The 57,671-nt window shown below is 61.5% G+C and carries 44 protein-coding genes (2 of these 44 cut by a window edge); 30 read left to right on the top strand and 14 right to left on the bottom strand.

The window, feature by feature from the left end:
- The 5 genes from MTX36_RS12925 to MTX36_RS12905 all read left to right on the top strand — a co-directional run.
- On the top strand, nt 1-448 hold the final stretch of the coding sequence (locus MTX36_RS12925) for an MFS transporter (RefSeq protein ID WP_243620127.1). It extends 926 nt beyond the left edge of the window; 448 of the gene's 1,374 nt are visible here — the last part of the coding sequence; the start codon falls outside the window, past its left edge; its stop codon occupies nt 446-448.
- Entirely contained in the window at nt 435-1,931 is a 1,497-nt protein-coding gene (locus MTX36_RS12920; protein WP_243620126.1) for an aminotransferase class V-fold PLP-dependent enzyme, read from the top strand. The genes MTX36_RS12925 and MTX36_RS12920 overlap by 14 nt, the downstream gene beginning before the upstream one ends.
- A gap of 96 nt (nt 1,932-2,027) precedes the next feature.
- The gene (locus MTX36_RS12915) at nt 2,028-3,317 is read left to right on the top strand and encodes a cyclopropane-fatty-acyl-phospholipid synthase family protein (protein ID WP_243620125.1); all 1,290 of its coding nucleotides are present in this window, start codon (nt 2,028-2,030) and stop codon (nt 3,315-3,317) included.
- A gap of 31 nt (nt 3,318-3,348) precedes the next feature.
- Nucleotides 3,349-4,611: a lipase family protein gene (locus tag MTX36_RS12910; RefSeq protein WP_243620124.1), complete on the top strand. Its 1,263-nt coding sequence runs from the start codon at nt 3,349-3,351 to the stop codon at nt 4,609-4,611.
- 51 nt (nt 4,612-4,662) lie between these two features.
- On the top strand, nt 4,663-5,334 hold the full coding sequence (locus MTX36_RS12905) for a DUF1345 domain-containing protein (RefSeq protein WP_094273575.1): 672 nt from the start codon (nt 4,663-4,665) through the stop codon (nt 5,332-5,334).
- An 8-nt stretch (nt 5,335-5,342) separates the two neighbouring features.
- Here MTX36_RS12905 and MTX36_RS12900 read toward each other — a convergent pair whose 3' ends face one another.
- Nucleotides 5,343-5,972, bottom strand: coding sequence for a LysE family transporter (locus MTX36_RS12900; protein ID WP_243620123.1), 630 nt, complete (start codon nt 5,970-5,972; stop codon nt 5,343-5,345).
- Between the two features lie 105 nt (nt 5,973-6,077).
- On the opposite strand from MTX36_RS12900, the gene MTX36_RS12895 reads away from it, so the two are divergent.
- Nucleotides 6,078-6,734, top strand: a complete 657-nt coding sequence (locus tag MTX36_RS12895; protein ID WP_243620122.1) for a nitroreductase family protein — start codon at nt 6,078-6,080, stop codon at nt 6,732-6,734.
- Nucleotides 6,728-7,282 (top strand): dihydrofolate reductase family protein, encoded by a 555-nt coding sequence (locus MTX36_RS12890; RefSeq protein ID WP_243620121.1) that lies wholly within the window; start codon nt 6,728-6,730, stop codon nt 7,280-7,282. Before MTX36_RS12895 ends, MTX36_RS12890 begins: the two co-directional genes overlap by 7 nt.
- A 15-nt stretch (nt 7,283-7,297) precedes the next feature.
- Here MTX36_RS12890 and MTX36_RS12885 read toward each other — a convergent pair whose 3' ends face one another.
- From MTX36_RS12885 to MTX36_RS12870, 4 genes are all read right to left on the bottom strand, one after another.
- Nucleotides 7,298-8,698, bottom strand: coding sequence for a wax ester/triacylglycerol synthase family O-acyltransferase (locus MTX36_RS12885; protein WP_243620120.1), 1,401 nt, complete (start codon nt 8,696-8,698; stop codon nt 7,298-7,300).
- A gap of 289 nt (nt 8,699-8,987) precedes the next feature.
- Nucleotides 8,988-9,437 carry a hypothetical protein gene (locus MTX36_RS12880; protein ID WP_243620119.1) on the bottom strand — a complete coding sequence of 150 codons (450 nt, stop codon included), beginning with the start codon at nt 9,435-9,437 and terminating at the stop codon, nt 8,988-8,990.
- 8 nt (nt 9,438-9,445) lie between these two features.
- Complete coding sequence (locus MTX36_RS12875; RefSeq protein ID WP_243620150.1) at nt 9,446-10,663, bottom strand: glycoside hydrolase family 1 protein; 1,218 nt, start codon at nt 10,661-10,663, stop codon at nt 9,446-9,448.
- Nucleotides 10,664-10,788: 125 nt separating this feature from the next.
- Entirely contained in the window at nt 10,789-14,043 is a 3,255-nt protein-coding gene (locus MTX36_RS12870; RefSeq protein ID WP_374230475.1) for an arabinosyltransferase domain-containing protein, read from the bottom strand.
- Between the two features lie 205 nt (nt 14,044-14,248).
- Here MTX36_RS12870 and hisD point away from each other — a divergent pair, with 205 nt between their 5' ends.
- Genes hisD through MTX36_RS12850 form a run of 4 tightly spaced genes read left to right on the top strand, consistent with a single transcriptional unit; the run spans nt 14,249 to nt 17,461 of the window.
- Nucleotides 14,249-15,571 (top strand): histidinol dehydrogenase, encoded by a 1,323-nt coding sequence (hisD, locus tag MTX36_RS12865; protein WP_243620118.1) that lies wholly within the window; start codon nt 14,249-14,251, stop codon nt 15,569-15,571.
- On the top strand, nt 15,568-16,704 hold the full coding sequence (locus MTX36_RS12860) for a histidinol-phosphate transaminase (protein ID WP_243620117.1): 1,137 nt from the start codon (nt 15,568-15,570) through the stop codon (nt 16,702-16,704). The genes hisD and MTX36_RS12860 overlap by 4 nt, the downstream gene beginning before the upstream one ends.
- On the top strand, nt 16,701-17,315 hold the full coding sequence (hisB, locus tag MTX36_RS12855) for an imidazoleglycerol-phosphate dehydratase HisB (RefSeq protein WP_094273564.1): 615 nt from the start codon (nt 16,701-16,703) through the stop codon (nt 17,313-17,315). The genes MTX36_RS12860 and hisB overlap by 4 nt, the downstream gene beginning before the upstream one ends.
- The gene (locus MTX36_RS12850; RefSeq protein ID WP_169632255.1) at nt 17,312-17,461 is read left to right on the top strand and encodes a hypothetical protein; all 150 of its coding nucleotides are present in this window, start codon (nt 17,312-17,314) and stop codon (nt 17,459-17,461) included. The genes hisB and MTX36_RS12850 overlap by 4 nt, the downstream gene beginning before the upstream one ends.
- Before the next feature lie 62 nt (nt 17,462-17,523).
- Here MTX36_RS12850 and MTX36_RS12845 read toward each other — a convergent pair whose 3' ends face one another.
- Entirely contained in the window at nt 17,524-17,730 is a 207-nt protein-coding gene (locus MTX36_RS12845; RefSeq protein WP_243620116.1) for a putative Ig domain-containing protein, read from the bottom strand.
- A gap of 134 nt (nt 17,731-17,864) precedes the next feature.
- Here MTX36_RS12845 and MTX36_RS12840 point away from each other — a divergent pair, with 134 nt between their 5' ends.
- Complete coding sequence (locus tag MTX36_RS12840) at nt 17,865-18,161, top strand: DUF2470 domain-containing protein (RefSeq protein ID WP_243620115.1); 297 nt, start codon at nt 17,865-17,867, stop codon at nt 18,159-18,161.
- 14 nt (nt 18,162-18,175) lie between these two features.
- Here MTX36_RS12840 and MTX36_RS12835 read toward each other — a convergent pair whose 3' ends face one another.
- Nucleotides 18,176-18,937, bottom strand: a complete 762-nt coding sequence (locus tag MTX36_RS12835) for an IclR family transcriptional regulator (protein WP_243620114.1) — start codon at nt 18,935-18,937, stop codon at nt 18,176-18,178.
- Nucleotides 18,938-19,006: 69 nt separating this feature from the next.
- Here MTX36_RS12835 and MTX36_RS12830 point away from each other — a divergent pair, with 69 nt between their 5' ends.
- From MTX36_RS12830 to hisF, 8 genes are all read left to right on the top strand, one after another.
- Nucleotides 19,007-19,834 carry a 2-keto-4-pentenoate hydratase gene (locus MTX36_RS12830; RefSeq protein ID WP_243620113.1) on the top strand — a complete coding sequence of 276 codons (828 nt, stop codon included), beginning with the start codon at nt 19,007-19,009 and terminating at the stop codon, nt 19,832-19,834.
- The gene (locus MTX36_RS12825) at nt 19,831-20,772 is read left to right on the top strand and encodes an acetaldehyde dehydrogenase (acetylating) (RefSeq protein WP_243620112.1); all 942 of its coding nucleotides are present in this window, start codon (nt 19,831-19,833) and stop codon (nt 20,770-20,772) included. Before MTX36_RS12830 ends, MTX36_RS12825 begins: the two co-directional genes overlap by 4 nt.
- Nucleotides 20,772-21,800: a 4-hydroxy-2-oxovalerate aldolase gene (gene dmpG, locus MTX36_RS12820; protein ID WP_243620111.1), complete on the top strand. Its 1,029-nt coding sequence runs from the start codon at nt 20,772-20,774 to the stop codon at nt 21,798-21,800. Before MTX36_RS12825 ends, dmpG begins: the two co-directional genes overlap by 1 nt.
- Nucleotides 21,801-21,975: 175 nt before the next feature.
- On the top strand, nt 21,976-22,611 hold the full coding sequence (gene hisH, locus MTX36_RS12815) for an imidazole glycerol phosphate synthase subunit HisH (protein ID WP_243620110.1): 636 nt from the start codon (nt 21,976-21,978) through the stop codon (nt 22,609-22,611).
- A complete protein-coding gene (locus tag MTX36_RS12810) occupies nt 22,608-22,859 on the top strand; it encodes a hypothetical protein (protein ID WP_243620109.1) in 252 nt (83 codons plus the stop codon). The genes hisH and MTX36_RS12810 overlap by 4 nt, the downstream gene beginning before the upstream one ends.
- A 19-nt stretch (nt 22,860-22,878) precedes the next feature.
- Nucleotides 22,879-23,613 carry a bifunctional 1-(5-phosphoribosyl)-5-((5-phosphoribosylamino)methylideneamino)imidazole-4-carboxamide isomerase/phosphoribosylanthranilate isomerase PriA gene (gene priA, locus MTX36_RS12805; RefSeq protein ID WP_094273545.1) on the top strand — a complete coding sequence of 245 codons (735 nt, stop codon included), beginning with the start codon at nt 22,879-22,881 and terminating at the stop codon, nt 23,611-23,613.
- 9 nt (nt 23,614-23,622) lie between these two features.
- Nucleotides 23,623-24,456, top strand: a complete 834-nt coding sequence (locus MTX36_RS12800) for an inositol monophosphatase family protein (protein ID WP_243620108.1) — start codon at nt 23,623-23,625, stop codon at nt 24,454-24,456.
- Nucleotides 24,453-25,226: an imidazole glycerol phosphate synthase subunit HisF gene (gene hisF, locus MTX36_RS12795; RefSeq protein WP_094273543.1), complete on the top strand. Its 774-nt coding sequence runs from the start codon at nt 24,453-24,455 to the stop codon at nt 25,224-25,226. The genes MTX36_RS12800 and hisF overlap by 4 nt, the downstream gene beginning before the upstream one ends.
- Before the next feature lie 9 nt (nt 25,227-25,235).
- Here the strand turns inward: hisF and MTX36_RS12790 are convergent, their stop codons facing one another.
- Complete coding sequence (locus tag MTX36_RS12790; RefSeq protein ID WP_243620107.1) at nt 25,236-25,859, bottom strand: TetR/AcrR family transcriptional regulator; 624 nt, start codon at nt 25,857-25,859, stop codon at nt 25,236-25,238.
- A gap of 77 nt (nt 25,860-25,936) precedes the next feature.
- Here MTX36_RS12790 and MTX36_RS12785 point away from each other — a divergent pair, with 77 nt between their 5' ends.
- Entirely contained in the window at nt 25,937-27,418 is a 1,482-nt protein-coding gene (locus MTX36_RS12785) for an NAD(P)/FAD-dependent oxidoreductase (RefSeq protein ID WP_243620106.1), read from the top strand.
- A 23-nt stretch (nt 27,419-27,441) separates the two neighbouring features.
- Here the strand turns inward: MTX36_RS12785 and MTX36_RS12780 are convergent, their stop codons facing one another.
- The 3 genes from MTX36_RS12780 to MTX36_RS12770 are packed head-to-tail and all read right to left on the bottom strand — an operon-like array spanning nt 27,442 to nt 31,001.
- Nucleotides 27,442-27,981 (bottom strand): universal stress protein, encoded by a 540-nt coding sequence (locus tag MTX36_RS12780; RefSeq protein ID WP_243620105.1) that lies wholly within the window; start codon nt 27,979-27,981, stop codon nt 27,442-27,444.
- A gap of 56 nt (nt 27,982-28,037) precedes the next feature.
- Nucleotides 28,038-30,287: a PAS domain S-box protein gene (locus MTX36_RS12775; RefSeq protein ID WP_374230474.1), complete on the bottom strand. Its 2,250-nt coding sequence runs from the start codon at nt 30,285-30,287 to the stop codon at nt 28,038-28,040.
- Nucleotides 30,288-30,320: 33 nt separating this feature from the next.
- Nucleotides 30,321-31,001 (bottom strand): response regulator transcription factor, encoded by a 681-nt coding sequence (locus MTX36_RS12770; protein WP_243620147.1) that lies wholly within the window; start codon nt 30,999-31,001, stop codon nt 30,321-30,323.
- 570 nt (nt 31,002-31,571) lie between these two features.
- Between MTX36_RS12770 and MTX36_RS12765 the strand changes: the two genes are divergently transcribed.
- From MTX36_RS12765 to MTX36_RS12740, 6 genes are all read left to right on the top strand, one after another.
- The gene (locus tag MTX36_RS12765) at nt 31,572-32,213 is read left to right on the top strand and encodes a DUF6875 domain-containing protein (protein ID WP_243620104.1); all 642 of its coding nucleotides are present in this window, start codon (nt 31,572-31,574) and stop codon (nt 32,211-32,213) included.
- A 38-nt stretch (nt 32,214-32,251) separates the two neighbouring features.
- The gene (locus MTX36_RS12760; RefSeq protein ID WP_243620103.1) at nt 32,252-32,737 is read left to right on the top strand and encodes a YbaK/EbsC family protein; all 486 of its coding nucleotides are present in this window, start codon (nt 32,252-32,254) and stop codon (nt 32,735-32,737) included.
- Nucleotides 32,730-50,075: a non-ribosomal peptide synthetase gene (locus MTX36_RS12755; protein WP_243620102.1), complete on the top strand. Its 17,346-nt coding sequence runs from the start codon at nt 32,730-32,732 to the stop codon at nt 50,073-50,075. The genes MTX36_RS12760 and MTX36_RS12755 overlap by 8 nt, the downstream gene beginning before the upstream one ends.
- Nucleotides 50,076-50,190: 115 nt before the next feature.
- The gene (gene hisI / locus MTX36_RS12750; protein ID WP_094273537.1) at nt 50,191-50,535 is read left to right on the top strand and encodes a phosphoribosyl-AMP cyclohydrolase; all 345 of its coding nucleotides are present in this window, start codon (nt 50,191-50,193) and stop codon (nt 50,533-50,535) included.
- A 72-nt stretch (nt 50,536-50,607) separates the two neighbouring features.
- Complete coding sequence (locus MTX36_RS12745) at nt 50,608-51,234, top strand: SRPBCC family protein (protein WP_243620101.1); 627 nt, start codon at nt 50,608-50,610, stop codon at nt 51,232-51,234.
- A gap of 74 nt (nt 51,235-51,308) precedes the next feature.
- Nucleotides 51,309-51,695 (top strand): DUF2784 domain-containing protein, encoded by a 387-nt coding sequence (locus MTX36_RS12740; RefSeq protein WP_243620100.1) that lies wholly within the window; start codon nt 51,309-51,311, stop codon nt 51,693-51,695.
- Between the two features lie 77 nt (nt 51,696-51,772).
- On the opposite strand, the gene MTX36_RS12735 is transcribed toward MTX36_RS12740, so the two are convergent.
- On the bottom strand, nt 51,773-52,198 hold the full coding sequence (locus MTX36_RS12735) for a nitroreductase/quinone reductase family protein (RefSeq protein WP_243620099.1): 426 nt from the start codon (nt 52,196-52,198) through the stop codon (nt 51,773-51,775).
- A gap of 128 nt (nt 52,199-52,326) precedes the next feature.
- Between MTX36_RS12735 and MTX36_RS12730 the strand changes: the two genes are divergently transcribed.
- On the top strand, nt 52,327-52,740 hold the full coding sequence (locus MTX36_RS12730) for a metalloregulator ArsR/SmtB family transcription factor (RefSeq protein ID WP_243620098.1): 414 nt from the start codon (nt 52,327-52,329) through the stop codon (nt 52,738-52,740).
- Nucleotides 52,737-53,756, top strand: a complete 1,020-nt coding sequence (locus tag MTX36_RS12725) for a cation diffusion facilitator family transporter (RefSeq protein WP_243620097.1) — start codon at nt 52,737-52,739, stop codon at nt 53,754-53,756. The genes MTX36_RS12730 and MTX36_RS12725 overlap by 4 nt, the downstream gene beginning before the upstream one ends.
- Here MTX36_RS12725 and MTX36_RS12720 read toward each other — a convergent pair whose 3' ends face one another.
- Together MTX36_RS12720 and MTX36_RS12715 are read right to left on the bottom strand one after the other, a co-directional pair.
- Complete coding sequence (locus MTX36_RS12720) at nt 53,757-54,164, bottom strand: VOC family protein (protein WP_243620096.1); 408 nt, start codon at nt 54,162-54,164, stop codon at nt 53,757-53,759. It abuts the gene before it with no gap.
- Nucleotides 54,161-54,442, bottom strand: a complete 282-nt coding sequence (locus tag MTX36_RS12715) for a helix-turn-helix transcriptional regulator (RefSeq protein WP_243620095.1) — start codon at nt 54,440-54,442, stop codon at nt 54,161-54,163. Before MTX36_RS12715 ends, MTX36_RS12720 begins: the two co-directional genes overlap by 4 nt.
- 166 nt (nt 54,443-54,608) lie before the next feature.
- On the opposite strand from MTX36_RS12715, the gene MTX36_RS12710 reads away from it, so the two are divergent.
- On the top strand, nt 54,609-57,671 hold the 5' portion of the coding sequence (locus MTX36_RS12710; protein WP_243620094.1) for a multicopper oxidase family protein. It continues 81 nt past the right edge of the window; only the first 3,063 of its 3,144 coding nucleotides appear in the window; the start codon lies at nt 54,609-54,611; the stop codon falls past the right edge of the window.

Raw genomic sequence — 57,671 nt, 5'->3', positions numbered from 1 at the left:
ACTTCGCGGCTACGTTTTGTCGTCGATCATCTTTGTTGTCGCGACATTGCTGTTGACCTTTGCAGCGTTCGGTAGCGGAGTCTGGATCTACGGCGCAGTCGGGTTGGCCGGCGTCGGTTACGCCGGTATGCAGGTTTTCCCGTTGGCAATGCTTCCCGACGCGATCGAGGACGACGCCCGGATCGGTGGGCGTCAGCGAGGCGGTTCGTTGAGCGGAATCTGGACGGCCGCAGAAACGGCAGGCCTCGCGCTCGGGCCGGCAGTGTTCTTGCTTTTTCTTGCGTCGACGGGCTTCGTGTCCTCGCAGGCCGGAAAGGCCGTGGACCAACCGGATTCGGCGATCACGGGGATCGCACTGGGCTTCTCGGTTGCGCCGGCCGTTCTGGTGATGATCAGCCTTGCTGTATTGCGCGTCTACAACACACAGGAGAACAATGACCGCCACTGAAACAACATCCATCGAGCGTCGGTCAGCTGAAGTGCTCGAGAGGCTTCGTAGCCTCCGGGAGGGCGACGCTCCCACCCACGGCGGTCGGGTCCTGTCGTATGTCTACGACAGCGGATTGGATGCATTGGATCAGCTAGCCGCCGATGCAGCCCGATTGGTGCAGCCCGTCAACGGCCTTGATCCCACGGTGTTCCCGTCGACTGCAGTGATGGAACGCGAACTTGTCGGCTTTGTTCGGGGATTCCTGCACGGGGACGACGAGGTGGTCGGCAACGTCACCAGCGGCGGAACCGAAAGTTGTGTTCTGGCAGTCAAAGCGGCCCGTGACCTTCGTGGTCTTCCGCCTGGGCAGGGCTCTCTGGTTCTTCCGACCACAGCTCACGCTGCGTTTCACAAGGCAGCACATCTGCTCGGTCTGGCGCTCGTGTTGGTGCCCGTCGATCCTGAATCCGGCCGCGTCGCCGCTGCGGACATAGCGGACGCACTGCGCGGCGACACCGTCCTGATCGTGGCGTCGGCACCGAGCTATCCGTTTGCGGCCCTCGATCCGATCATCGAGATTGCGGAAGTGGCTCGCGCACAATCAATTCCATTGCATGTTGATGCCTGCATCGGGGGATTGGCGTTGCCCTGGTGGGGTGAACTGCCCGCTTGGGATTTCCGAGTTCCCGGAGTTACGAGTATCTCCGCTGACCTCCACAAGTACGGCTACTCGCCGAAAGGCGCTTCGGTGATCCTGTACCGCGGACGAGATCTCCACCGCAAGCAGTACTTCGGTCTCACAGCGTGGCCGGGTTATCCTGTGGTCAATCCAACGTTGATGGGTTCGAAATCTGTTGCGGCACTTGCCGGAGCCTGGGCGATCTCCCAGGTGCTCGGGGAGTCGGGATATGCGGGATTGGTCCAGCAGGCAAAGCGGGCGACGGACTCCGTGGTGGCGGTAGTCGGCACCATCGAAGGGTTGCGCGTCGTCGGAACGCCGGTCGGCCCACTGTTTGCCGTAGCCACTGACGAATCGGTTTCGGTCGATCGGCGAGTGGATGCGCACCGCTGGGTCACAGCTGTCGGCGCTCGGGGCTTTGTGCTGCAAGGGCAACCGGCGTCGACGCAACCTGATGGCACCACCTTGCCCCGAACTACGCATCTCACCATCACACCGGTCACGGAAAGTGTTCTCGATGAGCTGTCGAGTGCGTTGAAGCTGGGCGCCGACGAGGTTCGGGGACTGCCGGCAGCGGGTCCGCCGCCGGCCTTGGCAGAGCTTGCAGCGGCATTCGAGCGCGGCGACGTAAGCGTCGACGATGTACTTGCACTGCCGAGTGAGGCTGTTGCGATGGCTCTCGCGTCAGCGGGGCTGGATCCGAAGGGCTCGGCTGACTCGCCGCTGGATATGGCGGCGGTCCTTGCCGCCGTCGAAAGCCTGCCGCGAGAGGTGACGACCCGCCTGCTGGTGGAATTCCTGGCGGGGCTCGTAGAACCCTGAGTCAAAGCCAAAATCGGACATACCGTGCGAAATTCTCCACGTTCGGGCGTAGGTTTTGAGTCAGATGCTGACAAACTTTCTCAGGAGGGTTGGTTCGTGACTGGAGCCGCAACCAAGATTTTGACGGTGTTCGAGGAACTGGTGGGCACGGACCTGCCGATTCGTGTGCGTTGTTGGGACGGGTCGCAGGCCGGTCCGCCCGACACGGCAGCTCGGGTTACTTTCCGCAACCGGCGTGCGTTGCGGAGAGTACTCTATTCGCCTGACGAACTTGGCCTGGCCAGGGCATATGTGTCCGGCGACCTCGATATCGACGGAGACGTATTTGCGCTGCTCGACGTGCCCGATCTGGTCTCACGAATTGGTGAGCACAGAATTTCGGAGATGTCGGCTGGCACAGTCCTGCGAGCCGGCGCCACCTTGGTCAGATTGGGCGCATTGGGGTTGCCACCGAAACCTCCGTCCATCGAGATGCGGCGCAAGCGAGGTCGACGGCACAGTCGATCTCGCGACTCGGAGACCGTCTCGCATCACTACGACGTCGGAAACGCTTTCTACGAACTGTTTTTGGGTCCGAGCATGGTGTATTCATGCGGGTATTGGCCCACCGGGACGCAGACGCTCGAGGATGCCCAACGCGGAAAGCTTGATTTGATCTGCCGCAAACTGGGATTGAAGCCCGGGATGCGCCTGCTCGACGTCGGTTGCGGTTGGGGTTCGATGGCGCTGCACGCGGCGCAGAACTACGACGTGGACGTGGTTGGGGTTTCGCTCAGTCGCGAGCAGGTGGAGTACGCGAAGGGGCGGGTTTCTGATGCGGGACTGACGGATCGGATCGAAATCCGGGCGCAGGATTACCGCGACGTCGATGACGGGCCGTACGACGCGATTTCGAGTATCGGCATGTCGGAGCACGTCGGTTTGGCGAATGTGCCGATCTACACCGCCAAGTTGTACGGCTTGCTGAAACCTGAAGGTCGTTTGCTCAATCATGCGATTGCCTCGGTGAAATCACTGCCGGACAAGGTTGTTGACGGACGCAGCTTCATCGACCGGTACATCTTTCCCGACGGTGAGATCCTTCCGTTGAGTAAAACTGTTGACGCACTGGAACGTTCAGGATTCGAGACTCGGGACAGTGAGGCGCTTCGCGAGCACTACGCACTGACGCTGCGTGCGTGGGTGGCGAACCTTCGGGAGAACTGGGACGCCGCTGTCGCGGAGGTGGGTGCTCCACGTGTTCGTACCTGGCTGCTGTATCTGGCAGCAAGTGCGCTCGGCTTCGAGGAAGCCCATCGTCTCACCATTCACCAAGTACTGGCCGTCAAGCCGGGAATCCGGGGCGCCAGTGGGATGCCGAAATCGAGGGAGGGATGGAGCCGATGACGTGGTACCTGACTGACGTGACGAGTGCGCCATGAGAAGCGGATGGGTATTCGTCGTCGCAAGTATGGCGCTGCTGGTGGCGGTGCCACTGACCGTGCCCGCTCAGGCCTTGCCGAACGAAAACTTCTACAACACAGACACCGATGACGTGGGAACTCCCGGTTCGGTGATCCGGACGCAGCCACTTCCGCTTGCCGGCGCTCTCGCCGGTATCCCCGGAGTTGGTACGCGCGTGCTGTATTCGAGCACAGATAGTCGGGGCGCCGAGGTTGCAGTATCGGGCTCCTATCTTGAACCGGCTGCCAACTGGGCTGGGCACGGTCCACGGCCGACGGTAGTGATCGGTCCCGGAACCCAAGGCCAAGGCGATCAGTGCGCGCCGTCGAAGATGTTTCCCACCGCAGGTCAATGGGACCCTGCGACAGGAAGTTTCGGCGTCAACTACGAGGCGGCTTTTGCTTTCGCCTTTCTGACTCAGGGCATCCGGGTCTTGGTCACGGACTACATCGGACTCGGTACTCCGGGGATACACACGTACGTGAATCGAAGTGAAGAAGCGCACGCCATGCTCGACGGGGCCCGGGCAGCACTCGAGATCGCGGACGCGAACCCGAATGACCCGATCGCACTGTGGGGCCATTCGCAGGGCGGGGGAGCGACCGCGGCGGCGACCGAACTTGCACCCGAATATGCGCCGGACCTGAATCTGGTGGGCAGCTATGCGAGTGCGCCGCCTGCAGATCTGGCGAGCGTCCTCCGGCACATCGACGGCACCGGATTGATGGCCGCGATCGGATACACGATCAACGGCGTGACGGACCGGTATCCAGCGGCTCGAGCGGCTATCGAATCGAGGTTGAACGACTACGGTCGATCGGTACTGGCCGATGTGTCGGGACAATGCCTGATCGATTCGCGAACCAAATACGGAAAGCAGTCGACAGCGTCGTGGACGGTCGATGGTCGCCCCCTCGCAGACGTGGTCGAGTCGGTGCCCGAGATCTTGCAGGTCATCGAAGAACAGCGCATCGGACGACGCACTCCGGCGTCGCCGATTCTGGTGAACGGCGCGGTCAATGACGATTTCATCCCGTACGAGCAGACGCGTCAGCTCGTCGACGACTGGTGCTCGCGTGGGGCGTCGGCAACGTTGTTCACGGATACCCTGCCCGCGGTCAATCAAGGAAGCGGAAACAACCATCTGGCGCCCGCCGTGGCTGATTTCGGGGTCGGGATGGCTTATGTGCTCGATAGGTTCAACGGTAAGCCGGTTGTCGGTGCCTGCAATCTATGACTCCGCGCGCCGATCCTCACTTGTCGCGCATCGCGGTGGTTGACTGAGGGCGTGAATGCACGTTCGGAAGATCTACCGGTCGTACCCGTACCCCGGCGCGCGCTGGGAGCCGGACCCGCGCTGCGGGTGGCGACGGGATTGATTCTGGGCGTCATTGCCGGGATCGTGGTGGCGTTGGTGGGATATGCGCGCTTTTCGTTCCTGATCGGTTGGGACGTTGCAGCGATGGTCTTCACGGTATGGACGTGGATTCTTGTCTGGCCCTTCGATGCAACGTTGACGGCAAGCCATTCGACCCGCGAAGAACCTGCTCGCAACGTCGCTCACCTTCTGATCCTCGCTGCGGCGGTGGCCAGCCTCGTCGGAATCGCCTTCCTCCTGCTCGCATCCCCGGATGGTCGTCGGTATCAGTTGGTGGCGGCATCGATTGCCGTTGTCAGCGTGGTTATTTCGTGGCTGGCCGTCCATACACTCTTCGCGCTGGGGTATGCGCGCCTGTATTACAGCGGTCCGGACGGCGGCATCGACTTCAATCAGGAGGAGCCCCCGCGCTACAGCGATTTTGGCTATGTCGCATACACAGTGGGGATGAGCTTCGCGATCTCGGATACCAACTTGACGTCGTCGGACATGCGAGCGATGGCTCTGGGCCACGCACTGTTGTCCTACGTTTTCGGATCGGTCATCGTGGCGTCCGTCGTCAACTTGATTGCCGGACTCTGAGGCGATTTTCAGGCCACCGCGCGGCCGATACTCGACAGGAAACCGGCCGCACCGAAGAACAGCCCGGCAAAAACACGGTTGGTGGTCTTCTGCTGTTTCGGTGACCGCATGAGCCGCAAGACACGTGCAGCAAGTCCGGTGTATCCCGTCATCACAACTACGTCGACGATGCACATCGTCGCCGCGATGATCAGGTACTGGGGGACCAGCGGCCTGCCCGGATCAAGGAACTGAGGCAAGACCGCGAGCATAAAAACTACTGCTTTGGGATTGCTGGCGTTGACCAGGAAACCTCGAAACATCATCATGGGGCCGGAACTGGCCGCAGCTGACTCGTCGGTAGTTACCTCGGTGGGTGCAGACCTCCATTGGCGAATGCCCAGGTACACCAGATAGGCGACGCCGAACCATTTGATGATCGAGAAGGCGACGGTGGAGTTAGCAAGAATTGCACCGACGCCGGCTGCGACGATTCCGATCTGAAGGAGAAGGCCGAGTTGCAGTCCGAGAATATTCCAGTAGCCGCGGCGTAGGCCGACGGCAAGACCTGATGACATCGAGGCAATCGCACCGGCGCCGGGAGACAAGCTGATGACCCAGCTCGCGCCGAAGAATGCCAACCACACATGCCAACTCATTACGTGTTCCTTCTTGTTGCGATCATTCGGCCGGGGAGTGTGCCGGGACGGAAAGGGAGTCTAGATGCTGTTCCGAGTGGCGCCGATCGGTGCCATGATCGAGCCATGAACGAATTCCCGGTTCTGGACCTGACTCCCGACGAATTACTGACGACGACGCGAACAGTGCGCAAGCGACTCGACCTCACGCGACCGGTCACGTTGGACCTGATCAAGGAATGCCTCGAGGTTGCGTTGCAGGCCCCGTCGGGATCGAATCGGCAAGGGTGGCAATGGGTAGTGGTCACCGACCCGGATCTGCGCGCCCAGGTCGGGAAAATCTACAAAGAGGTAACCGACGAGTATCTGGCGTCGCAGGGCTCGGCGGCAAAGCTGTTCAGCGACAATCCTGACCGGGCTTCGGTGCAGCAACGCGTCGGAACCAGCGTCGAGTGGCTTGGTGACCACATGGGTGATGTTCCAGTGCTCCTGATTCCGTGCATCAAGGCCGGCAAGACCTTGCCCGCCGGAAACCAGGCAGGTTTGTGGGGATCTTTGCTTCCCGCTGTGTGGAGTTACGCGTTGGCGGCGCGAGCCCGCGGGCTGGGAACGGCGTGGACGACATTGCATCTACAGCGTGAAGCCGAGGTCGCCGAACTCTTGGGTATCCCGGAAGGCGTCCATCAGGGCGCATTGATCCCGACGGCCTACTTCACCGGAGAGACGTTCAAACCGGCAGCCCGTGAACCCATCGACAACATTTTGCATGTAGACCGATGGTGAACCTCAACTTCATGGCGATCTGCTCGCTGGACGGGTACGTTGCCGACGCCGAGGGGAATTTCGACTGGGCAGCACCGGACGAGAAGGTGCATGCGTTTGTCAACGACCTCGAACGGGACGTGGGTACCTACCTGTTCGGGCGCAGAATGTACGAGACGATGTCTGTATGGGAGTCGATGGAAGGATTCGATTCATCGCCTGTCACAGACGATTACGGTCGGATTTGGCGGGGAGCCGACAAAATTGTGTACTCCACGACGTTGCCGGCCCCTACGACAGCTCGCACCAGGCTCGAGCGAACGTTTGATCCTGAAGCGGTTCGCGCAATGAAGATGTCAGCCGCGCAGGACATTTCGATCGGAGGTCCCACTCTAGCCGCACATGCGATGAGCGCGGGACTGGTCGACGAGTGCCACCTGTTCTTGTGCCCGATCAGCATTGGTGGGGGATTGAGAGCACTCCCCGCCACTGTACGACTGGGTTTACATCTGGTCGCGGAGAAGACATTTGACAGCGGAGTGATTTACTTGCGCTATCGGCTTGGCTAGGTGAGTCTCCGGCACCTACAGGCCGATTGCAGTTTCCAGCAGGTCGAGTTCGGTTTCGAGGTAGTCGAGGAGGGAATCGAGGTCCGGGACCGCTTGCCGGCAGCTGGTCAGCCCGAAGACGATATTGTCGTCGTTGCTGGTGCACGTGATGTTGAGTGCCTGTCCCGTTGTCGGGATCGACAACGGGTAGAGAGTGTCCAATCGGAAACCGTTCCAGTACAACGGCATACTCGGTCCGGCAATATTGGAGATGACGATATTGAACGGTGGTCGTTGTGGGCCTCGGCGGCCGAGGAGCATTTCCACTCCGAGTGGGGCGACGCCGAGGGCGCTCATCGCAAGGACTTGCGCGGGGCTCATCGAGCGAAGCGCGGTCTTTCCGTCGTTCATGCTGGTACGTACTGTTTCGAGGCGGTGTGCAGGCTCGGAAAGGTGAGTTGCCAGATTGCACATGAGCACCCCGACCCGATTGCCGGTTGTGTCGGCGTCGTTGTCGGGCGCGCGCAGCGAGACGGGAACCATCGCGATCATAGGCGTGGTCGGCAATGCGTCTCGGTCGTGCAGGTAGCTGCGGAGAGCGCCGGAGCACAGTGTCAGGACGATATCGTTGATGGTGGTATCGGAATGCTTGGCCAGCAAGCGAATCCGTTCGAGGGGAAAAGTGCGCGCGGCGATGTGGTGGGTTCCGCCGATCGGGACGTTGAACACGGTGTGCGGTGCGGTGAGTGAGACGGCTCCGCACTTGCCGCGCAACGCTCGGTCCAGGGTGCCCACCGTTGCGGGTATCAGTCCGGCAGCCTCGCCGACAGCTGCCCGAGTGGCTCCCCACAATGTTCCGGTCAGTGTCGATTTCGAATCGGAGATGTCCAAAGATGGCACTGCTGTCACTGGACGCGGAACTTGCCAGGGCGCCGGCATATTCCGGCGGTTGGGGTCGCCGCTCATGCTCTCGCGGAGCAGTTTCATCGCGCTCGCCCCGTCGGAAAGTGCGTGATGGATCTTGGTGTAGACGGCATATCGGCCGTCGGAAAGCCCTTCGATCAGGTGCATTTCCCACAACGGTCGACTGCGGTCGAGCAAGGTGCCGTGCAACCTCGATACCAACGTGGTCAGTTCCGTCATTCCACCCGGAGAAGGGAGAGCATCTCGACGAACGTGGTGGTCCAGATCGATGTCGTCGTCGGCGAGACTTTCCCATCCCCACTGGCCGAGTGAAGTGAGGGAACGGCGTGCCCGTTTACGGAAGACCGGGGCAAGCCGACCGGCTGTCAATGCGGTATCGAACATTGAGCGCATATCTGCTGCGGTGGCTCCGTCCGGTGGGGTGAAGATCGCCAGTCCGCCGACGTGCATCGGATGTTCGCGGGATTCGCCGAGCAGAAACAGTGAGTCAGTGGGTGCCATCGGCAACAGCATGCTGGTCCTTCGCTGTTTGTGAAGTCGGGGCTGGTTGGCGTGCCCGTACTTCTGGAACTGGTAATCGAGGGGGTGCCACACACCCGCAACGCTGCAATTTGTATGGCTCGCGTCACAGTGTGGCGACTCGTGACTCAGTTTTACAGCACAGTGAAAGTCGCGCTATTTGGTCAAACGTTCACTTGGCCAGGAGGTTTATGGAGATGGCAGGTCGGATCCTGTGGGCTTGAACTAAACCCCAAGGGGCTGTGATTTAACTCACTTACTTCCGATTATCGCAGCGTGAGGACTAGGAGAGCGATACGGGGACGATGTCGGCCACGATGGTGTGAATCAGACCGTCGCGGATCACGAAAGTTTCCCGGATCTCAACCGTGGCGAGCCTGGTGCCGAGAACCCCGGCGTCCAGCAGATAGACGGTGGTCACGAGGTCACCTTCCTCGGTCATTCGCAGATCACGGACGCCCTGAATCACGCTGTACTGCACACCGTTGTCAAGGTCCGCGCTCAATTGTGGACCGGAAAAACCTGTTTGGATACCGGCCTCGACGCGGGTGGCGTCGGGGGCGAAGTGCACGTCGGTGACGTCGTGCGAAACAAGCGCGTCGATGTAGGCGCGGGCCTGTGCTTCGCGCGGTGAGTCTGTCGGAGTCGGCGCTGCGTTTGCGAGGGCACTACCCGCAAAAATCATTGCTGCCGAGACCGACGCGGTGATTGCAAGCTTCCTGAAATGTGTCATGACGATTCCTATCGATAAGTGGTGGTGCAACTGAGTGGGGGATCGACCAGCGAGCAGAATGCGGGGGCGTTGACAGGGACGTAGTCCGCCGGGACTCCGTTGCCTTCGATGATCTGACGGTACGTCTCAACCCCGTCGGTGGGTACGCGGGTCAAAGTGGGATCGGTCAGCGCGTCGACGGTGTAGAGGCCGAAACGTGGTCGGAACGAGCCCCATTCGTAGTTGTCGGTGATGGACCAGTAGTTGAATCCGATGACGTCGGCACCGTCCTCGCGGGCGCGCTCCATCCAGTAGATGTGATCACTGAGGTGATTGGACCGGGTGTAGCCGTCGGGGCGGGGATTTCCGTTGTCGGTGGGCATTCCGTTCTCCACGATGTACAGGGGGAGTTCGGGATACTTGTGCGAGTAGCGCATCAGGGCGTCGTACAGCCCTTCGGGTTGCGGTGTGACCTTGTAGAACTCGTCGATCGCGGCGTAGGCGGCAGTGGGATTGTCCAGTGCCACACCGTAGTAGTAGTCGATACCGAGGAAGTCGAGTTTGTCGCGGACTCGATCGGTGAACACCGAATCGACAGCTTCGGACACACCGGGGATGAAGGAGAAGTTGCTGCTGACGCGAGTGCCCGGGTCGATTTCGTGAATGCGGTCGTAGATCGATCGGTGGACTCTAACCAGGGCGTCGAACATTGCCGGCGCCTGAGGGAGAGTGATTCCGCCATAGGTCAATTCACGCTGAACATAGACTGTCGGCTCGTTGATCGTGATCCACAGGGCGTCAATGCCGGAGTAGCGTTGGACCACCTTCTCGGCATTGGCCAACCAATCCGCTTCGGTTTTCGGGTTCATCCACCCGCCCTGATCGACAACCCAGCCTGGATACACCCAGTGATCGAGCGTGATCATCGGCTTCATTCCACGCGCCCGGATCTGTGTGACGACGTCGTCGTAGTACTCGAATTCGGTTTCGTTCCAGGTTCCCGACGTGGGTTGAACCCGGGCCCATTCGACGCCGAAGCGGAACACCTTTGCACCGAGGTTCGCTGCCCGGTCGATGTCCTCGACGTAGCGGTGACGGAAGTCGACCGAATCGCCGATCTGGTCGTGTGTGCGACCTGAAGCCGAGTAACGCGACCAGTTGCTGTCGGGGGACGAACCTTCCGACTGGAATCCGGAGGTAGCCACGCCCCAGAGGAAGTTGTCGTCCGGTGTCGCCGACGCTGGCATCGGCGACGCCACCACCCCGAACGCACAGGCCAGCGCGAGCAAGGCGGAGGCGATCGACCGTGACTTAGCTCCCATGACTGGGAGGCTAGGTCATACAGCGGCCTGGTCGCATGACTTTCGGTCGATCAGAAGGCCATCGTCATCGGGCCGGGGTTCCACATTCCGGAGCGCTCCACTCGTACCTCGTCGAGTTGAGCGGGTACTGCGTTCGGATCGAGTGGTGTGTACTTCTCGATCGATCCCCAGTCCCGATCCCAGTCGTCGTCGAGATAGGAGGGTATCGTCTGCGCGCTCAGGAGCAGATCTATCCACCCGAGCGGGCCGCCACCGAAGTGGTCCTGCCACGCTGTGGTGACCAACGCTCCGGCATGGTCGGGCAGGATGCGGTACTCGGGAACTTCGGCGATCCCGGCGCGATGATCGAAGGGGCGTTGGCACGGGAATGCCAGGCCCACAGCCCAGTCCAGCATCACCGGCGCCTGCGATCCGACGACGTCCTGCAACTTCTGTGTCTGCGGAACCCGTGGCGGCGTGACGGCCACCCACTGATCTGCCTTGGTGTCGCTGTCACTGACGACGAGTCGAATGCTGTTGGCCTCGAGGGGAATCTGGTCCAGCGGTACCCGAAGGTTTCGCCATGACGGCGACGGACCGATGTCGATCGGAGCGATGCGTCCGAGGATCTCCATGTCGTCGGCTTCTCGCGCGGTGCCGTATTCGACCTCCACGTTCTGTCCGTACGTGACGATGCCGTCTGTATCGACAGACCGAACGCGCCCCGCAGCGGCGATGGAGATGATGTCTCCGCGGGTGCCGTTCTCGCCCAGACCGGGAAGTCGGTACCAACCGCTTGTCAGGGTGCCCGGCGCGGGCTGGCCGTAACTGCCCATGACCGGCGTGGTCGCCGGATCCAAGCCGAAGGGGAGGGCCACGCTGCTGCCGTTGACTCCGGTTTGCCCGGCGCCACCACCGGTTCCGGCGGAGTTGCCGGATGTGGTCTCGTCGGTATCGACGGTGTTCGCGCCGCCGGTAGCGGAAGCTTCCTTGTCGGCGCTGAGGTCACCGGCAACACCGTTGGGGGTGAACCCCGTGGCACCGCCGGCCGAAAGTGCTGTCGCGATGTCACCGGAGACCGGTGTCAACATCGACGCATTCGGATCGGTTTCGAGCAGTACGTCATTGGCGAGACCACAGGTTTGGCCGAGTACTGCGTCGAGGTTCGCACGACCAACGGAATAGGCGGGATACTGCGTGATCACACCTTTGGACATGGAAAGCACCTCGAAGAGAACCATGGCCCCGGCTGCGATTGTCAGCGGTGAAATGGCAAGCAAGCGAGCATGCTTCGCGGACGGTTCCTTCCCGACGGTGTATGGCTCACGGAAGAAGTACCACGCGGCGAGTCCGAGCATCAGTACGGTCAGACCGAGTAGCACGGTGCTCGCGCCGAGTCCGCCGATCGACACTGGCTTGTCCCACCACGGAACGCTGTAGCTGGAGACGTAGTAGTAGCCGTTGCTGCCGGTGAACGCGATCGCCAGTAGGAACAGAACCGCCGAAGCGAACAATGCGCGATTTCGCGGAGAACGCAGAAGCCTGGTCCCTACCGCAACGGCTGTCATCATCGCCAGAACTGCGGTGAGGCCGGCAAAGATTCCGAAGTGGTGGGTCCATTTGGTGGGGGAGAACATCAGCAGCGGCAAGGCGCCGATCGTGAGACCGACGACGCGTCGCGACGGACCGGCGGCCAGACCGGGGATGCGGCCACCCTTGCGCAGCATCATCGCGGTGCAGACGCCGAGGCACAGGATCATGACGAAAACACCGAACCGGCGGGTCAGGGATCCGTCGACGGAAATGTTGAACAGGTACTGATACCGGAGGTACTCGTCAAACCAGGGCTGGTTCGGCGAGATCGAATGGACTCGCTGCATTTCGATGACAGCGGCCAGGCTCTGATCACCGAAAGCGGGGATGAGGATCGACAGTCCGGCGGCCAGCAGTGGCCCGACGGCTGCGATATAGCCGGTGGTGCGAGCCCGTTCGATGATGATGCGCATGATCGGACGGATACCGGCGATCAAGGCGGCAAAGCAGATCAGGCCTGACGGTCCGGCCGTCAGCGTGAATCCGGCGATCAGGATCGCGACGGCGACCGGCAGGAGACGCCGGGTCGCGATGGCACGTTCGACTGAGCACCAGGTCAGGAGGACACCGAGTGCAACGATCGGTTCCGGGCGCAGTCCGTTGTTGAAGGGGAGCCAGAAAGCGAGGAATACGAGCGCCCCGGTCCACAGCGCGAGACGGTTTCCGCGGATCGCCGCACCGAGGCGTGGGGCAACTTCGCGACTGATGACGAGCCACGTGGCGATGCCTGCCAACAGAGCGGGCAATCGAACCCAGGGGCTGGCTGTGCTGACGTCGGCCAGGAGTCCGAGGATGTTGTAGTACGGAGTTCCGAACGGTGTTTCCGGGACAGCGAACCAGCGGAAGTAGTTCGACATGTAGCCGGCCTGCTCCGAAGCGCGGGCCATTGTGAACTGGTAACCGTCATCGGTAGTAGTGGCTCCGATGAAGTGCCACAACACCAGCGTTCCGATGACAACGCCGTCGACGCCCGTGAATTTCCACCAGCGCGCGGGGAGAAACTTTCGGCTGCCCCGGCCGTCGAGGTTGTCGAGGCGGTGCAACGCGACAAGCGAAATGATCATGGTGAGCGCGCCGAGGATCATCGCGAGCAGCTTGATCGTCGACGGACTCGAGGTGAAGCGGGAGTCCGTCTCGATCGACACGTTCAAACCGGCCGCCGCGGAATCGAGGTCGCTGAAGACCCCGACTACTTGCGGACGGTAGTCACCGTCGAGAATTCGCGATTCTGATCCGGTGGCGTCGAAGACGGTTCGGGTCGGTTCGGAAACCAGTGTGAGTGCGCAACCGCCGGCAAGATCCGCCGCGGGCATCGAGAACAACACCTGATCACGCAGGGTCGCAGTGACGCGAGCCGGCGCATCAGCAGATTCAGCGGAGACAGTAGCGACAAAACCGAAGCGACGTGCATCACCGGCAGTGGTCGGAGCCGTCGATACGACGGTTCCGCCGGTATCCGCCAACTCGTCGATCGACGCACAGGGAATCGACGCCTCGAACCGTAGGGGCGTATACGAGACCAGGGGCGCTTCGACGCTTGCGGTGGACCCCGACTGTGGCCAATTGACTGTGGCCGTGTCCTGTTCGATCGGCAGGAAAGGCACGGATACACACAGGATAATGCCGAGAATGGACGCGACAATTGCCGCTATCCGTGCGGAGGAATGTCCGATGGTTCGCTGTGCGCTCGGCACGGCGGGAGGTGCGGTCTTGGCCACGTCGCTGTCTGTCACGACTTTGGACCCTAGCGGTGCGTGACGCGTTTGTTATAAACGTTCGGGTTTTTGAGGTGTTTCTCCGGCATCACCAGACCGGCGCTGAGCGCCGCACGTGGACCGGTGAAAAACAAGGTGCGCCTATCCTGGATAATTGACGTTAGTTCTGTGTTTTCGATCATCGACTACACAGGCCCCCCGTTTGCGTACGAGAGGAACTCTCATGCTTGCCCGCACCGACCTACGTGGTCGTACCCCCTCCACGGCTGAACTTCGCGCCGCGCTTCCCCGCGGTGGAGTGGATGTGGATGCGGTGTTGCATCAGGTTCGTCCCATGGTCGAGGCCGTTCGTGATCGCGGTGCTGAAGCCGCTCTCGAGTTCGGCGAAAAGTTCGACGGCGTGTGTCCCGCCTCGGTTCGCGTTCCGGCCGACGAGTTGGAGCGTGCGCTCCGCGAACTCGACCCTGCCGTGAAGGAAGCCCTCGAGGTTGCCATCGAGCGGACCCGCAAGGTGCACGCCGATCAGCGCCGCAAGGACACCGTCACCGAGGTAGTGCCCGGCGGCACCGTCACCGAGCGTTGGGTTCCGGTTGAGCGCGTCGGCCTGTACGTACCCGGCGGAAACGCCGTGTACCCGTCGAGTGTTGTCATGAACGTCGTACCGGCCCAGACTGCCGGCGTCGGATCGCTTGTCGTGGCTTCGCCGCCCCAGGCTGATTTCGGCGGACTTCCGCACCCCACGATTCTCGCCGCAGCTGCCATGCTCGGCGTCGAAGAAGTGTGGGCTGTCGGCGGTGGCCAGGGCATCGCGCTGATGACGTACGGCGGAACCGACACAGACGGCACCGAATTGGTACCCGTTGACCTCATTACCGGGCCCGGCAACATCTATGTCACCGCCGCCAAGCGACTGTGCCGTGGACTCGTCGGTATCGATGCCGAAGCCGGACCCACCGAGATTGCGATCCTCGCCGACCACACAGCCGACCCTGTCCACGTTGCCGCTGACCTCATCAGTCAGGCTGAGCACGACGTCATGGCGGCGAGTGTCCTGGTCACCACCAGCGTGGAATTGGCCGACGCCGTCGACAAGGCGCTTGTCGCCCAACTCGAGATCACCAAGCACCGTGAGCGCGTCAACACCGCACTGACCGGTAGCCAGTCCGGAACGGTGCTCGTGTCCGACGTCGCCGCCGGTCTGCGAGTGGTCAACGCCTACGCAGCCGAGCACCTCGAGATCCAAACCGAAGATGCGACGGGTGTTGCGGCTCAGGTCACCAGCGCCGGCGCTGTGTTTGTCGGCCCTTGGGCGCCGGTCAGTCTCGGCGACTACTGCGCCGGATCCAATCACGTTCTGCCCACAGCAGGGTGTGCGCGGCACTCGTCGGGTCTGAGTGTTCAGACCTTCCTGCGCGGAATCCACGTCATCGACTATTCCGAATCGGCGCTTAAAGACGTTGCCGGACACGTCATCACGCTCGCGAATGCCGAAGACCTGCCGGCGCACGGTGAGGCCGTGCGTCTGCGGTTCGAGGCTCTGCGATGAGTAGTGTTCCTGGAGGATCGATTTCGGTCGACGCTCTCCCGATTCGTGAGAACCTGCGCGGCAAGTCGGCGTACGGCGCTCCGCAGTTAACGGTGCCGGTTCAGCTCAACACCAACGAGAACCCACATCCGCCGACGCAGGCGCTCATCGACGATGTCGCCGAATCGGTCCGCGAAGCAGCGAAGGAACTGCACCGCTACCCCGACCGTGATGCCGTGGCATTGCGAACGGATCTGGCGGCGTACCTGTCGAAGCAGACCGGCGTACCGGTCACCGTCGACAACCTCTGGGCGGCAAACGGATCCAACGAGATTCTGCAGCAGTTGTTGCAGGCCTTCGCTGGTCCGGGTCGTAGTGCGATGGGTTTTGTGCCGTCGTACTCGATGCACCCGATCATCGCCGACGGTACCGACACCGAGTGGGTGGAGGTGTACCGCCGGGCGGATTTCGCTCTGGATGTGGACGCGGCCGTCGATGTCATCGCGGATCGTCGACCGGACGTCGTATTTGTCACCAGCCCCAATAATCCCACCGGGCACAGCGTCGGAATCGCGGAACTTCGACGCATCCTGGAGGTCTCGCCGGGCATCGTCATCGTCGACGAGGCGTACGCGGAGTTCTCGGCTGCGCCCAGTGCGATGACCTTGATCGACGAGTTCCCGGCCAAGCTCGTTGTCACGCGGACTATGAGCAAGGCGTTCGCGTTTGCCGGTGGCCGACTCGGCTACCTCGCTGCCGCGCCCGCGTTCATCGACGCTTTGTTGTTGGTGCGCTTGCCGTATCACCTCTCGGTTGTGACGCAGGTGGCTGCGCGCGCGGCACTGCGCCACGCTGACGAAACCTTGGGTAGCGTTCACGCGCTCTCAGCTGAGCGGGATCGCGTGTCGAAGGCTTTGGCGGACAGCGGCTTCCGAGTCATCCCCAGTGATGCCAACTTCATCTTGTTCGGAGAATTCACCGATAGCGCGAAGACCTGGCAGGCGTACCTCGATCGCGGAGTCCTGATCCGCGACATCGGAATCCCCGGATACCTGCGTGCCACAGTCGGACTCGAAGCCGAAAACGACGCCTTCATCAAGGCGAGCGACGAGATCGCGGCCAGTCAACTCATCACTCAAGGAGAAACGGCATGAGCGATCGCATCGCACGGATCGAAAGAACCACCCGAGAGTCCAGCATCGTCGTCGAACTGAACCTGGACGGCACCGGCATCGTCGACGTCTCCACCGGGGTTCCGTTCTTCGACCACATGCTCACGGCATTGGGCACTCACGCGAGTTTCGATCTGAACGTGCAGGCGAAGGGTGACGTCGAGATCGACGCGCACCACACCGTCGAAGACACCGCGATCGTTCTCGGTCAGGCGCTCGGTCAGGCGCTGGGGGACAAGAAGGGTATCCGCCGTTTCGGGGATTCCTTCATCCCCATGGACGAAACCCTGGCGCATGCTTCCGTCGACGTCTCGGGACGTCCGTACTGCGTACACACCGGTGAGCCCGATTACATGGTGCACTCCGTCATCGGCGGTTACCCCGGCGTCCCGTATCACGCAGTGATCAATCGCCACGTCTTCGAGTCGATTGCTCTCAATGCTCGTATCGCCCTGCATGTTCGGGTTCTCTACGGCCGCGATCAGCACCACATCACCGAGGCCGAATACAAGGCTGTTGCCCGCGCTCTGCGTGAGGCAGTCGAGCCGGATCCGCGCGTGAGCGGCATTCCGTCCACGAAGGGAAGCTTGTGAGCGTTCTTTATACCTACCTGTTGTTCATCGGTGCCGGAATCGCCATGGGTGGTGCCTATTCGATGTTCAAGGTGAACAAATTGGCGTCGGGAATTCTCCTGGCGCTTGCGATCCTGGCGGCGGTTGCAGGCGCGTTGCGCATCTGATTGTGAAAACAGAATCATCCCCGGGTTGCCATGCAGCCCGGGGATGATTCATGTTCAGCAGGTTAGGAGCCGAAGTTTCCGAGCGAACCGGTCGACGGTGGTTCCGGAGCTGCGGTGACGGTCAGACTGACGTCGAGGGTGGCCGGGGTACCGATGCCGTTGGACGCCGTGAAGGTGACGGGGGACGTCCCTGCCTCGGTGGGTGTTCCGGACAGGACGCCGGCTTCAGTGAGTGTCAGGCCGGCGGGCAGAGCGCCGACTGCGGTCACGGTGGGGGGAGGTGTTTTGATGTGGCCACAATAGGACATCTTGATCTCGTGGGTCCGGTGTCCGTAAGTGTCCTTTTGGACCGTGAAATTTGGACTGTAGCCACGTCAGTAGCGCTGTTCTAGAATCTCGACCTATGACAACTTTTGACGACGCGGTCGTCGCCGGTGTGACTGGCCATATGAACGGTGATCACGGGACTGACAATTTGATGATCGTTCAGGCTTTTGCCGAGCCAACTGCGACCGCGGCGCGGATGGTGGGCCTCGATTCACTTGCGGGTGACTGGGTTGCAGATGTCGACGGGGTGGAAAAGGCCGTCAAGATCGCATGGCCTGAGCCCGCCTTGGACCGACCGAGTATCCGGACACAGGTCGTCGCCTTGTGCATGCAGGCCTACGACAAACTTGGTATCGAGAAGTCCGAGCACTGATCACGACGGCGCCGTCAGCGGAGTCGTTCGCGGCGCGCCATCGTGCTGCGCAGACCCTCGGCTGCAGTGCGGACAGCGGCTACCTGACTCTCGGGCCGGAACCGACTGGTGGGGCCGGTGACGCTGATTGCGGCGACGAGTTTGTCGCCGGGTCCGAAAACCGGAGCCGCGACGCACGCGATGCCCGGCGCTGATTCCTCACGTTCGAATGCGACACCGATCTCGGCGATCCTGTTCAGCTGGTTGTTCAGGATGCCGGGCGCGACAATCGTGTGGGGGGTGCGCCGGGTCATCGGGGTCGAGAGCACGTCGCGTCGGAACTCCGGGTCGGAAAAAGCAAGTAAGGCCTTGCCGATTGCTGTGCAGTACAACGGTATTCGACCACCGGTGCGTGAGGGCGAATTTGCTTGCCGATGCCCACCGATCTTGGCGATGTAGACGACGTCGTGTCCGTCGCGTACCCCGAGATGCACGGTTTCGTGAGTGCGTTCGTACAGGTCCTGCAGGAACGGCATGGCCATTTCCAGAAGGCTGCGCTCGAGGGATGCGAGCATGCCGAGTTCGAAGAGACCGCCACTGAGGCGATAGCCACCGTCGACACGGTCGAGTAGTCGGTTCGACACCAGCTCGCCGGAGAGTCGATGAACTGTCGCCTTGTGCAGTCCGGTTCGCTGGACGAGGGCGGCCAGAGGTACGGCGTGGTCATCGGGTCGGAATGCACGCAGGATCGTTACTGCCTTGCCGAGTACGGTGTCGAGGTTTGTGCCGCCAGTCATTCTTTCAGCGTATCGCTGAGTGAGACGACTCTCTCGCATAGTTGCCGCCAAGCCGGGAAGGTAGGTGTCATGAGTCAGCTCACCAACACCAGTACAGCGAGCGAAGCCGACATCGCCGCTGCCGCGGATCGCCTCGCGACTGCCATCTCCAACGGCGTGCCCTGCGCACCCATCCGCGACCTGATCGGCAGCGACGACCTCATCGCGGCCTACGCAGTTCAGCGCCGCGTCGACGAAATCCGCCGGCAGGCGGGCGCCGTCGTCGTGGGTCGCAAGATCGGATTGACCTCGGTAGCAGTCCAGCAGCAGCTCGGTGTTAACCAGCCTGATCTCGGAGTCCTGTACGCGGACATGGAGTTCCCCGCCGGCGGCGTCATCCCGATGGATCGCTTGATTCAGCCCAAGGTCGAGGCTGAGGTGGCATTTGTCCTCGGCGCCGATCTTGTCGACGGCCCGCTCGACCGAAACCAGGTTCGCGACGCGATCGACTACGCCGTCGCAGCTATCGAGATCTGCGACAGCCGGATCGAGAACTGGGACATCAAGTTCGGCGACACCGTTGCCGACAATGCATCGTCCGGCGTGTACGTGCTCGGGACAGACCGCCGCACCCTCGACGAGGTCGAGCCCACCGAGGTCGTCATGTCCATGACGATCGACGGCGTCGAGGTATCCACCGGCGTCGGAACCGCATGCCTGGGCGATCCCGTCGAAGCAGTCGTCTGGCTCGCCCGAACAGCACGCGAGCTGGGCCAGCCCCTGACCGCCGGCCAGGTCATTCTCTCCGGAGCACTCGGCCCGATGGCGTCGGTCGGGGCCGGAAATTCCGTCACCGTCAACGTATCCGGGTTCGAACCGGTCACCACCAGCTTTTCCAGCGAAGGAGACAAAGCATGAGCAAGGTCAAGGTCGCGATCATCGGATCGGGCAACATCGGCACCGATCTGATGATCAAAGTGCTGCGTAACTCCGATTACCTCGAGATGGGTGCCATGGTCGGCATCGATCCGGCGTCGGACGGTCTGGCTCGCGCGGCGCGCCTGAACGTTCCGATCACCGCCGAGGGCGTCGAAGGCCTCGTCAATCTGCCGAACTTCGACGAGATCGAGATCGTCTTCGACGCGACGTCCGCGAAGGCGCACGTCGCCAATAATGCTCGGCTTGCGCCGCTCGGTAAGCGCATGATCGATTTGACTCCTGCCGCGATCGGCCCGTACGTCGTGCCCGCGGTCAACGCGGACGAGCACCTGGATGCGCCCAACGTCAACATGGTGACGTGCGGTGGCCAGGCCACGATCCCGATGGTCGCCGCTGTTTCCCGAGTTGTTCCGGTGGCCTACGCGGAGATCGTCGCGTCCATCGCCTCCAAGTCGGCCGGCCCCGGAACGCGTGCCAACATCGACGAGTTCACCGAAACCACATCCGAGGCGATCGTGGCAGTCGGCGGAGCGCGCCGCGGCAAGGCCGTCATCATCCTCAACCCGGCCGAGCCGCCGTTGATCATGCGCGACACCGTCTTCTGCCTCGTCGACGCACCGGATCCGGCTGTCCACGACGAGATCCGTCAGTCGATCGAGAAGATGGTCGGAGACGTTTCGGCGTACGTGCCGGGCTACCGCCTCAAGCAGGAAATCCAGATCACCGCGATCCCCGCAGATCAGCCGGTCGAGACTCTGCTCGCCGACGGTAATCGCCCCACTCACCAGGTGTCGGTGTTCCTCGAAGTCGAGGGTGCCGCACACTACCTGCCTGCCTACGCCGGCAACCTCGACATCATGACCTCCGCTGGAATGCAGATCGCCGAGCGAATCGCACAGCAGAAAGCAGCAAACTGATGAGCAACCGCAAGATCTTCGTCCAGGACGTCACGCTTCGCGACGGCATGCACGCTGTGCGGCACCGTATTTCGCCGACCGACGTCAAGCGGATCGTCACGGCACTCGACGCTGCCGGCGTCGACGCGATCGAGGTCGCTCACGGTGACGGCCTCGCCGGCGGATCACTCAACTACGGTCCCGGCTCGCACACCGACTGGGAGTGGATCGAGGCAGCGGCCGACGTACTCGAGCGAGCCCGCCTCACCACTCTGCTCCTTCCGGGTGTCGGTACGGTTCGTGACCTCAAGCAGGCATACGACCTCGGTGTCCGCTCGGTTCGCGTCGCCACACACTGCACCGAGGCCGACGTCTCCGCGCAGCATATCGAGACCGCCCGCGAGATGGGCATGGATGTTTCCGGCTTCCTCATGATGAGCCACATGGCTCCGGCCGAGGAGCTGGCAAAGCAGGCCAAGCTGATGGAGTCGTACGGCGCGCACTGCGTCTACGTCACCGACTCGGGTGGACGTCTGGTGATGAACGACGTCGCGGACCGCGTTCGCGCCTATCGCGACATTCTCGACGAGGGTACCGAGATCGGCATCCACGCTCACGAGAACCTTTCGTTGTCGGTGGCCAATTCCGTTGTGGCAGTGCAGAACGGCGTCACACGTGTCGACGCTTCACTTGCCGGTCACGGCGCCGGCGCCGGTAACTGCCCGCTCGAGGCTTTCATTGCGGTTGCGAACATCGAGGAGTGGGAGCACGGCTGCGACCTGTTTGCCCTGCAGGATGCTGCCGACGATATCGTCCGTCCATTGCAGGACCGGCCGGTTCGCGTCGACCGCGAGACCCTCACGCTGGGCTACGCGGGTGTGTACTCGAGCTTCCTGCGTCACGCGGAGACTGCGTCGGAGCGTTACGGCATCGACGTGCGCACGCTTCTGCTCGAAGCCGGCCGTCGCCGCCTCGTCGGAGGCCAGGAAGACATGATCGTGGACATTGCGCTCACACTCGCTGCCGAGCGTGACCGCGCATCTGTTTGAGTTGATGCAGTAGAACTCTGAAGAGGACCCAGTTTCTCGTTCGTGCCGGTGACGGCTCGCTTCGGGACTGGGTCCTTTTCGGATTCGGGGGACCGCTCGCTTCTCTCGGACGGCCGGCGCACCCACTGCCCCCGGCGAAGTAATCGGTGGACGGGTTGCCGGATAGAGTTGTGGCATGAGCGCTTCCACGATTGCCGTCCTCGATTACGGCTCCGGCAACCTGCATTCGGCTACTCGCGCATTGGCGCGCACCGGCGCACAGGTCGAGGTGACCAGTGATCCCAAGGTGGCATTGGCTGCCGACGGATTGGTTGTTCCCGGTGTCGGTGCGTTCGCGGCGTGCATGGAAGGCCTGCTGGCAGTTCAAGGCGAGCGGATCATCGGTCAGCGACTCGCCGGCGGACGGCCCGTGCTGGGCATCTGCGTCGGCATGCAGATCCTCTTCGAGCGCGGCGTCGAGTTCGGTGTCGAAGCCGAAGGCTGCGGCGAATGGCCGGGAACCGTTGAGCGCCTTCAAGCCGAGGTTCTGCCGCACATGGGCTGGAATACCGTCGAGGCACCCGAGTCCAGCACGTTGTTCAAGGGCATCGACGCTGACACGCGCTTCTATTTCGTGCACTCCTACGCGGTGCAGAACTGGGAACTTCCGCCGTCCGAGCACATCGCCGCCCCGAAGCTCACGTGGGCAGATCACGGCGGAAAGTTCTTGGCCGCTGTCGAAAACGGTCCGTTGTCCGCCACGCAGTTCCACCCCGAGAAGTCGGGCGACGCGGGTGCCGAATTGCTGAGCAACTGGGTGCAGAGTTTGTGACCGCCGACCCCGGCAAGAACAGCGGAGACGATTTCTCGATCGGTCGTCTCGCACTGTTCTCTCTCGGCGCCGCTGTGGCTGCTCTCGCGGTCACAACGCTGCTGATCGTGCTCCTACAGCCAAGCGCGGGTATCGGGCTCTCAATCGGCCTCGTGGGGGTTGCTGCAGCCATCGCAGCGATGGGCGTCGTATCCAAGCGGATGACCCGAAAAGCGTTCGGAGACCCGAAGGACGGTTCTAGCTCCTGACCGACTAGGGTTACCGCACGTGAGCCTGGTCCTTTTGCCTGCTGTGGATGTTGTCAACGGTGAAGCTGTTCGCCTCGTGCAAGGAGAGGCGGGAAGTGAGACCGGTTACGGGTCGCCCCGCGATGCGGCCCTTGCATGGCAGAACGACGGTGCCGAATGGGTGCACCTGGTCGATCTCGATGCCGCCTTCGGGCGTGGATCCAACAGCGAACTGCTGGCTGGTGTCATCGGCGACCTGACGGTCAAGGTCGAACTGTCCGGTGGAATCCGCGACGACGCCTCCCTCGAAGCTGCACTCGCCACCGGCTGTGCACGAGTCAACCTCGGTACCGCTGCAATCGAAGATCCCGAGTGGTGTGCGCGTGCATTGGCCAAGTACGGCGACAAGATCGCTGTCGGCCTCGACGTCCGTCTGATCGACGGCCAGTACCGCACCCGCGGTCGCGGCTGGGTCACCGACGGCGGCGACCTCTGGGAAACTCTCGCTCGTCTGGACCGTGACGGCTGCACGCGCTACGTCGTTACCGACGTCTCCAAGGACGGCACCCTCACCGGCCCCAATCTCGAGCTCCTGAGCCAGGTCTGCGCTGTCACGGATGCACACGTCGTCGCTTCCGGTGGAGTGTCCACCATCGATGACTTGCTCGCGATCTCCAGTTTGGTTGACCAGGGCGTCGAAGGTGCGATTGTCGGTAAGGCTCTCTACGCGGGTCGCTTTACTCTTCCCGAAGCGCTTGCCGCAGTTTCCGGTTAGATTCGCCAGATGACTCCACCGCGTGACCTCGATGAACTCCTCGCGATTGCCGGTGGACTGCTCGACGGCATCCACGAACAGTTTGTCGCCGGGGTGGGTTCGCCCAGCGCGGTTCGTAAGGGCTGGAGCGATTTTGCCACCGAAGTTGATCTCGCCCTCGAAAAGCGGTTGACGTCGGAACTGTTCGAGCGCACCGGTATCGAGGTCCACGGCGAAGAATTCGGCGGTCCCGATGTGGATACCGGTCTCGTCTGGGTCCTCGATCCCGTTGACGGCACGTTCAATTACTCGGCCGGACTCCCTTCTGCCGGAACACTGTTGGCGCTTCTCGACGACGGTGTTCCGGTCCTGGGCTTGACGTGGTTGCCTCTGATCGGTCATACGTATGCGGCCCGATCCGGCGGTCCGTTGCTGGTGAACGGAACGGCTGTGGCGCCGCTGGAATCGACTAATCTGGCGTCGTCGATCGTCGGGTTGGGTGCGCTCAACGTGAACAGTCGTGGACGCATCCCGGGCAGCTATCGACTCGACGTACTGGCAGAAATCAGCAAGGTGTCCTCGCGGATCCGCATCCACGGTTCGACCGGTGTGGATCTGGCGTTCACGGCCGCCGGTATCTTGGGCGGAGCGATCGTCTACGGACACAATGCGTGGGACAACGCGGCCGGGGTAGCTCTTGTTCGCGCCGCCGGTGGTGTGGTCACCGACCTCGCCGGAAAGCCTTGGACCGTAGAATCGGGTTCGGTGCTTGCCGGCGCACCCGGTGTACACGGTGAGATTCTCGATATCCTTAATTCGCTCGGTGATCCGCGCGATTCGTCCTCAGGAGGACCAACGTCATGACCCTCGCAGTTCGTGTGATCCCGTGCCTCGACGTCGATGCGGGGCGAGTGGTCAAGGGTGTCAACTTCGAGAATCTCCGCGACGCCGGCGATCCCGTGGAACTCGCGGCTGCCTACGACGCACAGGGTGCCGACGAGCTGACCTTTCTTGACGTCACTGCATCCACCTCGGATCGTGGCACGATGCTCGACGTCGTAAGTCGCACTGCCGAGCAGGTTTTCATTCCGCTGACGGTGGGCGGCGGAGTTCGCACCGTCGCGGACGTCGATCGCTTGCTGCGCGCCGGAGCCGACAAGGTCAGCGTCAACACTGCTGCCCTTGCTCGCCCGGAACTGCTCAAGGAATTGAGTGAGCGTTTCGGTTCACAGTGCATCGTCCTCTCGGTCGACGCGCGGACCGTGCCTCAGGGTCAGCCCGACACCCCGTCCGGGTGGGAAGTCACCACACACGGTGGCAAGCGCGGCACCGGCATCGACGCGATTGAATGGGCGGAGCGCGGCGCCGAGCTGGGAGTGGGCGAGATCCTCCTCAACTCGATGGACGCAGACGGCACCAAAGCCGGGTTCGATTTGCTCATGATCCGCGCCGTCCGCGCTGCTGTGCACGTACCGGTGATCGCCAGCGGCGGCGCCGGCAAGGTCGAGCACTTTGCCCCGGCGGTCGAAGCGGGAGCCGACGCGGTACTCGCTGCCAGCGTTTTTCACTTCGGTGATCTGACCATCCCGCAGGTCAAGAATGCGATGCGCGCCGAGGGGATTGTGGTCCGCTAGCCGTTCGGCTCATTCTGCGCGGATACCGTCGAACATCAGCCGGGTGATTGCCTGGTTGAGCGCGGAACAGTCGACGGGTGTTGGCGCGCGGAGGCCTTGAATTCCGCTGGCCAGCATCATGCCGTTGATCGCTTGCGCCGTACTCGCGACATCGAGGTCGGTACGGAGATATCCGCATTTGACGCCGTGGTGAAGATACGCGGCTGTCAGTGCCGCGGATTGGTCCAGTAGATCAAGCATCCGGCCGGTGAGGTCGGCGTCGACGCCCGTCGTCTCGAATAGAAGCACTCGCGGAATGCGTGGGTCGTCGAAGAAGATGCGGGGGAGTGCTTCGGCGATGCGCGCTACTTGGGCGCGATAGTCGTCCAGGGTGTTGGCGGCGTCCGGTGCATTCTCGGTGGCGAGTGCGCCGATGATCTTGGCGATCAGATCGTCGATGACGTGATCGATGATGTCGCGTTTGTTTTCGAAGTATCGATAGAACGTGCCGTGCCCGATGCCGAGAACTGTTGCTATGTCGGCAATTCCGGTGGCATGGTAGCCGCGATGGGCGAAGCACTCGAATGATGCGTCGATGATCTCGCGGCGCAACTCCGCCTTTTTTCGTTCCGCTCGGGTTATGGCCTTCGTCACGTCTGAAATGATACCGTTTTCCGTAACGGAATGATGTGTCATTTTCTGATGTGCGGTTCACGAGAGGGAAATCTCTGATGGCAGAGCAGTACGACGCAGTAGTGGTCGGGGCGGGCTTCGGCGGAATGGGCGCGGCAATTCAACTCAAGCGGTTGGGCTTGGAAAACCTGGCGATCCTCGAACGTGAGGACGATCTGGGCGGAACCTGGCACGTCAACCGCTATCCCGGTTTGGCTGTCGACATCGCATCGGTCACGTACTCGTACTCGTTCGAGCCGAACCCCCGCTGGTCGAGGCTTTTTGCTCCTGGCGCCGAGCTCAAGAAGTACGCCGAGCATGTCGCCGACAAATACGATCTACGTCGGCACATGAGCTTTGGTGCGCTGGTCAACGGCGCGCGGTGGGACGAGGACGAGTCGCACTGGGTTGTCTCAGTCGAAGGCCGCCCTGACATCACTGCGAAGTATCTGCTGACCGCAACGGGCTTTCTGTCCCAACCGCATCGTCCCGACATCTCCGGGATCGACGATTTTGCCGGCAAGATCATTCACACCACGGCCTGGGACGATACGTACGACATGGTCGGAACCAAAACGGCTGTCATCGGAACCGGCGCCACCGCAGTGCAACTCATTCCCGAACTCGCGCGGGCGGCAACAGAATTGACCGTTTATCAACGCACCCCGATCTGGGTGGTTCCCAAGCTCGACGTGCCCATTCCGTCCACGGTGCAGAAACTGTTCTCGCGGATTCCGTTCACACAGCGGATTGCCCGCGCCGTGAGCTCTGGGATTCTGGAAGTGATCATGGTCAGTGCCGTCTTGCACTACAAGCAGGTCAAACTCGTCAACAAGGCCGCGGCTGCCTTCTCGCGTGCATTCCTCCGATCGCAAGTCGGTGACGCCGCATTGCGTAAGCAACTGACCCCGGACTACGACTTCGGCTGTAAGCGACCCACCTTCTCCAACAATTACTTCCGCACCTTCACCAAAGACAATGTGCATCTCGAGACCACGTCCATCGATCACATTGCGTCCGACGGAATTGTTACTTCTGATGGCCGCAAGACGGAAATTGACACCTTGGTACTGGCAACCGGGTTCAATCTTTGGGACGTGAATTTCCCGGCGATCGAGGTGATCGGCCGCGAAGGGCGCAACCTCGGAAAGTGGTGGCGTGACAATCGGTTCCAGGCATATGAGGGTGTCTCTGTCCCGTATTTCCCGAACTTCCTCACCCTGGCGAGTCCCTATTCTTACAGCGGTTTGTCGTATTTCACGACTATCGAATCGCAAATGCAGCACATGGATCGACTCTTCGGAGAAGTGAAACGCCGTGGGGCCGACACGTTTGAGGTCACCGAGGAAGCTAACGCGGAGTTCCTCGATCGAATGACCGAGAATCTGGCCGACTCCGTCTTCTACGGCGGTAGTTGCCAGACCGCGCGAAGCTACTACTTCAATCAACACGGCGAAGCGGCGATTCTGCGACCCACCTCCACCCGCAATGCGTTTGTGGAGGCGAAGCGGTTTCCCCTCGAGGACTATTCGATTTCCTGAAATGCAAGTCTGCGTCGCGGCGGTTACGACACAGACTTGCGCATCCACCCTGTCGATTTCACGCCGACGGGCACTACCACAACCGGATACTGGTGCTGTCGTGTCAAACGCGATGAGACAGAACTGTGCGTCAATTGGCTGATCGCGGAAATGGGTCCGCGTCGAGGAGATCCGACCACGATGGTGAATGCGTCGTACTTGTCGGCCATCGCCAGTATGACACTGGTGGGGTCGCCATGTTTGCAGTCGTAGGTCCACGGACCTGGATGTGAGCCCAGTGCCGCACTCGTGTGCTCACGTTGCCTCGTCATCTCGGTGCGGAATTGGTTCTCGAAGCGAGGTGAATCTGTTTCGACGGGCATGTCCTCGGCGCTGATGCAGTGAATGACATGGAGCGATGCGCCTTCCACGACGGCGAGTGTCAGCGCGAATTCCAGGGCATCGTCGCTGGAAGATCCCGGTCCGATACCCAGAACGATATGGCGAGTCTGACGATGGTCCGTGACCGGACTTTCGAGATGGAATGTGTGCTCGGGGTGCGGACCTTCATGTCTGCTCTTCATGTCGGAGCCTCCTTCGAAGCATCAACTTCGATCGTACTGCGACTGTCTCGACAAAATTAGTTGTGGTCGAGCGGGATTTCGACGATCAATGCTGTCCCGGTTCCGGTAGGACTGACAATCTCCATCCGACCGCTGAGAGCTTCGACGCGGTCCCTCAAACCGGTGAGTCCGGATCCTTTGCCGGAATCGGCCCCGCCGACGCCGTCATCGCGAACCGAGAGCTCGAGAGTTGCCCCGTCGGTTCGGGCTCGTACAAAAACGGCGGACGCGTGAGCGTGTTTGGCTGTATTTGTCAGTGCCTCTGCGACAACGTAATACGCGGCTACCTCGGCGGCCTCGGGTAAATTCGGTTCCAGGTTCAAATCAAGATCGACGGGGACTGTCGAGTGGCGTGAGAGTGCGCGTAGTGCCGAGCGGAGGCCTCCTTTCGACAGGATCGTCGGATGAATTCCTCGGGAGATTTCTCGGAGATCCGCTGAGACGTCGCCCAGACCCACCACGATGTCGGAAATCTGTTCCTTGAGCGCAGCGGGTTCGGCCGGCGCTGCTGCCTCGGCCGATCGGAGTGCGAGTCCCAGAGACACGAGACGCTGTTGGGCGCCGTCGTGCAGATCTCGTTCGAGACGGCGTCGAGCGTCGTCGGTGGCCGCAACGATCCGGACGCGGGACGCGGTGAGTTGCGCATGAGTTTGGGCATTCGCGATAGCGGTGGCCACGAGGTCCGTGAAGTCTGCAATACGAGACTCCGTGTCCGGTGGGAGCGGTTCGGAGCGTGTCGAACCGACAAAAGCAGCGCCCCACAAGTGTCCTTCGACGACGATCGGGACTCCCACTACGGAGCGGAGGCCAACGTCTCGGATGAGTGCTGCGGTCGAGCCTGTTGCGTTGTCGTAGCTGTCCATCCGGGCGGCGCGACCCGACTGAAATACCCTCGACGCGACGTTCTCGCCCTCGAGTGACAGGCGTGTGCCAACCGGCGTCCACCCCAAGCCGGGCTCGGTTCGATTCGCGACCAGAGTGGCCCCGCCGTCCGACCCGAAGCGGCACAGCGCGGTGCTGTGTCCGCTGAGGATCCGAGACAGTTCCTCCGCCACCGATGCAAACACCTCCGACTGATTGGCACCTCGCGCAACCAACGTCGCAACCCGTCGTAGTGCGGCCTGCTGCTCTGCAAGCGAGCGGAATGCTTCATGGCTTGCCTTGATAATTCGTTGAGCTGCAAGGCGTTCGGTCACGTCGCGGCCGGCTCCGTAGAGCTCGTTCCGATCGGACACGGTATTCCACTCGATCCAACGTTCGGAGCCGTCGCTGCAGATGAATCGGATTTCGAATTGAGCGACGGGTTGCCCGCGGGCCAGCTGGTCGAGAGCGTCGCGAGTTCGATTCAGATCTTCCGGATGGACGAACTCCGAGAACGGTCGCGACATCAACTCTCGGATCGGATATCCGAGCGCCTTCTCGAACGCCGGATTGATGCGCCGGTAGGAACCGTCCAATCCGGCGATGCAGAGCAGATCGGACGAGAGGTCGAAGAACCGCTCCAGATCTTTGCGGCTCGCCTCCAGCGCCAGGTTTACCGCCTCCCGGTCGCGTGTCGCTTGCACCAGCGCTTCCAAGGGCGGCACTATCCGTTCTCTGAGCCGCTGCAACGTCTGCGCCGGCAGCGATGCGGGAACGAGTAGCGTGACGCCGTCGGACACCGGGATCGCGCAGCGGTACTGATCGGACGGAATTGTTTCGAGTTCGAGCGTCGCGAAAGGCAACTCGAGTACCTGCGCGAGCCGCTCGGAAGCTCTGTCCATCGCAGACTTCGGGTCGCCGGAACGGAGCATGAAGTGGGCAAGCTCAGCTCCGAGGTCGGCTTCTTGGCGGCGTTGATCGGCTTCGTCGGCACGTGATCGGGCGAGCGAGGCAAGGGTATTTGTCAACAACGCGACGGCCAGAAATGCGGCGACGGCGATCCAGTTGTGGGCACCAGCGGGGGCAAAGTCCGGGGGCCAATCGCGGAAGTAGTCGAATGCGAAGGCGCTGGCAACTGATGTCACCACTGCCAGACCGAACCCCCACACGATGGAGACGACCAAAACTCCGACCAGGTAGATCGCACCGAAGGCTTCGCCGGGAGCAAGTTGTCGGAGCACGACAACCAACAACGATTCCACCAGGATGAAAGTGGCCGCAACAGAGATTCCGAGAAGGAGTCGAGGGGCAGTGGGGCGCATCAACGACGACAGCAATCGCGTGCGAAAGGCGACGCCGGGTTCCGCCGTCGTCCGACTTCGAATCGCTGATCGATTCCACATCATCGCGTAGTGCTCACATCGATCCCGCCGATCCGGTCAGCGGGCCTCGAGAAAGGTGACTACAGCCAGAACCCTTCGGTGGTTTTCACTGGTCTCGGTGATCTCCAGTTTGGTGAGAATGCTGCGTACGTGCTTCTCGACGGTGCCCTCCGCGACACACAGAGTATGGGCGATACCGGAGTTCGAGCGACCTTCGGCCATCAACGCAAGTACCTCCCGCTCGCGCATGCTGAGTGCGGCGAGCGGATCGTTGCGTCGGCGAGACGACACCAGTTCCTGAACGAGCACCGGGTCCAGGACAGCCGCACCCTTGGCGATTCGCGCCATGGTGTCGAGAAACTCCGTGACGTCGGTGACGCGACTTTTGAGTAGATAGCCGATACCTTGGCCACTGGCCAGTAGTTCCATCGCCTCCTCGACGTCGGCATGCGCAGACAATACGAGGATGCCGGTTTCGGGATGTTCATTCCGGATTACTCTGGCAGCGTCGAGCCCTTCGGTGGTCTGGGTCGGCGGCATTCGAATGTCGACCACCACGAGGTCCGGTGACGTGTCGCGGACCACCGAGAGAAGCTGGGCTGCATCGCCGGCCTGTCCCACCACGTCGATTCCTGATCGGGTCAGCAGGCTCGTCATGCCCTCGCGAAGCAAGACGTCGTCCTCGGCCAAGACGACCCTCAAAGGGGCGGTGACGGTGTCGGCAGCTTCGAATGGCATGGCCCGCCGGCCGTGATTGCTGATGCCGGAGGCCGTCGCCATTTTGCCGACGGACAATCCGTTGGGTGCGGCAGACTCAGGGCGACCATCTGGGTGTCCCGACATGGCTGGGGGGCGATCACGCTGGGCTACTTGCGAATCGACTTCGGTCATCCTCGACTCCGAGATTCCCGGTCCGGGGATTGAGTGCGCCCAAATATCCCGGGCCGATCAACTTCGAGCATACCGAGTTGCAGTTGGTAGGTACATAGACAGTGGGGCAGGCCGGGAGGGCAGATGGGTGTCAGCAGGGGCGACATCGGTACCGCGGTCAACGATCCTGGGAGAAGCGGAAGCATTTTCGGGAGGTCGCATGGTCATTTTCCACGACGCGCTCGGTACGGTCAGCGCGCAACCTCGTACAACTGTCACGTCCTCGCACGTTAAGCCACAGCGTCGCGATCAACCAATTTCCGCAGCCGCTTGGCTTTGTGCATCACACTCCATCAGAACGCACGCTTACGTCGCGGCACCGATTCGATCACGCCTCGACAGTCCGAGGGAGTCTCGTTAGTGACAAGGATGGCGACAATGAGGACCGAACGAATATTCGGTAGAAGATCTCACGTAGAATTCGTGAATATATTCGATGAGGAATCGCTCCGATCATCGAGTGGGGCAATTCAAATTCTTCAAAACTGGGCACTTGAATACCTGTGTGAACCTCACGAGGATTTAGGGCGAGCGGGTCCCGTCTGTCCCTTCACCGGTCCTTCGGTCCACCGGCGCCTTTTCTGGGCGGGCGTCGTTTCCGGGGACGATATCGATTTTGAGTCGATGTCGGATGTTGTCGAAGACATGGCAGATATCTATCCGGAATTGCCTCCGCGTGACGGTAAGGACGAAATATTCAAGGCAATAATAGCAGTCTTTCCGGATGTGAACGATTTCGATCTTATCGATACAGTTCAATTTCACGGAAAATCGACGTTTGTAAACAAGGGAATGATGTTGGGGCAGTTCTACCCCGGATGTCTTCAGTCAGGACTGTGGAATGACGATTTCCGAGCACTGGATGCTCCGCTACCGATGCTGGCCGTAAGGCAGATGGTCAGCACAGATTACCCGTTCTTGACTGGTCGGGCCGAATGGATGTCGGCGTACTTGAAGCGTTTTGCCCCAACCGTCCCGCCGACTGCTCGCGCGTTCATCGTCGCCAAGATGGAAGCTTAGTGACGGTGCCGGATTTCTGACCAGCGAGGAGTGCGATCGTGAATGAGTTGCATGATCGAGTTGTCGGGGCTGTGGAGGACTTCGGTTTAGCGGTAACGGTTCACGACCACGCAAATCTTGATTGTCCGGTGGATTCCCCGAAAGATTTATCGGATGCGCTCGGAATTTCATTGGATCGAATTACCAAGTCAGTGTTATTGAAGCAGCAGTCGAGTAATAAATTTGTTCTTGCAGTGTGTCCGGTCAATAAGAAAATTGATATGAAGGCAATATCGATTCATTGTGAGATGGGCCGGATGGAGGTGGCGGGTCCGGGCGCGTTAACGAAGAACCTCGGGTATCAACGTCTCGGGGTATCACCGCTCGGGCTGCCCAACCATATTTTGGTTGTCATTGACAAATCTCTACTGACTCATCGAACAGTTTTGGTGGGAGGCGGCAACGCTGGTATCGAAGTTGAACTGAACCCCGAGGATCTCGCCCAGGTTTGCGACGCAGAAATCGTGGAGATAGCTGATGGATGAACTGGCGGTGCCGTCCGCACACAGTAATCGCGACCGTGCCGGCGAAGCGAGAAGTCGACGCACGATTCTGGAATCTCCCATCGGCGCCGCACTCGACGGTGGTGGATCATCTTCTCCGGAATCCATACTCGTGGAACCCTTTCCGCTGTCGTCGGCGCAATATGGGGTGTGGTTCGCGCAGCAACTCACCCCGAATGTGCCGCATTGCATCGCCCAATACGTAGAGTTTCACGGCGATCTCGATCTTGACCTGTTCTGCTGGGCAGCCGAGACCGCGGGGCGTGAGGTTCAGTGGGCATTTCTCCGATTGGTGGAAGTTGCCGGAGAGCCGTACCAAGTTGTCGACTCCTCGCTCGAAGGGAAAATGGGATTCATCGATTTGCGCGCCGAAACCGATCCGATGGCAGCTGCAAAAGCCTGGATGCGTGCGGACTATATGCGCGAGATAAACCTGACGCGCGACCGCTTGATTGCCTCGTCGATATTGCAAGTCGGTGACGCTCACTACCTGTGGTACGGCCGCGCTCACCACGTAGTGCTGGACGCCTACGCGGCAATGACGATGGTCAACCGCATCGCCGCGATGTATTCGGCAGCAGTTGAGGGGCATGAAACCGGGCCCAATCCGGCAGCCGATCTACGAACATTGTACGAACTCGATTGTCGCTATCGTGAGTCGAACCGATTCGAGTCGGACCGCGCGTATTGGGCCGAGCGACTCGACGGACGAGTCGAGGGCGTGAGTCTGGCCAACCGATATGCGACTCCCGTCGCTACCGACACGCTGGTGACGACGTCGTTGTCGGAGGAAACTGTTGCGCGACTGGTGGATTCGGACAAGCGCGGAAGTGGAACGTCCACGGCGACGATTATCGCCGGATTCGCGTGCTACCTGTCGCGGATGACGGGACGGACCGACGTCCGGGTGGATGTACCGGTTTCAGGACGTACCACCGCCGTGCTCCGCCGCTCGGGTGGCATGTTGGTAAATATCGCACCGTTGCGAATTGACGTTCGCCCGGGAGATACAACCGGTGAACTGGTTGAGCGCGTGCATCTCGAACTGGTCGGTGCATTGCGGCACCAGCGCAGCAACCTCCACGAAATCCTGCGCGACATGGGCGTCGGCGCAACGTCACAGAGCACTGCGGCGCCGATGGTCAATGTGATGCTCTTTCCCCAGGAGATCAATTTCGGTCCACTGACCGGAGAATTTCATGTCTTGACCTCCGGGCCGGTGGAGGACTTGCTGGTCAATGTCTACCAAAGTGGAACGCCGGCAAAGACTTTTGTCGAGTTTCGGGGAAATCCCGGTCGCTACCGGGATGACGAACTGCGGCCACACCACGACGGATTTCTCGGTCTGATCGAGGAATTTGTCGCAGCCGCACCGGACGCGCCGATAACAACCATTCATCCGAGCAGTGCAGTGGAAGGTGAGCGTCGACTGGAGGCGGCCCGGCAGTTGGACTACTGGCGGCGCACTCTGTCCGGACTGCGTGGCCTGCTGGAGTTGCCGATGGATCGGCGACGTCCGAATCGGCGGACGCGAAGGTTGGGTAGCGTGCGCGCCGATCTCGGCGAGAAGCTGCTTGGCGATGTTAAAGCCTTTGCTGCTGAATATGATTCAAGCATTTTTGCGATAACGTATGCCGGGTTGGCGGTGCTGCTTGCCAGGCTGAGCGGGACCGAAGATATTGCGGTCGGTATTCCAGTCTCCGACGAGGCGGAAAATGCCGCCGACGCTGTGGTGATGAGGACACTCGTCGATCCGGACCTTTCGTTCACGGATCTGGTGGAGCAGGTAAAGCTGTGCGGACGAGGTGCATTCAGCCAGACACAGGTGTCCTTCGGACAGGTAGTGGAGGCGCTGGGAATTGATCGATCGTCGGCGTATTCGCCGCTTGTCCAGGTGGTCCTCGGATGCGACGTACCAGTCCCCACCGGAGTACCGGGCGTAGAGGTGACAGCCCCCGACGGCTGGGACCGAGCCGAAGCCTGTGACCTGCAGGTTGTCGTGAAGGGGAAGTCCGGGGCCTCGGGTCGGGTGCCGAACCTGTCCGTGGATCTGACGTACGCCACAGACCTGTTCGATTCAGCGACGATGCAGGGATTCGCAGATCGTCTCGTGCACATTCTTGCGCAAGGAACCGAGGATCCGTCGGTACGGATCGGCGACATCACGATGCTCCTACAGCAGGAGCGTGAGCAATTGACGCCGGTGAGCGGCGCGGCACCGATGCCTTCACTGACGTTGCCGGAATTGTTGGCGGCGGCCGTCGAGTTGGACCCCGCCGCTGTTGCGCTGGTGTCCGGTGATCGAGTACTGACGTACCAAGAGCTTGATCGACGGTCTAGTCGTTTGGCACACGCGTTGATTCGTCGAGGTGTCGGTCCGGAGTCATGCGTCGCGGTGGGGATGCGGCGGTCGATCGAGTCGGTTGTGTGCGTGTGGGGGATCACGAAGACCGGTGCTGCATTTGTTCCGGTTGATCCGGGGTATCCGTCGGCTCGGCTCGAACACATGCTGACCGATTCGAGCGCAGTCCTCGGGCTGACAGTCTCGGATGCCCTCGAAGAGTTGCCTCGGACCGTGCCGTGGATGGTGTTGGATGACGATGCCGTCGAAGCGGCGGTGGCGGGATCAATCGCCACGCCGGTGACCGACCGCGAACGGACGGCGCCTCTGAAACTCGATCATCCGGCGTACGTGATCTACACGTCGGGGTCTACGGGTGCACCCAAGGGAGTGGTGGTGCCGCACCGGGGGTTGGCTGATCTCATTGCCGAACAGCACGAACGATTCGAGACTGATTCCGGTGCAAGGGTATTACATTTTGCGTCCCCGAGTTTCGACGCGTCGGTGTTCGAAATGGTGTGGGCATTCGGGTCGGGTGCGCAATTGGTGATCGCGCCTCCGACGATATTCGGCGGCACCGACCTTGCGGAACTACTTGATCGTGGCCACGTGACCCATGCCGTACTGACACCGTCGGCGTTGACGTCGGTTGATCCGGCGGGGTGCGAATCGTTGCGGTGCCTCGTGGTGGCAGGCGAGGCGTGTTCACCGGACTTGGCCTTGCGATGGGCGCCGGGACGGGCGATGTTCGACGCTTACGGCCCGACGGAGTCGACGATCATGGCGAATGTCGGGGCCATGGATGTATCGGGGGAGCCGGTCACGATCGGTGGCCCGATTCGGGGCTTCCACGAAGTGGTGCTCGATTCGCGCCTTCGCCCGGTGCCGATCAGAGTTGCCGGGGAGTTGTATCTGGCGGGTCCGGGTCTGGCGCGTGGTTACCGGAATCAATCGGGTCGCTCGGCTGCCCGATTCGTGGCTGATCCGTTCGGTGTGCCGGGACATCGCCTGTACCGCACCGGAGATGTGGTGCGGTGGCGTCACGATCGGGCGGGAAGTCTGACTCTCGAATATGTCGGCCGAACCGACTTCCAGGTCAAAGTTCGAGGTTTCAGGATCGAGCTCGGTGAGATCGATTCGGTTCTGACCGAACATCCGCATGTCGGTTTTGCGGTGACACGCAGTCGCGCCGGACCTGCCGGAGACCCAGTCCTGGTGTCCTATGTCCTTCCGTGTGACAGCGAGGGCATCGACGTCGCCGAGCTGAGAACCCATGCCCGTTCGCTACTGCCGGAATACATGGTGCCCGCAGCGATTTCGGTGCTGAACGAACTTCCGCTGACCCCGGTAGGCAAGCTTGACGGCAGTGCCCTGCCCGAACCGGATTTCGGAGCTGCCAGCACAGAGTTCCGGTCGCCGCGAACCATGACGGAGGAATCTGTCGCCGGCATTTTCGCCGAGATGCTTGCCGCCGATCAGCTCGGCATCGATACAAACTTTTTCGACCTGGGCGGCAATTCCTTGATCGCAACCAAAGTGGTGGCGCGGATCAACTCGGCACTGGACGTGAACATCGGTGTGCGGGATCTGTTCGACGCGCCCACCGTCGCGGAGCTTGCGGCCCGAATCGAGTGCGCTGGACAACCGTCGGCCAGCCCGGCACTGACTGCGGGAGTGCGCCCCGACAGGGTTCCGGTGTCCCTCGCTCAACAGCGCCTGTGGCTTGTCAATCAGTTGGACACCTCGTCCTGCGCGTACAACGTTCCCATCGCGCTGCGGTTGACAGGCGAGTTGGATGCGGACGCCTTGCGAGCTGCGCTTGCCGATGTTGTCGACCTCCACGAGACGCTCCGGACGGTGTACCCGGAGTCCCCCCAGGGACCGCTCCAGGTCGTTGTGCCGACAGATCAGGTGGTTGCCGAACTCCTTCCGGTGACAGTGCCGGACGGGGCGTCACTGCCTGAGCAGATTGCCGACCTTGCGGGCGAAGGCTTCGATGTGACCGATGAAGTCCCGGTGCGGACGGTGTTGTTCCGTATCGACCGTTGCCAGCACGTCCTTGTGATGGTGGTCCATCACATCGCGGCCGACGGCTCGTCGATGGCGCCGCTGGCGCGGGACGTGGTGGCCGCGTACACCGCGCGCCTACACGGGCGAGCGCCCGACTGGGGGCCGACCTCCGTGAGCTATGCCGACTACACCCTGTGGCAGCGCAGCATTCTCGGTAGCGAGTCCGATCCTGATTCCCTGGCCGCGGCGGAGCTGACGTACTGGCGGCAAACGCTGACAGGAATGGCCGAGTCGACGCCGTTCCCGACAGATCGACCGCGCCCGACCTGGCGGTCAGGGAGAGGAAGTAGCGTGCAGTTCGATATCGACGCGAGCTTGCATCGCCGACTGGGAATATTTGCGCGCGAACATGATTCGACGATGTTCATTACCATGCATGCGGCGCTGGCTGTATTGCTGAACAGGCTGAGCGGGAGTTCCGACATCGCGGTGGGTACCCCGATTGCCGGACGCGGGGAGGCTTCGCTCGACGAGATGGTGGGCATGTTCGTCAATACCGTGGTGCTTCGGACGCACATCGAGTCAGGCTATTCGTTCGAGGATCTACTACAGCAGGTGCGGGAGTGCGATCTGGGTGCCTTCGCCCATGCCCGGATTCCGTTCGAGCGAGTGTTGGAATCCGTCGATCACGTGCGGTCGACGGCGATTTCTCCGCTCTTTCAGGTGATGGTGGAGTTGCGGAACACCGAGCCTCCCAACCTGGTCTTGCCTGATCTGGAGGTGGAGGTTGTCGATGTTGACCTTGACGTCGCGAGGTACGACCTGCATCTGAGTCTCACCGAGAAGTTCGATTCCGACGACGGTACTCCCGCCGGGATATCAGCTTCTTTCATCTTTGCCGTCGACATTCTCGACGCGGACACAGTTCACAGTTTCGCGGACAGATTCGCCCGCATCCTCGCGGAGGTCATGACTGCGCCGTGGTTGCGGATTGCGGATATCGGATTGCTCTCCGCGGAGGAAGTGCTGGAACTGACGGCAGTGTCGGGTGATTCGGCTGTTCCCGGAGCGTTGTTGCCGGAGTTGCTGACTGCGGGCGCCGCGAACCGGTCGGTGATCGCGGTGGTGTGTGGGGAGCAGCGGTGCACGTACGGGGACCTCGATGAGCAGTCGAATCGGTTGGCGCGGTTGTTGATCAGGCAGGGGATCGGTCCGGAGTCGGGTGTCGCGGTGGCGCTCGGGCGGTCGGTCGAGTCGGTATCGGCGGTGTGGGCGGTGGCTAAGTCGGGGGCATCGTTTGTGCCGGTGGATCCTCTCTATCCGGCCGCCCGGATCCAGCACATGCTGACTGATTCGTCTGTCACGGTGGGGATTACGCTCTCGGAGTGGCGTGATAGCTTGCCAGGTTCGGTGCGGTGGATCGTACTTGACGAACCAGTTGCGGAGGGTGCGCTGCTGCGGGAGTCTGTGTTACCGATCAGTGACGCGGAGCGGACAGCTGAACTCGACATCGATCACGCCGCCTACATCATTTACACGTCGGGGTCGACGGGTGCGCCGAAGGGCGTGGTGTTAACGCATCGCGGGTTGGCGAATCTGGTGGCGGAGCAGTGTTCTCGGTTCGGATTGGGTCCGGATTCCCGAGTATTGCATGCTGCGTCCCCGAGTTTCGATGCTGCCGTCTTGGAACAGTTGTGGGCGTTTTCATCGGGTGGGCGGCTGGTGATCGCGCCGCAGTCGGTCTACGGCGGCGGTGAGCTGGCGGAAATTTTGTTGCGAGAGAAGGTGACTCACGCGGCGCTGACGCCGGCGTTGTTGGGGACGGTTGATCCGGCCGGGCTCGAGGATCTCGGGACGGTTGTGGTGGGCGGCGAGGCCTGCCCGCCAGAGCTGGTGACACGGTGGGCGCCGGGGCGCCGAATGTTCAACACCTATGGCCCCGCGGAAGCGACAATTCAGTCGAATGCCACTGTGCCGATGGCAGCTGGTGAGGCGGTAACTGTCGGTAGGCCGATCTGCGGTTTCGCGGAGAAGGTCCTCGATGCGCGGTTGCGGCCGGTACCCATCGGAGTTGTGGGGGAGTTGTATCTGGCTGGTCCGGGGCTGGCGCGTGGCTACCGTAATCGGAGGGGTTTGACTGCGTCGCGGTTTGTCGCCGATCCGTTCACGCGTTCCGGCCTGCGGATGTACCGGACCGGCGATGTGGTGCGCTGGCTGCGGCTTCCGGACGGGAGCGTGACCATTGATTATCTCGGTCGTTCGGATCTTCAGGTGAAGGTTCGTGGTGTCCGTATCGAGTTGGGGGAGATCGAATCGGCTCTGTCAGCTTGTCCGGGCGTGGCCCGGGCGGTGGCCGCGGTCCGTCGTGACGCGGGTAGAGGTGACCGATTGATCGGGTATGTGGTGCCTGAGCCCGGCGTCGACCTGGACGTTCGTGCGGTGCTCGGTGGCGTGGGCGAGAGATTGCCTCCGCACATGGTGCCCGCGACCGTGGTGGTGCTCGAGTCTCTGCCCCTCACCTCGAACGGAAAGCTTGATCGTGACGGGCTTCCGGCGCCGGACTTCGCCTCCGGCAGAAGCACATTCAGAGCGCCGGTCACCGAGGTGGAGATCGTTCTGGCGGGATTGTTCGAGGAGGTGCTCGGAGTCGCCGAAGTGGGCGTAGAGGATTCGTTCTTCTCCCTCGGCGGAGACAGCATCATGTCGATCCAGTTGGTCTCGCGGGCAAAGCAGGCCGGAGTGCAGTTTTCACCGCGGGACGTCTTCGAGCGCAAGTCGGTGGCCGGTTTGGCGGAGATTGCTGTCGTCGGTGAGGGAGCCGCGGCGTTGGAGGAGTTTTCCGGTGGCGGAGTTGGAGAAGTTCCGTTGACGCCCATCATGCACTGGCTGCTCGAACGAGGTGGGTCAGGGTTCGAGCGCTTCTCGCAGGCGGTGATGCTGGGCCTACCCGTGGGGATCGACCGGCCGACGTTATCCGGCGTCGTCCAGGCGGTCCTTGATCGGCACGACATGCTGCGGGCGCGCCTGTCCCGACATTCCGATGTGAGCTGGTCGTGGGAGGTGTTGCCGGCCGGAATGATTCGAGCCGACGCTGTTATCCACACAGTGCCGATTGAGGGGAGCACTGGGTTCCGGGAGTTGGCTGCGGCAGAGTTGAATGCCGCAGCGGATCGGCTGGATCCGGACTCTGGGATCCTCGTGCAGGTGGTCTGGTTTGCCCCGGTCGAGACGCGCGATCCGGGGCGAGTGCTGATAGTGGTGCATCATTCGGCGGTTGACGGGGTGTCGTGGCGGGTGCTGGTTCCGGATCTGGCGACCGCGTGGGCGCAGATCGACGCTGGCCAGGATCCCGACCTAGCCCCGGTTGGAACGTCGATGCGCAGATGGGCCCATGGATTGGTTGATGCTGCCCAGGAGCCGGAGCGGATGGCGGAACTCGACTTGTGGCAGAGGATGGCCCTAGTGGACGACCCGGTGATGGGGTCCAGACCACTGAACCACGTTGTTGACGTGAACTCGACCGTGGAGAGTATCTGCGTGGAGCTCCCCACCGACGTCACGCAGGCGTTGTTGACCACAGTTCCCGAGGCATTCCATGGCGGTGTGGGCGACGGGCTGCTGGCCGCGCTGGCAACGGCGGTGACGACGTGGCGGCGCGATAACGGAGTGAACCTCGATGATGTTCTGATCAGTCTCGAAGGGCACGGACGTGAGGAAAGCGTCGTCCCGGGATCTGATCTGACTCGCACGGTTGGTTGGTTCTCCACGAGTTTCCCGATGCGACTTGATCTTTCCGGCGCCGACCTCGAGGAAGTGCGCGTTGGTGGCCCGGCGGCGGGAGCGTTGGTCAAGTCCGTCAAGGAACAGCTTCGTGCGGTTCCCGACCACGGGATCGGGTACGGCTTGCTGCGGTATCTCTGCGAGACCACCGGATCGGCTCTGCGAGACTTTCCGGCACCGCACATCGCTTTCAACTATCTCGGACGTGTGGCGACCGAGCTTCCCGAGGGCGTCCCAGTGGCCGGATGGATGCCGGTCGACGATGGGGGCGATCTCAGTGGTGCCCAGAATCCGGACATGCCGGTGTCCGCGGTGCTCGATATCAACGCCCTGACCGTCGGCAGTCCGAGCGCGCCGCGATTGCGCGCGACGTGGTCGTTCCCCAGCGGGGTGCTGACTGCGGCCGAGGTCGACGAACTGGCCGCGTCGTGGTGCGAGGTGTTGACGGCATTGACCAAGCACGCCCGTACCGACGGGGCCGGGGGACACACTCCGTCGGACTTCGATCTTGTCTCCCTCGGTCAGGCCGAGATTGAAGATCTCGAGGAACGGTACCCGGCATTGAGCGATGTCTGGCCGCTCTCGCCGTTGCAGACCGGGTTGCTGTTTCATGCAGTGGTGTCCGAGGAGTCGGTCGACGCCTATGTTGTGCAATTGGTCGTCGAACTGCGCGGGCACGTCGACCCGGAGCGTTTGCGCCGCGCCGCGCAGATGTTGCTCGATCGGCATGCAAACCTGCGGACCGCGTTTGTTCCGGATGCAGAGGGTGGGCCGGTGCAGGTGGTCCGCAGCGACGCGTCGGCGCCGTGGAAGGAGATCGACCTGTCCGGCCGCGGCGACGACTCACGGGGTTGTGAGTGGGATCAGCTGATAGCAGCAGACTGGGCGGCGGGGTTCGATACTGCCCGTGCCCCACTGCTGCGCTGGATGCTGGTCACCACTGGACCAGCCAGCTACCGGCTGATACTGACTAACCATCACCTGCTGCTCGACGGCTGGTCGACACCGCTGCTCTTGCGCGAGCTGTTGTTGCTTTACGCCACGGGAGGCGACACGACGGCGTTGCCGAGGCTCTCCCCGTACCGGGACTATCTGGCGTGGGTCGAGCGGCAGGACGTTGAACGGTCTCTCGGGGAATGGATGCGGTTACTCGGCGACGTCGACGGACCGACGTTGGTTGCTCCGCTCGAACCGGGGCGTCGATTTACCGAATCACGTGACGTGCGAGGTGAATTGACCGACGAACAGACGAGTGCGGTGACGGACTTTGCGCGGGCCCGCGGAAATACCCTCAACACCGTGGTCGAGATGGCCTGGGCGATTATCCTGGGCGCGTTGACGTCCCGGGATGACGTGACGTTCGGTGCGACGGTTTCCGGGAGGCCTCCTCAGATCGTGGGCATCGAATCGATGATCGGTCTGCTTGTCAACACACTTCCGGTGCGCGTGCGGCTGGACCCCAACGAAACTCTCGGCGGACTTCTCGACCGGATCCAGGCGGAGCAGGCGGTGTTGCTCGACCATCACTACGTTGGTCTCGCCGATATCCAACGGGTAGCCGGGCCGGGAGCAGTCTTCGACACGATGACAGTGTTCGAGTCCTATCCGGTCGATCACGCAGGACTCACTGCCGATACCGATATCGCCGGGATGCAGGTAATCGACGTGAGCGGCACAGACGCCGCCCACTACCCGATCAGTGTGATTGCGCACGTAGATACGAAACTGAATCTCAGAATCAAGTACCTCCCCGAACTCTTCGACCACGACGCGATAACGGAGATCCTCGAGCGGGTCCTGCGTGTCATCGAAACCGTCGTCGCCGACGCGGATTTGCCACTGGCCAAGTTGGATCTGCTGTCTCCCGACGAATTCGGTGAGTTGTCATCGGTGTCGGGTGGTCCCGCGGCTCGTGGCCGTGTCTTGCCGGAGTTGTTGGCTGCCGGCGCTGAAAACCGGTCGGCGACCGCAGTGGCGTGTGGGGATCGACGGTGGACTTACGGGGAGCTCGACGAACAATCGAACAGGTTGGCACGGTTGCTGATCGGTCGTGGTGTCGGGCCGGAGTCGAGTGTGGCGGTGGCGATGGCGCGCTCGTTCGAGTCGGTTGTGGCGGTGTGGGCGGTGACAAAGTCGGGAGCGTCATTTGTGCCGGTCGATCCGTTGTATCCGGCGGCCCGAATCGAGCATATTGTGTCGGATTCTGCTGTGGCGGTTGGAATTACGTTGTCGGAGTGGCGCGATCGGTTGCCCGATTCGGTCCGCTGGCTCGAGCTCGACGATGCGACGGTCGGGGTCGAGTTGACAGGATTGGCAGCAGATCCGGTGACCGACGAGGACAGAAGCGTGGCACTGGCACTCGATCATCCGGCGTACGTGATTTACACGTCCGGGTCGACCGGGGTGCCGAAGGGTGTGGTGATTACTCATCGTGGTGTGGCGAATCTGGTGGGGGAGCAGTGTTCTCGGTTCGGGTTGGGTCCGGATGCGCGGGTGTTGCATGTTGCGTCGCCGAGTTTCGACGCTGCGGTGTTCGAGCAGATGATGGCGTTCGGTGCGGGGGCGAGATTGGTGATCGCCCCGCCGTTCCTGTACGGCGGCGGCGAGTTGGCGCAGTTGCTCGATGACGAGGGTGTGACTCATGCGGTACTCACGCCGACGGCGTTGGCCTCGATCGACACCACTGCGATCGATGCAGCGTCGCTGCAATGTCTGATGGTGGCGGGAGAAGCGTGCCCGCCGGAGTTGGCGGCGCGATGGTCGCGGGATCGCGTGATGTTCAACCTGTACGGGCCGACCGAGGCGACCATCTGGTCGAATGCCGGTCCGCCGTTGGTTGCAGATGACCCGGTGACGGTCGGTGGCCCGATACGCGGCTTCGATGAATGCGTGCTCGATTGCAGGTTGCGTCCGGTGCCCGTCGGAATGGTCGGTGAGCTGTATTTGGCCGGACCGGCGCTGGCGCGCGGATACCGCCGGCGGGTGGGGCTGACGGCGTCGAGGTTTGTGGCAGATCCGTTTGCCGGTTCCGGTCGCCGGATGTACCGAACCGGTGATTTGGTGCGGTGGCTTCGACGCTCGGATGGGAGCCTGAATCTCGACTACGTCGGTCGGTCCGATGATCAGGTGAAGGTTCGTGGATTCCGGATCGAACTGGGTGAGGTCGAATCGGCTCTGATGAACTGCCCGGGCGTGTCTCGGGCAGTGGCCACCGTCGACAGCGACGGGCCTTCCGGTGACCGGTTGATCGGGTACGTCGTGGCGGAGTCGGGGGTAGCCGTCGACCCTCGGGCAGTACTCGCGTTTGCCGGAGAACAGTTGGCCCCACACATGGTGCCCGCTGCCGTAATGCTCCTCGATTCTCTTCCTGTGACACCGAACGGCAAGCTCGATCGCGCTGCGTTGCCGACGCCGGACTTCGGTACCGGGCGGAGCGAATTCCACGCGCCCAGAACTGAGATGGAAAAGGTGCTGGCGGGATTGTTCGAGGAGGTGCTCGGACTCGAATCGGTGGGTGTGGATGATTCGTTCTTCGCGCTCGGCGGCGACAGCATCATGTCGATCCAATTGGCGGCGCGAGCAAAGCGGACCGGCGTGGTGTTCTCGCCGCGGGATGTTTTCAACCGCAAGTCGGTTGCAGGGTTGGCGCAGGTTGCTGTCGTCGGCGACGACGTGGAGGCGTTATTGGAGGAGTTTGCCGGCGGCGGCGTCGGGACGATTCCGTTGACGCCGATTTTGTCCTGGCTGCTCGAACGAGGTGAAGCGGGCTTCGGCCGCTTCTCGCAGGCCGTGATGCTGGGGCTGCCGGACCATATCGATGCGGACGGTCTGGGGCACACAATCCAAGTATTGCTCGACCACCACGACATGCTGAGAGCGCGGTTGCGGCGGAATGAGGCGCGGGGCAGGGACTGGACGTGGGAAGCATTGCCGGAAGCAATGATTCAGGCCAAGGACATCATCACTCGGGTGTCGTTGGACGTGCCGCTGGGAGGCTCGCAGTTCCACGAATTGGCGTCGCGAGAGTTGGACGCCGCAGCGGAGCGGTTGAATCCCGCTGACGGGATTGTGATGCAGGTGGTGTGGTTCGATCCTGCTGAAGAGGCAGGGCGCGGCCGAGTGTTGATTGTGATTCACCATTCGGTGGTCGACGGGGTGTCCTGGCGGGTGCTGGTGCCGGATCTGGCGACCGCGTGGGCGCAGCTCGCTGCCGGGGTGCAGCCGGAGCTTGCGCCGGTGGGAACCTCGATGCGCCGGTGGGCGCACGGACTGGTCGAGGTGGCCCAGCGTCCGGAGCGGATTGCCGAACTCGATATCTGGCGAGCGATGGCGGTGGACGATCCGATGATCGGGTCTCGGCCACTGGATCTCGCGATCGATGTGGCGGCCACCTCCGAGACCGTCGAGGTCAATGTGCCCGCAGACGTCACCGAATCCTTGTTGACCACTGTCCCGGAGGTATTTCACGGCGGCGTGGGTGACGGACTGGTGGCCACCTTGGCGTTGGCGGTGACGAAGTGGCGGCGTGATCGCGGAGCGGATCTCGAGGACGTAGTGATCGGTCTCGAAGGGCACGGACGTGAGGAAGGCGTCGTCCCGGGTTCGGACTTGACGCGCACCGTCGGCTGGTTTTCCACGACTTTCCCGATGCACCTGGATCTTTCCGGTATCGATCTGGACGACGCCTACGCCGGCGGCCGGGCGTTGGCGACGCTGGTCAAGTCGGTCAAGGAGCAGCTTCTCGCGATTCCCGACCATGGGATCGGGTACGGCCTGCTGCGGTATCTCAATGACGACACCGGATCGGTGTTGCGGAACCTGCCGGTACCGCAAATCGCCTTCAACTATCTCGGTAGGGTCACCACAGGAATTCCAGCAAACGGGAGTGACAGCGGCTGGGTACCCGTCGACGATGCGGGCAACCTTTCGGGTGCACAGAATCCGGATATGCCGGTACCGACGGTGCTCGACATCAACTCCCTCACCATCGACGACGGCGTTCGGCCGACACTGCGGGCGGTCTGGTCCTTCCCGCGCGGGGTGCTCACCGCTGAGGAAGTTGGCGTACCGGCTCGGTTGTGGCTCGAAGCCCTTTCCTTGCTGGCAACCTATGCCGCGCGACCGGGCGCGGGCGGACATACGCCGACGGACCTGAGCCTGGTCACGCTCGGGCAGGCTGAAATCGAACGCCTCGAGAAGCGGTATCCGGCGCTGAGCGACGTCTGGCCGCTGTCTCCTCTGCAGAAGGGGTTGCTGTTCCACGCCTTGGCTTCCAATACAGCCTTGGCTTCCGATGCAGCGTTAGCATCCGAAGCCTCGGTGGACGCCTACCTGGTGCAGTTGGTCGTCGAGTTGCGTGGGCACGTCGATCCGGCGCGGTTGCGCCGAGTCGGTCAGTTGCTGCTCGACCGTCATCCGAACTTGCGCACTGCATTTGTTCCAAACACCGACGCCGGCCCGGTGCAGGTGGTCGAGGACAACGTCGAGGCACCATGGTCGGAGATCGACCTGTCCGGATTCGGCGACGAAGCGCGAGGTTCGGAATGGGATCAACTGATGTCCGCCGACCGGGCGACGCGGTTCGATCCGGCTCACGCCCCGCTACTGCGCTGGACGCTGGTCACCATCGGGCCGGATCACTATCGGCTTGTCCTGACCAATCATCACCTGCTGATCGACGGTTGGTCGACGCCGTTATTGCTGCGAGAGTTGTTGGTACTCTACGGAACCGACGGGGACCCTGCGATGCTACCGAGGGTCCGTCCCTATCGGGACTATCTGGCCTGGATCGCCGAGCAGGATACGACGGCGTCTCTCGACGCTTGGGCTCGAGCTTTCGACGGGCTTGACGATCCGACCTTGGTGGCGCCGGCTGATCCTGGCCGTCGATATTCCGAATCAAAGGATGTTGCCGGCGAATTGACCGAGGAGCAGACCGCGGCCTTGGCCGGTCTTGCGCGGGCCCGGGGAGTCACCCTCAATACGGTGATCCAGACGGTCTGGGCGATTATCTTGGGCGAGTTGACTTCTCGGGACGACGTGACGTTCGGTGCCACCGTTTCGGGTCGGCCCCCACAGCTCGAGGGCATCGAATCGATGATCGGACTGTTTGTCAACACACTGCCGGTACGGGTCCGTCTCGACACCACCGAGACTCTGGGGCAATTCCTCGACCGGGTTCAGGCGGAGCAGGCCGCGTTGCTCGATCACCACTACGTGAGTCTGGCTGACATTCAGCGTGTCGCCGGGCCGGGAGCAGTCTTCGACACGATGACGGTGTTCGAGTCCTACCCGATCGACCGGGGAGGTCTCACCGAAGACACCGATATCGCGGGCATGCATGTGGTCGGTGTGAGCGGCGCGGATGCTTCGCACTACCCGATCGGCCTCGTTGCGGACGTCGATACGACATTGCACCTGAGAATCAAATTCCTGCCCGAGATCTTCGACCACGACGCGATGGAGGAGACCCTGCAGCGGGTTCTTCGTGTCCTCGACGCCGTCGTCGCAGACCCGGATCTGCCCCTGGCGCAACTGGATCTGCTGTCCCCGGACGAATATCGCGAGTTGACGTCGGTGCAGGGTGGTCCGGCTGTGCCGGGGCGGGTATTGCCGGAGTTGTTGGCGGACGGGGCCGAGAACGGATCCGCGATCGCGGTGGTGTTCGGGGATCGGCAGTGGGCGTACGGCGAGCTCGACGATCAGTCGAATCGTTTGGCGCGGTTGCTGATCAGTCGCGGTGTCGGTCCGGAGTCGTCTGTTGCGGTGGCATTGCCTCGGTCGTTCGGTGAGGTCGTTGCGGCGATAGCGGTCACGAAGTCGGGGGCGGCGTTTGTGCCGGTGGATCCGTTGTATCCGAGCGTCCGAGTTGAGTACATGCTGAACGATTCTGATGTGGCACTCGGTATTACGAATTCGGAGTGGCGGGATGGGTTGCCGGGGTCGGTCGAGTGGTTGGTTGTCGACGATCCGGTAATGGAAAGGGAGTTGTTGTCGGCGTCGGCTCTACCGGTTGACGATGTGGACCGCACGGCAAACCTGGACATTGATCATGCGGCCTACGTGATCTATACGTCGGGCTCGACGGGGGTGCCGAAGGGTGTCGTGGTCTCTCATCGGGGTTTGGCAAATCTGGTGGCCGAGCAGTGTTCTCGGTTCGCGCTGGGCCCAAATTCTCGGGTGTTGCACGCTGCCTCGCCGAGTTTTGACGCTGCCGTCCTGGAACAATTGTGGGCGTTTGCGTCGGGTGGTCGGTTGGTGATTGTGCCGCCCACGGTTTACGGCGGGAATGAGTTGGCGGAGATCTTGTTGCGGGAGAAAGTGACTCATGCTGCGTTGACACCGTCATTGCTGGGGACGGTGGATCCAGCGGGGCTCGAGGACTTGAGGACAGTGGTAGTCGGGGGTGAGACGTGTCCGCCGGAGTTGGTGGAGCGGTGGGCGCCGGGACGCCGGATGTTCAATACCTACGGCCCCGCCGAGGCGACAATCCAGACTGACGCCGGCGAGCCGTTGGCCGCGGGCGAGAAGGTGACAATCGGTGACCCGACGTGTGGGGTTGGCGAGGTTGTTCTCGACGGCAGATTGCGGCCGGTTCCCGTCGGAGTGCCGGGGGAGCTGTACGTGGAGGGACCGTGTTTGGCACGTGGATACCGCAATCGGGTGGGGTTGACGGCGTCGAGGTTTGTCGCTGATCCCTTTGGCAGTTCGGGTCGACGAATGTATCGGACGGGCGATGTTGTCCGGTGGTTGCGGAGCCCGGGTCATGGTTTGGCGCTGGACTATGTCGGTCGTTCCGACCTACAGGTGAAGATTCGTGGTTCTCGTATCGAGCTTGGTGAGGTCGAGTCGGCACTCTCGGCGTGCGAGGGCGTGACCAGGGCTGTGGCCGCGGTTCGCAGCGATGGGAGGGGTGGCGATCGATTGATCGGCTACGTGACTCCTCGGCCCGGCGTGGTCCTGGACTCGATGGAGGTGCTTTCGTTCGTGGGCGAGCGGTTGGCTCCGCAGATGCTGCCGGCGACGGTCGTGGTGCTTGATGCATTGCCGCTCACGGTCAACGGAAAGATCGATCGCGCTGCGTTGCCTTCACCGGACTTCGATGCGGGCCGGGCAGAGTTCCGGGAACCGAGCGAGGGTACCGAAACTGCTGTGGCAGCCGCGTTCGCCGCCGAACTCGGGACATCGCGAGTTGGAGCGGACGACAACTTCTTTGCCCTCGGCGGGAACTCGTTGATGGCGGCGAGTGTCGCGGCGCGGCTGCATGAATCGATTTCCGTCGATGTGCCGGTCCAGTGGATATTGACGCATTCGACGCCTGAGTCTCTGGCTCACCGCATCGCAATACGCGGAACTGAGCCGGCTGACGCCGATTCCGCACTTGCGGTACTGCTTCCGTTGCGTGCCAACGGGAACCGAAATCCACTCTTCTGTATTCACCCGGCAATCGGGCTGGCCTGGTGTTTCAGCGGATTGGTGCACTACGTCGACAACGACCGACCGATCTACGGAATCCAATCACCGGCACTGACCGATCCCGATCTGCACTACAACTCGCTCGAGGAACTTGCCGAACGCTACGTCCGTGAAATCAGGTCCCTACAGCCCCACGGGCCCTATCACCTGCTCGGTTATTCGGTGGGGGGTCAGATTGCGCATGCGATGGCGGTTCAGCTCGTTCGCGAGGGTGACGACGTAGCGACACTCGCCATGATGGACAGTCGCTTGATGGACGGGACCGGCCCCGTTGCCGAAACGCCCACGATCGCACGACTGGTCGCCGAGTTCGGTGCCCTGGATACTTTCGAAGCCGATGAAGAAGTGGCGGCGGAACAGGCCGCGGAGTTGTTGCGTCACAAGGGTGGACTGTTTGCATCACTGACGTCGGCTCATCTCGAGACGTTGTACCGACAGTACTGCGATCTCGTGGATGGGGCTCTCGCGCACCAGCCGTCGTTGCTGGATATCTCTGAGCTTCTTTTCTTCAGTGCAACAACAGATTCCGGTGAGGAGCAAGGTTTTGACACCGAGTCCGGCGCAGCGAGGTGGAAGGACCGCATCACCGGTGATGTACTCGAGTATCGAGTTCCCACCAGACATGAGCAGATGACGAGTCCTCAGGGCCTGGCTACCTTGGGTCCGCTTCTCAATCGCCATTTGAACTCGGTCGATCGGGACGATCAGCAGTAAATTCACACAACTACCCGTTGCCCTTGTAGGTACCCGGTAGGTCCTCACTCCGTTTACCGGGTCGTGCGACCATACAAATGCTGTATGTGGTGCGTTCGGCAGGTATAAACGTCCTATGAGTCTTGATCCCGCAATTGCAGCGAAGCTGAAGCGAAACGATGCCGGGCTGTTCAGCGCGGTCGCGCAGGAAAAGTCCACCGGAGATGTTCTGATGGTCGCGTGGATGGACGACGAAGCGCTCGCACGGACTCTGGAAACACGCAAGGGAACGTACTACTCGCGTTCGCGCCAGCAATACTGGGTCAAGGGTGAAACGTCGGGCCACACCCAGTACGTCCACGAAGTACGTCTGGACTGCGACGGGGATTCGATCCTGCTCATCGTCGATCAAGAAGGCGCGGCTTGCCACACCGGCACGCACAGCTGTTTCGATACCGACGTACTGCTCGCCGCTGAATAAGGCGGCTCTTGACGGTGAGCAGGTCACTGTCCAACGATTGAGCGGACAACTTTCCGACACTGCGGGAGCGTCATGGCCGACAACGAAGTTGATTCCCTACCACTGGTTACTCGAACGCTGAGTGCGCTCGGCGGTGATGTAGGCAAGACTCGATCGCTCGGTATGTCGCGAGAACTTGCAGCACCGATCACTACGGTCTGGTCTGCGATCGCAGAATTGGAACGCATCCCACTGTGGTTCATGGCGGTTTCGGGAGAAGCGCGACCAGGCGGTCGCTATCAACTCGACGGAAATGCCGGCGGCGAAATTCTGGTCTGTGAGGCCCCTCGCATGCTTGGTATCACCTGGGAGTACGGCGGGAAGGTGAGCTATGTGACCATCGAGTTGTCCGAAACTGCAAGTGGGGGAACGCTCTTCGACTTCACTCACGTGGCTGATGTCGATCTGGATCGGTGGACCGAATACGGGCCGGGCGCGGTCGGCGTCGGCTGGGATCTGGGACTGCTCGGGTTGGCGCGTCACGTCGAACTGGGAATTAACACCCCCATCGAGACGCCGGAGTGGTCGGCAAGTCGCCAGGCCAAAGCATTCATGGCCACCAGCAGTGACCTGTGGGCCCAAGCTGCCATCAATTCCGGCGATGATCCCGAAGAAGCGCGCGCGGCGGCCGCTCGAACTACCGCCGCCTATACCGCGTAAGGAATGGTCGACCGGACTAGCATCGGGATAGTCTGGATTGTTGCGGGATTTCCGCGCCACGAGCGGAGACGACGATGGTGTATCGAGTCATCGAAATAGCGACGGTCTTCATGCACTTCGGGTTTGTGCTGTACGTGGTATTCGGCGGATTTCTTGCCTGGAAGTGGCGTCGTACCATTGCAATTCACCTTGCGGCGGTGGCCTGGGGTGCGGGGTCGCTGGTGGTCGGATACGACTGCCCACTCACAAATCTGGAGAATTGGGCGCGCCGAATGGCCGGCATCTCCGAGTTGCCGTCCACCGGATTTATCGCGCACTACATCACCGGAGTCTTCTATCCGGTCAGTATCGAGCCGATTGTTCAGGGCCTGGCTGCGGCTGTCGTTGTCGGATCCTGGCTGGGGTATGTGTTGCTCGGGCGCCATGCGAAGGCGCAGACAGGACCGTCGTCAATTCGGTGATCGGTCTTTCAATAGTCGAGGCCGAGGCCGAGTCCGTTTCCGAACGGAAACGGCGCTGATCCAGCATTTGCCGTGAATCAAGCGCGGCAAAGTGCTAACACCGGAATCGTGCGGATACCGGCAGTCTTCGCTGCGTATTCGGCGAAGCCTGGGTACAGACTTGCCTGCAGATTGAAGATTTTCTCGCGTTTGTCGCCGGTCACTTCGCGCACCGATACCGGGTACTTTTCTGTTCCGACTTCAACCTCGGCTTGGCCTGCAGCAACGAGGTTGTAGTACCAGTCGGGGTTGGTGGGGGCTCCAGCTTTGGATGCAAAAACGTAGATGGTGTCGGAATCCTTTTCGTCGGCCATGTACATCATCGGGCTAATGAACTCGCGCCCGGACTTGCGGCCCCGGTGATGGACCAACACCATCGGCGCGCCTTCGAACGGGCCACCCACTTGTCCTTCGTTAGCTCTGAATGTGGCAATGATGTCTGCGTTCCAGTCGTCAGTACTCATCGTCGTCTCCTGCTCAGGCCGTTTGTGTCCATTTGATGCTGGTGGCTGGCTTTCGGTACCGCTAGCTTGGCATACGTTTCGTCTTTATGTGCGGGCAATCGTCGGCATTCTTGATCTACTATCTACGTATGAACGCAGATAGTGGTGTTTGCCGTCGAAAGCTCCCCGAAGATCAGGTCGATCTGGTGGTCGAGGTCTTTCGGATGCTTGCCGACGCAACTCGAGTCCAAATTCTGTGGGTATTGGTGGACACGGAACGGTCGGTCAACGACCTTGCCGAGCGCGTCGGCAAGCCGGCGCCGTCAGTGTCGCAACATTTGGCAAAACTGCGTATGGCGCGGTTGGTTCGCACCCGCCGTGAAGGTACAACGGTGTTCTACCGTCTCGAGAATGATCATGTGCGCCAACTGGTTACAGATGCCGTCTTCAATGCCGAGCATGCCGGACCCGGATTACCGGGACACCATCGCAACGCCGGTGAACTCCGTGAGATCCATCCGGAAAGGTCACCTGAGGCCACCGGAGAGGTTGGTGCGTCATGACGCATGAGCCCAAAACGATGCAGGGGCATGGCCATGGGCATGGTCACCCGTCGAGAGGCTTCCGATCCGCCGTTCGGGAGGTCTTTTCGCCGCACAGTCACGACGCGGCTGACAGTGTGGACGACGCACTCGAATCGAGTGAGATCGGCATTCGAGCCGTCAAGATCAGTCTTGTCGTTCTGGGTGTCACGGCCGTCGCGCAAGTCGCGACCGTGGCGATCTCGGGTTCAGTGGCGTTGTTGGCGGACACCATTCACAACTTTTCCGACGCATTGACCGCGATACCGCTGTGGATTGCATTTGCGCTGGGAACGCGAGCGGCGACGCGTCGCTACACCTACGGCTTCGGCAGGGCCGAGGATTTGGCCGGACTGTTCGTGCTTGTCATGATCGCGATCTCTGCGTTAATTGCGGGCGTTGAAGCGGTTCGGCGATTGATCAATCCTGTGGAGGTCGAACACCTGGGTTGGGTCGCGGCAGCCGGCCTGATCGGCTTTCTCGGCAACGAGTTGGTGGCGCTGTACCGCATCAAGGTCGGGAGGCAGATCGGTTCTGCCGCACTGATCGCCGACGGATTACATGCTCGTACCGACGGATTCACGTCACTGGCAGTTCTATTGGGTGCTGGGGGAGTTGCCCTCGGGTTTCCGTTGGCGGATCCGATTATCGGCCTCGTCATCACGGTTGCCATCGTGGCTGTTTTGCGTTCGGCGGCGCGCGATGTGTTCCGACGCCTCATGGACGGCGTTGAACCCGAGTTGGTTGACGAGGCCCAACGGGCATTGGAGCTCGAACCGGGTGTCCTTGGGGTTCGCGGACTGAAGATGCGGTGGATCGGCCACCGATTGCATGCTGACGCAGAACTCGACGTCGATCCTCGTTCGACGCTCGCCGAAGCGCACGCGATTGCGCACAGTGCAGAACATGCACTGACACATGCAGTTCCGAAGCTATCGAGCGCTCTCGTACACGCCTATCCAGCGCACGGTTCGGCGAGTTCTACGCATCGGGAGTGATCAGTGATCGGGGTTCGCATCCGGCTTCATTGCGATGATCTGGATGAGGTTGCCGCAGGTGTCGTCGAAGATGGCTACGACAGCGGTGCCGATGTCAGTCGGTTGCTGAGTGAACACAACACCCAAATTTGTCAGTCGGGCATACTCGGCCTCGACGTCGTCGACCGTGAACTGTGCGAGCGGAATGCCTTCTTCGGCAAGCGCATCGCGGTACGGCTTGACGGCGGGGTGCTTGGCGGGTTCGAGCAGGAGTTCCGGGCCCTCGGGCCATTCCGGTGATGTGACTGTGAGCCAGGAGTCGTCGCCGAGCGGAATGTCATGATGCTTCGTGAAGCCGAGCACGTCCGTATAGAAGGCGAGGGCTGCTCGTTGGTCGTCGACGAACAGGCTTGTCAGTTTGATTTTCATCGTGTTCCTGTCTTGGGAGGCCATCGGCGGGTGATTTCGGCGAGTGGCTCGGGATTGAAATAGTGAAACTTGGACCGTCCGCGACGCTCGGTCATGACGAGCCCAGCCGATTCGAGGACGCCGAGATGCTGAGAGATCGCCTGACGGGTGAGGTTGAGGTTGTGCCTCATCGTGAGCATTGAGCAGATCTCGAACAGAGTCTGGCCGTCGCTCGCGGCGAGTTCGTCGAGGATGACACGCCTTGTCTCGTCGTCGAGAGCACGGTAGACATTGACCACGACCCCACTATAGGCAAGTGGCAACTTGCATATCAAGCTCACAGTAGAAGGTCGCTGCTGCGTGAGCGTCGTCGAGTATCCGAAATCTCCTGTTCAGGGCACTTTCTCGGTAAGCTACGGAGCGTCGATCTGATGTATCTCACGCCGTTTCGGAACGGGGAAACCAGTGATCGTTTTGCGGGGTAGGGCGCTTGTCGCGGTGGTAGTGGTGTCTCTGACGGTGGCGTTGGCCGCCTGTACCTCCAGTGATCCGGCACCCGGCGTAGGCAGGAATTACGGATCGGGCGGCACGCCCGTCGACTTCAAGGAACCCGTCAAGCTCAGCAGCGAAGACGGTGTTCTCGAGGTGCGATTGTCTGCCCACCAGGGGGCGGTTCCACTCGACACAGCATCGGGATCGGTGTCGAATTTCTTGCTCTTCGGCTACGAGGTTTTGCGAGGTAGTGCCTCCGACGGAACAACGTCGGCGAATGATGTCTACCCAGCGCCGACGCTTCGAGTGAACCCGGGCGAGCGATTGATCATCCACTACGACAACGATTTGCAGGGCCTCACAATCGAAGATTTCTACGATCCGGCGTTCACACCGGCGGGTGGGAAGGTTCCGATCTATCCGCCGGCGCTGACGTCCGCGCCGCTGAACCTGCATACGCATGGGGTGCATGTCAGCCCGGACGGTAATGGCGACAACGTGTTGCTCAACATTCCGGCCGGTCAGGGGAACGTGTACGACTATGCGGTTCCAGGATCTATGCCCAACGGCTTGTACTGGTATCACAGCCACCGTCACACCCTCACCGCTCAGCAGACGTACCTCGGACTGGCAGGGCTGCTCGAAATCGGTCGGCCCGACGGCAATTTGCCGATAGTGACCGCCAACGACATACCCATTCGCGATATGGCACTGCAGTACAACTTCGTATTCGACAGGAAGGGAAAGGGGCGACAACTCAACGATGCGAACTGGCCCCAATTCGTCTCGACCTTGACGCCTCCGACTGGCACCGAACTTGCTGACGGCACCTATCGGCCGAGCCTTGTGCCTGTAAATTTTTCCGAGACAACCGAGGGTGCACAGTATTTCACCAATTGGTACAGCGGACCGCTGTCGCCGGCCAACCATCGTGGACAGAATCAGTTTGTTCCGGGCAATCTGCAGAGCTTTTCCAGCGATTCCACGAATGTTCCGGCCGACCTGGCGCTGCCGGACAATCAACGCGATGTGCAGTACACAGTGAACGGGCAGTTCCAGCCATCGTTGAAACTGAAGCCCGGGCAGACTGAAATTTGGGTCCTCGCAAATATCAGTGACTTCGCCTATATGCCGGTCACATTGACGGAGACGGAGACAGGAAACCATCCGAAATTTGCGATTGTCGGACAGGACGGTAATCCGTTCGGCCAGGTCCAGCCGCCAGTAGACGGTGACGGGACCAGGCTCGTGATTCCGCCGGCATCCCGATACGCGATAGCGGTCACGATGCCCGCATCCGGGGATCTCGTTCTGGAAATGCCTCCGCTCGAAGGTGCGAAACCGGTGAGCAATCCGGGGATTCTCTACACGAACAACGGCACTGACAATCCGCCGGCAGAACTCGGTACCGTCACAGTCGATCCGTCGGTGATCAGTTACGCCGACGGGTTTTTCACGTTTCCGACCCAGCAGTTGATTCGAGCCACCCCAGATCAGGGTGAAGGCAGGACAACGCCATTCGAGTACGGACAGACGCTAGATGCGTACACCTCGTTCGTGGATACCGCATCGATGAACCCCGACGTGACGCGCTCACTGACGGTCTCGGGCGGTTTCGGCAACGACAAGGCCAGCAACAGTGATCCGAAGGCCTTCACCTACGAATTCGCGGACAACACCTTTCCCAATATTCCCCTCATTCAACCTCGTTTGAATTCCGTCGAGGAATGGAAGATCACCAACCTCAACAACGACGAGCATCCGATGCACATCCATGTCAACGACTTTCAAGTCATGGAAGTAGTGGACCCTGTCGCTGGAACTACGACGGGAGTTCAGCCGTGGGGGATTGACAACGTCAATGTGCCCGCCCCGGTCACGGATGAGAACGAGAATGCGCTCGTTCCGGCGTCGGTGACGTTGCGTACCAAGTTCACCGAATACACCGGAACGTTTGTGATCCATTGCCATCGACTCAATCACGAGGACAACGGCCTGATGGCGACGGTCAACGTGATTCCGGAAGTCTCGTCGTATGCGGTCGCTGTCCCGGGTTCACCCGGCGTGCCCGCGACGGTGCAGATCTTCGATGCCAACCGCGACAGGTTGGTCACGACCGTGACGCCGTTCCCATCCTTCGAGGGGACACTCAGCGTCGCGATGGCCGACGTGAATGCCGACATGGTGTTGGACCTCGTCGTCGGAACCGGACCGGGTGTGGCTCCGGAAGTGGCGGCGTACAACGCAGTTAGTGGCGAACCATTCACCGATGAGTTGGCGCGCTTCGCTCCTTTTGCCGCGGACTTCCGCGGTGGTGTCAACGTCGGCGGCGTCGACATCGATGGGAATGCCTTGGCGGACAACATCATCGTCGGCTCCGGTCCGGGAATGGAATCGCAGGTGAAGATCTACTCGACTGATCTGCCTGCCGACAAGAAGACGGCTCCGGCGGAATTCGGGTCATTCACGCCGTACCCGGGTTCGAACAGCGGCGTCACGGTTGCCACCGGAATGGTCGACTCGCATTCCGGTCGGGCCAGCATCGTCACAGCGCCGGGCGCGGGCGACGAACCGTGGGTGAAGACATTCCGCTACGACCTCTACCAGCCCACCGCCGCAGCGGCCGCAAAAGGAAACGCTGACGAACACGCAGGTCATGCGGATGGGCCGGTGATGACGTCGCAGTTCTTGGCGTTTGATCCGAACTATCGGGACGGAGTTTCTCTCTCGACGGGATGGGTGGCCGGTGCCGAGGGCGGAGCGAAGTCCATCGTGACCGGGATGCGCGGAGGCGAAGGAACGGTGCGCGTCTTCTCGAGTGGGTCACGGCTAGATGGTGCGCCCGAGATGTATTTGGAGAGCCCAGATCACCATTCGACAGATGTTGCCTTCCGGGAAGTTGCGTCCTTTGATCCCTTCGAAGGATCTTCTGGCGTCAGTGTGGCGACCACAAGTACCACAGTGGGTGCAGATCTCCTGGTCAGTGGGCCGTCCGAGGTACGCAAATTCAGTGTGGGGCGGGCAGATCCGTCGGCG

Origin of the sequence: Rhodococcus sp. ARC_M6, assembly GCF_022810305.1 — a bacterium.
Classification (GTDB): domain Bacteria; phylum Actinomycetota; class Actinomycetes; order Mycobacteriales; family Mycobacteriaceae; genus Rhodococcus_F.
Note: the sequence above shows the minus strand (reverse complement) of the source record. Positions and strands in the feature narration are given on the sequence as shown.

Coding starts and splice junctions, on each gene's coding strand:
- MTX36_RS12920 (WP_243620126.1), top strand. CDS start 435: ATGACCGCCACTGAAACAACATCCATCGAGCGTCGGTCAGCTGAAGTG.
- MTX36_RS12910 (WP_243620124.1), top strand. CDS start 3,349: ATGAGAAGCGGATGGGTATTCGTCGTCGCAAGTATGGCGCTGCTGGTG.
- MTX36_RS12900 (WP_243620123.1), bottom strand. CDS start 5,972: ATGAGTTGGCATGTGTGGTTGGCATTCTTCGGCGCGAGCTGGGTCATC.
- MTX36_RS12895 (WP_243620122.1), top strand. CDS start 6,078: ATGAACGAATTCCCGGTTCTGGACCTGACTCCCGACGAATTACTGACG.
- MTX36_RS12890 (WP_243620121.1), top strand. CDS start 6,728: ATGGTGAACCTCAACTTCATGGCGATCTGCTCGCTGGACGGGTACGTT.
- MTX36_RS12885 (WP_243620120.1), bottom strand. CDS start 8,698: ATGCTGTTGCCGATGGCACCCACTGACTCACTGTTTCTGCTCGGCGAA.
- MTX36_RS12880 (WP_243620119.1), bottom strand. CDS start 9,437: ATGACACATTTCAGGAAGCTTGCAATCACCGCGTCGGTCTCGGCAGCA.
- MTX36_RS12875 (WP_243620150.1), bottom strand. CDS start 10,663: ATGCCAGCGTCGGCGACACCGGACGACAACTTCCTCTGGGGCGTGGCT.
- hisD (WP_243620118.1), top strand. CDS start 14,249: ATGCTTGCCCGCACCGACCTACGTGGTCGTACCCCCTCCACGGCTGAA.
- MTX36_RS12860 (WP_243620117.1), top strand. CDS start 15,568: ATGAGTAGTGTTCCTGGAGGATCGATTTCGGTCGACGCTCTCCCGATT.
- hisB (WP_094273564.1), top strand. CDS start 16,701: ATGAGCGATCGCATCGCACGGATCGAAAGAACCACCCGAGAGTCCAGC.
- MTX36_RS12840 (WP_243620115.1), top strand. CDS start 17,865: ATGACAACTTTTGACGACGCGGTCGTCGCCGGTGTGACTGGCCATATG.
- MTX36_RS12835 (WP_243620114.1), bottom strand. CDS start 18,937: ATGACTGGCGGCACAAACCTCGACACCGTACTCGGCAAGGCAGTAACG.
- MTX36_RS12830 (WP_243620113.1), top strand. CDS start 19,007: ATGAGTCAGCTCACCAACACCAGTACAGCGAGCGAAGCCGACATCGCC.
- MTX36_RS12825 (WP_243620112.1), top strand. CDS start 19,831: ATGAGCAAGGTCAAGGTCGCGATCATCGGATCGGGCAACATCGGCACC.
- dmpG (WP_243620111.1), top strand. CDS start 20,772: ATGAGCAACCGCAAGATCTTCGTCCAGGACGTCACGCTTCGCGACGGC.
- hisH (WP_243620110.1), top strand. CDS start 21,976: ATGAGCGCTTCCACGATTGCCGTCCTCGATTACGGCTCCGGCAACCTG.
- MTX36_RS12800 (WP_243620108.1), top strand. CDS start 23,623: ATGACTCCACCGCGTGACCTCGATGAACTCCTCGCGATTGCCGGTGGA.
- hisF (WP_094273543.1), top strand. CDS start 24,453: ATGACCCTCGCAGTTCGTGTGATCCCGTGCCTCGACGTCGATGCGGGG.
- MTX36_RS12785 (WP_243620106.1), top strand. CDS start 25,937: ATGGCAGAGCAGTACGACGCAGTAGTGGTCGGGGCGGGCTTCGGCGGA.
- MTX36_RS12780 (WP_243620105.1), bottom strand. CDS start 27,981: ATGAAGAGCAGACATGAAGGTCCGCACCCCGAGCACACATTCCATCTC.
- MTX36_RS12775 (WP_374230474.1), bottom strand. CDS start 30,287: ATGATGTGGAATCGATCAGCGATTCGAAGTCGGACGACGGCGGAACCC.
- MTX36_RS12770 (WP_243620147.1), bottom strand. CDS start 31,001: ATGCCATTCGAAGCTGCCGACACCGTCACCGCCCCTTTGAGGGTCGTC.
- MTX36_RS12765 (WP_243620104.1), top strand. CDS start 31,572: ATGAGGACCGAACGAATATTCGGTAGAAGATCTCACGTAGAATTCGTG.
- MTX36_RS12755 (WP_243620102.1), top strand. CDS start 32,730: ATGGATGAACTGGCGGTGCCGTCCGCACACAGTAATCGCGACCGTGCC.
- hisI (WP_094273537.1), top strand. CDS start 50,191: ATGAGTCTTGATCCCGCAATTGCAGCGAAGCTGAAGCGAAACGATGCC.
- MTX36_RS12745 (WP_243620101.1), top strand. CDS start 50,608: ATGGCCGACAACGAAGTTGATTCCCTACCACTGGTTACTCGAACGCTG.
- MTX36_RS12740 (WP_243620100.1), top strand. CDS start 51,309: ATGGTGTATCGAGTCATCGAAATAGCGACGGTCTTCATGCACTTCGGG.
- MTX36_RS12735 (WP_243620099.1), bottom strand. CDS start 52,198: ATGAGTACTGACGACTGGAACGCAGACATCATTGCCACATTCAGAGCT.
- MTX36_RS12730 (WP_243620098.1), top strand. CDS start 52,327: ATGAACGCAGATAGTGGTGTTTGCCGTCGAAAGCTCCCCGAAGATCAG.
- MTX36_RS12725 (WP_243620097.1), top strand. CDS start 52,737: ATGACGCATGAGCCCAAAACGATGCAGGGGCATGGCCATGGGCATGGT.
- MTX36_RS12720 (WP_243620096.1), bottom strand. CDS start 54,164: ATGAAAATCAAACTGACAAGCCTGTTCGTCGACGACCAACGAGCAGCC.